The following is a 57,671-nucleotide window of genomic DNA, read 5'->3' as shown; positions in this document are numbered from 1 at the left end:
GTTGTATCTAAATTTATGTAACTAGAGTTACTAAAGAATGTTGCATTAGGTATTAGGCTAAGTAAATTATCTACTGTAGGGAATACATTTTTTAATGCCGCTAATTCGGCTAATGTTTCAAAAAAAATCTTTGGATTTGAAAGAGCTTTAATGAATTCTATGTGTAAACGCTCTTTAGTCAGAAAGCTAAGCTCATCAGTTTGTGAGAGCTTTTTTACAAGTTGTTTTGTCTCAGGAGCAATTGAAAAACCAAAAACAGAAAGCTGTGCTTTAAATCTAGCTAAGCGGATAACACGTAAAGGGTCTTCAATAAAAGCACATGAGGTGTGACGTAAGATTCGGTCTTTAATATCTTGTTTGCCATTAAAAGGGTCGATTATATTGTTATTTATATCTATAGCTATTGAATTGATAGTTAGGTCTCTACGCTTTAGATCATCTTCAAGGGTAATATCTTTTGAAAAGATAGTCTCAAAGCCATGATATCCTTTAGCCACTTTTCTCTCAGCTCTAGCAAGAGCATATTCCTCTTTTGTTTTAGGATCTAAAAAGACCGGAAATGAGGCATTGATCTTTATATATCCGGCAGCTAGCATCTGTTGTTCTGTTGCTCCAACAACTACCCAATCTTTGTCTTTATATTGTAGGCCTAATAGCTTATCTCTAACTGCACCACCTACTAGATATACTTTCATCATTTAAGCTGTTAAGTTTGCTTAGCTTTATATTAACAGAAAAACGTGTATAATAACTCGTTACTTAATGTTGTTATATAAGCAATTTTTTATAAATTATGGGAAATATGATTGATAAAATAGACCTTAAATCTGAAGGTCCGGGAAATCTTAGTGGCGAAATGTCAAATAAAGAGAAAGTAACAACTCTTTACAAGAGATTGTTAGGCCAAGTTAAACACCTTTGGCACTTTTTAGTTTTAGCTGCGATAGGGAGTATTTTTTTCTCAGCGGCTGATGCTTCGATGATATACCTTATAAATCCTATACTAAACTATGGTTTTGGTGCTGGTGGTGATGTTACTAAACAAAGCGCTAGCATTTTGATGTTAATGGGTGTTGGTATGGTCGGCCTGCTGACGCTACGTTCTGTAGGGTCCTTTTTATCAAGTTACTTTATAGGTTCTTTAGGTCAAAAAGTAGTATATAAATTCAGAAAAGATATTTACAAAAGATTTATGGATTTGCCAGCTACTTTTTTTGATAAACACTCTTCTGGACAAATTATTTCAAGACTTTTATATAACGTTGATCAGGTTACAGAAGCTACATCAACAGCTATTATTACAGTAGTTCAAGATGGTACTTTTGTAATAGGTCTTGTAATTGTGATGGTAGTTTCAAGTTGGCAGCTATCGTTGTTTCTTATTGTTGTGGGTCCGTTTTTAGGTATATTTATATCATTGATAAATAAAAAATTCAGATCTTTAAGTAGAAATACTCAGTCATCTATGGGTAATGTTACTCATACTGCAGAAGAAACTCTTAGAAACTATAAAGAAATAAGAATATTTGGAGCACAAGGTAAGCAGCAAAATAAATTTTTCAAAAACCTTGATTATACTTATTCTCAGCAAATAAGAACAATTGCTCTAGATTCTTTGACATCTCCTGTTATCCAAATTATAGCGTCACTTGTTTTAGCTCTCTCGCTATTTACAATTGCTATTTTTGGAACTAATGAGGGAGGTGGTTCTTCTTGGTTGACAGCTGGTTCATTTGCATCATTCTTTGCTGCAGCGGCAGCAATTTTAAAACCAATTAAGAACCTTACTAAAGTAAATGTAGTTATTCAAAAAGCTGTAGCAGCAACTGAAGATATTTTTTATATTCTTGATTATCCAGCTGAAGAAGAAACTGGTAAAAAAGAGCTTAAGAAAGTTTCTGGTGATGTAAGTATCAAAGATGTAAGTTTCGCATTTAGTACACTTAATGTTTTAAATGGTGTAAGTGTTGATATTAAAGCTGGTGAAACAGTTGCCTTTGTAGGTAAGTCAGGTAGTGGAAAAACTACACTTACAAGTATTATCTCAAGATTCTATACTCAGCATAAAGGGCAAATATCTATTGATGGTGTAGATACTCGTGAATTATCGCTTGAGAATTTAAGATCTCATTTATCGATGGTTTCTCAAAACGTTCATCTATTTGATGATACTGTGTATAACAATATTGCTTTTGGTTTATCCAGAGATGTTTCAGAAGAAGAAGTTGTCGATGTGCTTAAACGAGCAAATGCGTATGACTTTGTCCAAGACTTACCAGAAGGTATGCATACAAATATTGGTAATAATGGCTCTAAACTTTCTGGAGGCCAAAGACAAAGAATATCAATAGCAAGAGCTTTACTGAAAAATGCGCCAATATTAATATTTGATGAAGCAACTAGTGCATTAGATAATGAGTCAGAAAGAGTCGTTCAGCAAGCTCTTGAAAGTTTAACTAAATCATGTACAACTATAGTTATTGCTCATAGATTAAGCACTGTTGAAAGTGCTGATAAGATTGTTGTTATGGATGGTGGAAAAGTTGTTGAATGCGGTAAACATGAAGAACTCCTAGAGCAAGGAGGACTTTACACAAGACTATATCAGTCAGGGCTTGAGTAATTAAATGATAGATAAATTTTGGTATCAGAGAAATCCAAATTTATTAAGTTATGTTCTAAAGCCTATTTCTATTATTTTTTCTAGGGTTGCTACTAAGCGCAAACTTAAACAGCAACAGAGTCAATATAAATCAAAAATACCGGTTGTCGTTGTTGGTAATATATCTGTTGGTGGCACAGGCAAAACACCTGTAGTTAGAAAGTTAGCTCAAGAGTACTTATCAAAAGGTAAAAATCCTGCAATTATTAGTCGTGGTTATGGTGCAAAAGCAGAAAGCTATCCTTTTGAAGTCAATATAAACACTCCTGCTAGTCAGTGTGGTGATGAACCTGCAATGTTGTATGATGCTTTAAATGCACAAGTTCCAATAGTTATCTCACCACAAAGAGTAGACTCTGTAAAATATATCGAAGAAAAATATCCAAATACTGATGTTATAATCAGTGATGATGGCCTGCAACATTATAAGCTAGCAAGAGATAAGGAAATCGTTGTTGTCGATGCCAGTAGAATGTTTGGTAATCAGTTATGTATTCCTGCAGGACCTCTAAGAGAGCCTGTTGAAAGACTAAAGTCTGTAGATGAAGTTATTGTAATTGGCAACTGCTCTGAGAATGATAAGAACTATATACGAAATTATAACCAGAATATTACTTTTGCTAAGATTGTGGCTACTGAGTTTGTAAGCCTAATATCTAGTGAGAGAGTCTCTAAGGGTAAATTTTCAGATAAAAAAGTTACAGCTGTTGCAGGTATTGGTAATCCGGAGAAATTTTTTGAAACTCTAGTGCAAAATAATATTAAAATTGAAGATAAAAAAATATTCAAAGATCATCATAAATTTGTACAACAAGACTTTTCTAATATAAAAGATAATCAAGCAGTTATTATGACATATAAAGATGCCATTAAGTGTAAACCTTTTGCTAAAGATAATTGGTGGTATTTAGATATAGAATTACAATATAGTCTTTAAAAATTTTATTTTCTGTATTTGAGTAATGTAAAATCTTACCAAGTTGGTTTGTATTTATAATTATTTGAAAAACAAAAAAGTTACGATCAGTTATTGGCTGAAACAGTCTTTTAGTGAATTGTTTGTTAATTCTAAAAAAATATATTTTAAAGCTAAATAAACCTCATATATACAATTAATAAGCTCAATCAATTTGCTATACTTTGTTATATATATTACTATTTACACTGATGTAAATACTCTGATAAATTTCTATGCAAAAAATAGTTCTAGTAGACGGCTCATCTTATTTATTTAGAGCCTACCATGCGTTACCAAACCTTTCTAATAGTCAAGGAGAGCCGACAGGTGCTATTCTTGGAGTAATCAATATGCTCAAGAAACTACCTGATATATACAATACTAAATATGTTGCAGTAGTTTTTGATCCAAAAGGTAAAAATTTTCGTCATGAGATGTATCCTGAATATAAAGCTAATCGTAAAGCGATGGATGATGAGCTAAGGGTACAAATTCAACCTCTTCATGAAATTATCAAAAAAATGGGTTATCCGCTTATCATAAAAGATGGTGTTGAGGCGGATGATGTTATAGGGACTTTAGCTAAAGATCTGGAGTCACAAGGTTATGATGTAGTTATTTCTACCGGCGATAAGGATATGGCTCAGCTAGTTACTGAAAAAATTGTGCTATATGATTCGATGAAGAATGTAACTACAGATATCCCTGGAGTTTTAGATAAATACCAAATTCGACCTGATCAAATAATAGACTACTTAGCTCTTATGGGCGACTCTTCAGATAATATACCAGGAGTGCCTAAAGTAGGTCCTAAAACAGCGGTTAAGTGGTTACAAGAGTATGAGAATATTGATGGTGTTATAGAGAACGCTAATGAAATAAAAGGTAAGGTTGGGGAGAACTTACGTAATAATATTGAACTTTTAAAACTCTCTTATCAGTTAGCTACAATCAAATGTGATCTTGATCTTAGTTTGTCCATAGAAGATCTTAAATGTCAGCAGGCCGATGTAAAATATTTAGCAGAGGTTTTTGCTAAATATGAATTTAACTCGTTACTTAGAGGTTTAGATATCGACAACACAGGGTCTTCGAGAGAAGAACAAGTTGATAAATCTACTGAAGTAGAAATTGATTATAAAACAGTATTATCATTACAGGATTTTGATGATTTAATAGCAAATTTAAAAAATAGTGATATTTTCTCTTTTGATACTGAAACTGATTCTTTAAATACATATGAGGCTAATTTGGTTGGTTTATCTTTTTGTGTCAAAGAGGGTGTGGCTTATTATATCCCTGTGCAACATAGATACTTAGGTGTTCCCCAACAGCTTGAGCTTGATGTGGTATTAGAGAAGTTAAAACCAATATTTGCAGATACTAAAAAAGCTAAGGTTGCGCATAATTTTAAGTTTGATGAGAAAGTGCTATCAAAATATGAAATTGATATTAAAGGTCAAATCCACGATACTATGATCATGGCTTATGTACTAAAAAGTAGTGGTAAGCATGATATGGATAGTCTTTCTAAAGAGCATCTAGATATTTCACCAGTACCATATAGTGAGATAGCTGGTACAGGTAGAAAACAACAAACTTTAGATCAAATAGAAATTGAGAAGGTTGCAGAATACGCTGCTGAAGATGCAGATATTACTTTTAGACTTTTCAATCATTTTGATAGATTGCTTAAAAAAGAAAAAGTCCTTCATGGCCTATACTCAGAAGTTGAGATGCCTCTTACTCTAATTCTCAATAATATGGAAAAGATAGGTGTGAAGATTGATGCAGATAAGCTGATTGAGCAAAGTGCAAACCTTGAGAAAAGCATAGGTGAAATTCAAGAGCAGTGCTATAAGCTTGCTGGGCAAGAGTTTAATTTATCATCTCCTGTACAATTAAGAGAAATTCTTTTTGAAAAGATGGAGATTCCAGCTGTTAAAAAAACTGCCAAAGGACAAGCTTCAACATCTGAAGAAGTGCTAGTTCAACTAGCTGAGGAGTATGAGATAGCTGCATTAATTATGAAATACCGCCACTTATCAAAGCTAAAAAATACTTATACCGATAAGCTTCCTAAAATGTTAGATAGCAACTCAAGGGCTCATACTTCATATAATCAAACAGGAACTGTCACAGGAAGACTATCATCTTCAGATCCAAACTTACAAAATATACCAATCAAAAGCCCTGAGGGTCGTAAAATCAGACAAGCATTCATTGCTGAAGAAGGATGTTGTGTAGTTGCTGCAGATTATTCGCAGATTGAACTTAGAATCATGGCACATTTATCAAAAGATGAGAATCTTCTAAAAGCTTTTAACGAAGGGCTAGATATCCACAGTGCAACAGCTGCTGAGGTTTTGGGTATCCAGCTGGATGAAGTTTCAAGTGAGCAAAGAAGAAGGGCAAAAGCTATAAACTTTGGTCTTATCTATGGTATGAGTGCTTTTGGTTTAGCAAAACAGCTTGAAATACCTCGTGGTGAGGCACAAGAATATATCGATGTATATTTTAACCGTTATCCAAAAGTTAAAGAATATATGACTACAGCTAAAGAGTTCGCTAAAAAAAATGGCTATGTTGAAACAATACTAGGTCGAAGACTATACTTGCCTGAAATTAGTTCAAGAAATGTAATGCAAAGAAATGCTGCTGAAAGGGCTGCTATTAATGCGCCAATGCAAGGAACAGCCGCTGATATTATAAAAAAAGCAATGATAGAGGTTAACACTGTGATTTCACAGGAGTATAATAGCGAAGTTAAAATGGTAATGCAGGTTCATGATGAGCTGGTTTTTGAAGTTCAAAGAACTAAAGTTGAAGAAGCTTCTGCAAAAATAAAAGGTATAATGGAACAAGCTGTGAAGCTTAGTGTACCTTTAGAAGTCAATGTCGATACTGGTGATAACTGGGATCAGGCACATTAAATATATTAGGATTTATTATGCTATTAGTAATGGATGTAGGTAACTCTCATATACATATTGGAGTTTTTGAAGGTGAGAAAATAGTTAGTCAAATTAGATATGCTACATCATCAGTTGATTCAACTTCTGATCAGATGGGTGTTTTTTTAAAGCAAGCTCTAAGAGAAAATTCTGTAGATTTAAATAGAATTAGTGGTTGCGCAATATCATCTGTAGTGCCACACCTGAATTATTCATTAGGATCAGCTGTTATAAAATATTTTGATATAAAACCATTTTTTATTAGTATGGATAATACAGGACTTGATATGTCAGCAGTTGAGGCTCATCAAGTAGGAGCGGATCGAATTGCTAGTTGTATTGGAGCTTTAGCAGATCACCCAGATAGAGATTTACTAATAATTGACTTAGGGACAGCAACGACGTTTGATGTTGTTACCAAAAATAGAAAGTATCTAAGTGGCTCTATTATGCCAGGTGTTAAGCTTTCATTAAATGCTTTATGTCAAGGTGCATCGCAGTTGTCATCAGTGACTATTGTAAAGCCAGAAGTTGCTATAGGTTATGATACGAAAACTAATATTCGTTCAGGACTATATTATGGTCATTTAGGTGCGCTGAGAGAGCTTAAAAACAAAACTTTAGAAGAGTTAGATAGTGATAATGTGTATACTATAGCAACTGGTGGTTTCGCTAGTTTATTTAAAGATGAAGGAATATTTGATGAAGTATCTCCTGATTTAATTTTACGTGGAATAAGAATCGCGTTTTTAGAGAATAATTAAAATCAAAAAGGTTTTATAAATGTTAAAAAATAAAAAAGTAGTTGTTTTACTCTTTGATTCATTTGGTATCGGTGAAGCACCTGATGCTTTACAATTTGGTGATCAAGGTTCAGACACTTTAGGGCATATTGTTGAGTATTTTAGTAAAAATGGTATGAGTATTAAGTTACCAAATCTATCAAAAAGAGGGCTTAAAGCTGCAGCTGAGCATAATAGAAAGGCTCCACTAGCTCAAGATATTTCTGGGGCTGATGATAGTGTTATAAACTCGAAGTATGGTTATTGCGCTGAGATAAGTAGAGGCAAAGATACTCCTAGTGGGCACTGGGAGCTTGCTGGTGTACCAGTTATGTTTGATTGGTATTATTTTACAGCAAAAGAAGACCAAAGTTGTTTTGATCAAGAGTTCATAGATAAGTGGATAGAAAGAGCGGGACTTAAAGATGGCTTCATAGATGCAGGACATGCATCAGGAACAGAAGTTCTTAAAGAGCATGGCTGTGAAAGTTGTGTAACAAAGAAGCCTATAGTATATACATCAGCAGATAGTGTCTTTCAGGTAGCTGCTCATGAGGATTATTTTGGTTTAGATAAGTTACTAGAGATTTGTAAAGTTGCTCGAGAAGTTCTTGATGAAATGGGTATGAAAGTTGGTAGGGTTATTGCACGTCCATTTATTGGAGAATCTGCTGACGAGTATGTTCGTACAGGTAATCGTAAGGATTTCTCAATTTTACCTCCTGCACCAACTTTATTAGATAAACTAAAGCAAGCTGGTGGAAAGGTTGTTTCGATTGGGAAAATTGCTGATATTTATGCAAATCAAGGTATTAGTAAGCAGCTTAAAGCAACAGGTCTAGAAGAGCTTTTTGATAAAACAATATCTGAATATAAGTTAGCAAAAGGAAATACACTTATATTTACTAACTTTGTTGATTTAGACTCAAGTTATGGACATCGTAGAAACCCTAAGGGTTATGGTAAAGCCTTAGAATATTTAGATGGAAGAATTCCTGATCTAGATAAACTTTTAGATGATGATACTATTGTAGTATTAGCTGCAGATCATGGCTGTGATCCAACAGCTCCAGGCTCTGATCATACAAGAGAATGTGTGCCATTTTTACTTTGGGGCAAAAATATAGACTCTGAGTTCATTGGTCAAAGAGATACGTTTGCAGATATTGGCCAAAGTATTGCTGACTTTATGGGCATCGAGCCATTAAACTTTGGTAAATCAATTTTTGAGAAAACAGATGGTTAGTAAAGAAAAAATAGTATCACTTATGGATTTGACGCTATTAGGTGATAACGACACAGATAAAGATATCCTTAAGTTATGTTCTAAAGCTAGAAATTCTCTAGGAAGTGTTGCAGCTTTATGTGTATTCAAAGAATTTATTCCAATAGTTAAAAAAGAGTTAGGTGTAGATTTTAAAGTTGCTACTGTAGTTAATTTCCCTAAGGGTGATGCTAATCTAGAAGATGTTCTTAGTGAAACAAAACAAGCTTTAACACTAGGTGCAGATGAGATTGATTTAGTTATAGATTATAAAGAGTATATTAAAGATGGTGAATCTGAGAACTCAAGAAATATGGTTTCTCAGGTTAAAGAGCTATGTAATGATAAAACTCTTAAAGTAATAATAGAGTCTGGAGAGCTACAGTCTCTAGAACTGATTGAAAAAGTATCATCTGATGCTATAAAATCAGGGGCTGACTTTATAAAGACATCAACAGGGAAAACTAAAGTTGGAGCAACTCTTGAAGCTGCTGAGACTATGTTGAAAACTATTGAAAAGCTAAACAAAAAGGTTGGATTTAAGGCCTCTGGTGGGATAAGAGATTGCTCGCAAGCAGTTGCATATGTTGAATTAGCTGATAAGATACTCAGCAATAATTATGTAAATCCAAGAACTTTTAGATTTGGTGTAAGTGGTCTTTTAGACAACTTATTAAATAACTTAGGGCAAGAGAATAATGATTACTAAATTAATGTTTTTTATTTTAGGCGTGGCAACTGTTTTTATTTTATCTTTTTTGTGGAGTAGTGATAGAAAAAAGATACGTTATAACTATCTGGCAATAATATTAGTTGTACAAGTATTGTTAGCTTATTTCTTATTAAGATCCTCTATTGGTGAAGATATAGTTGGTGTTATCGTTAGCGGTTTTGATGTGTTGCTTAAGTGTGCTAATGATGGAACAAGATTTATTTTTGGTTCTCTTACTGGTATGGATGGCGGACATATATTTTTCTTCACTGTTGGTATGCCGATAGTTCTTATGTCTGCATTAATTGGTATTTTGCAGTACTTTAAAATATTACCTGTCATTATTAAGATAGTTGGTTTTATTTTGTCTAAAATTACGGGTATGGGGAAGTTAGAATCATTCAACGCGGTAAGTTCATTATCTGTTGGTCAATCAGAAAACTTTATTGCGTATAAAAAAATTATAGGACATTTACCATCAAATGTTTTATATACGATGGCAGCGACAGCTATGTCTACAGTATCTTTAGCTATCTCAGGTGCGTATATGCAAATGCTGAGTGTTAAAAATGGCTTTGATCCTAAGTTTGTGATAGTTGCTATGGTAATGAATATGTTTGGAACATTTTTTGTTCTTACGGTTATTAATCCATATGAGAAATCAGAAGATATTAGCTTTGATAACTTACATGATACATATGATGAAACACCTGAAAAGCAAAGCTTTTTTGAGATGTTAACAGAATATATATTAGACGGTTTCAAGGTTGCTGTAATTGTATGTGCAATGTTGATAGGTTTTATAGGTCTAATAAGTTTACTAAATACATTATTTATCTCTATCTTTGGTATATCTTTTACAGGGGTATTAGGTTATGTTTTTTATCCATTTGCATGGATTTTACATGTTCCTAATAATGAAATTCATTTAGCTGGCCAAATCATGGGGACTAAGATAGTTACGAATGAGTTTGCTGCAATAGACTTTATGGTTAAGCATGCTTCTGAATTAAGTTCACATGCAAAAGCTGTAATATCAGTTTTTCTTATCTCTTTTGCAAACTTTGCATCGATAGGTATTATTATTGGAGCTATCCAAGCTCTTAGCAAAGAGGCATCTGTTAAGGTTGCTAGATTTAGTTTAAAAATACTTTATGGCGCAACTTTAGTAAGTTTGTTATCTGCTGTTGTTGTTGGTTTGGTTGTCTAAAAAAGGTGTAAAAAGTGCAAAGTAAGTTTATTGTTATAGAGGGTCTTGATGGTGCTGGTAAAAGTACAGCTATTGACTTCATAAGAAAATATTTACAACAAAAGAACTTACCTGCTGTTTATACTCGAGAGCCTGGTGGGACAAAAATAGCTGAAGATATCAGGAATCTAGCTTTAAAAAATTATACAGATGAAATGGTACATTGTGATACTGAACTACTTTTAATGTATGCAAGTAGACTACAACATGTACATAGTCTAATAAAGCCATCTTTAAGCGATGGTTTGAATGTCGTTTCAGATAGATTTTATTGGTCAAGTATGGCTTATCAAGGTGGTGGTAGAGGCATTGATCTAAAAAAAGTCAGGGCCTTAAATGATAATTTTCTTAAGGATTGTGAGCCTGATCTAATTATATATCTTGATATTGATCCTATTATGGGGTTACAGCGTGCAAAAAAAGTAGGAGACCCTGATAGAATAGAGCAGGCTGGCCTTGAGTTTTTTAATAGAACGAGGGGTGTTTATAAAGAGCTTGTTAAGGCTTCAGATCAAGCAGTAGAAATTGATGCTTCTCAATCTATAGTAAGTATCGAGAAACAAATATATCAAATATTAGATAATCATTTTAGTTTTTAAAATGAAATATTTTTAGTAAACTTCTTTAATTAAATTATTATATCAAGTTATAAAAAGTAAGAATCATTATGAGTGAATATTTAAAGGAAATTGCAAAGCGTAGGACTTTTGCGATTATTTCGCATCCAGATGCTGGTAAAACAACTATTACAGAGAAAATGCTACTTTTTGGAAACGCTATTAAAACAGCAGGAACCGTAAAGGCAAAAAAAAGTGGTGTCCATGCAACATCAGATTGGATGGAAATGGAGAAACAAAGAGGTATCTCGATAACTACCTCCGTGATGCAGTTTCCATATAATGATCGAGTAGTTAACTTACTTGATACTCCAGGACATGAAGACTTTTCAGAAGATACGTATCGTACGCTTACAGCGGTTGACTCTGCATTGATGGTTGTTGATGCTGTTAAAGGTGTTGAGGATAGAACTATTAAATTAATGAATGTTTGTCGTCTTAGAGATACTCCTATTGTTACTTTTATGAATAAGTTTGATAGAGATACTCGTGATCCTCTAGAGCTTCTTGATGAAGTTGAAGACATTCTTAAAATTAAATGTGCTCCAATGAACTGGCCTATTGGTATGGGTAAATACTATAAAGGTGTTTATGATCTTTATAATGATGAGGTTACTTTATTTGAAACTGGCCATGGTCATGAGATTCATCCTTATAAAAAGATTAAAGGTTTAGAAAATGCCAAAGATGCGATAGGTCTAGATTTATATGATGATCTTGAAATGGAAATTGAACTTGTCAGAGGTGCAAGCCATGAATTTGATGAACAAGAATTTTTAGAGGGTAAGCTTACGCCTGTATACTTTGGTACAGCATTAAGTAACTTCGGTGTCAAAGAGATGATGGATGGTTTTACAAAATATGCCCCAGCACCGCAACATCGTGAAACTGATCAAAGAAATGTTCAAGCCGATGAGGAAAAACTAACAGGTTTTGTTTTTAAAATCCAAGCTAATATGGATGAAAAGCATAGAGATAGAATAGCATTCTTTAGAATTTGTTCTGGTAAGTATGAAAAGGGGATGAAAATTTTTCATGAAAGAACAGGGAAAATGATGCAGATATCAAAAGCTTTAACATTTATGGCTGGCGAAAGAGAACAGGTCGAAGAGGGCTATGCAGGAGATATTATTGGTTTACACAATCATGGTAGTATTCAGATAGGTGATAGTTTTACTCAAGGAGAGAAATTAAAGTTTAAAGGAATACCAAACTTTGCTCCTGAGATATTTAAAAGAGTTAAGCTAAATGACCCTCTAAAAATGAAAGCGCTACAAAAAGGTTTGGTACAGCTTTCTGAAGAGGGAGCTACACAAGTATTTAAACCTATTATATCTAATGATTTAGTTGTTGGGGCTGTAGGTGTTTTGCAATTTGATGTTGTTGCTCAACGCTTAGCAACTGAATATAATGTTAAGTGTTCTTATGAAGGTGTAAACGTTGCTTTAGCACGTTGGATCTTTTGTGATGATGACAAAAAGCTAAATGATTTTAAAAAGAAATATGAAGGAAACCTAGCATATGATGGTGCTGGGTATTTGACTTATCTTGCACCAACAGGTGTTAATTTGCAGTTAGCTCAAGATAAAAATCCAGATATTATCTTCAGTGCAACAAGAGAGCATTAAAATCATATGCTTTTTAAGTAGAAAAAATATGCTATAATTTTTAAGTCTTTGTATTATAAGTTATTAGGGTGCTAAATGTTTAAGAGTATCAATAAAATTCTTATTGCTGGAGTTGCTTTAGCAGCTATTCAATCAGCCTTCTCAATGGAAATATATACTGTTAAGCCAGGAGACTATTTATATAAAATAGCAAAAACTCATTCAGTAAAAGGGATAAGTAACTCTGAATTAACAGATGCTATAAAAGGTATAAATAAGTCAGAGATACCTGGTATCGTAGATAATCGTATAAAGATAGGTGATAAATTAGCTATTCCTACAACAAAGAGCGAAGTTGAAGATGGCTTAACTTTAGTTAGAAACCAGATGATTCAAGGGTCATATGGTCAGACAGATAATGATTCCACACCTAAGCCTGCTCCAAGTACTACAACTACAAGTAAGCTTGGTGATAAATCAATGGTTGCTTCAAAACAAGAATTAGCTTCATCTATGCCTAATACATCTGTACCAAATACTATTAGTCAGGATAAAATCCCTGTATTAGTTCCTGGCTCTGAGGATTCTGTGAATAATACGGATATACCTCAAACTTATAGTAGTAATTTAAATAGTGGTATAGATGCTAGTAGTATTAATGAAACAGCTTCTTCAGATAGTGTTGATAGTTCAGGAGGATCATTTTTATCTTCATTATTTAAACTTATAGTTTATATAGTTATTTTAGGTGTATTGTTCTTCATAGCTAAGAAGTACTGGGAAGGTAGAAGCTCTAAAAAAGAGTTGGAGCTAGAGATTCAAGGTAAGAGAAAGCGAGATCATCTAATGTCAAGAATCTCTCCAGTTGTATCTGATAATGATTTTTATAAATCTGAGAGCTCTCATCATCAACAAACTCCACAAGAGGAGTTTGACTTCTTTGCTAATGAGCAAGAAGCAAGCCAACAAGATACCTTAGATTTAGGTCAAGCAGAGACGACTCTTAATGATGAAATTAAAGATCTAAATGCAGATAATCTAGAGAACAGTTACCATAGTCAGAAAAATATTGCGATTAAGACTGATAAAGGTGTGGTATTTGAAACTTCTAGTGATGATGTGATTATCGGCAACGATGATAATGATGTAGAAGAGATTGATTCACAAGAGCAGGAAGAGCAAGAGTTACAATACATAGACGAGCTAATAGAGCAGTATTTGGAAAGTGAGAAATATCTTGAAGCAAGTATTACTATTCAAGATGCACTGGAAAAAAATCCAAATAATGTTGATTTACGCTATAAGCTTTTAGAAGTCTATGCTCAAGCTGGCGATGAAATTGCTTTTGAAGGAGAGGTTCATTTTATTAAATCTAAAAATATTGTGAGCATGTTTGATCCATTACATCAAAAAATAGCTAAACTTAGAGATAAATATTTCGAGTAATTCCAATTAATATACAATTTTTAGAGAATAAAAATGCTTTTTAGAAAAAAAAAGAACATTGAGAGCTCTGATGCTTCTCCTATCGAGTCAGATGATAATAAAAAAGGACTATTTTCAAGACTTCAGTCTGGACTTTCAAAAACCGCAAGTAAATTTGGTGGTGGTTTAAGTACCATATTAATGGGACAAAAAGTTGTAGATGAAGAGCTTCTTGAAGATATTGAAATGCAACTTTTAACTGCTGATGTTGGTGTTGAGGCAACCGATGAAATAGTTGAGCACTTGCGTGAAAAGGTTGCTAGGAATGAGTTACAAACAGCTGATAAGCTTAATGAGATAATTCAACAGAAGCTAACAGAAATAATTTTACCATGCCAGCAACCTCTAGAGATTGATTCAGATAAGACTCCTTATGTAATATTAGTCGTAGGTGTTAATGGGGTAGGTAAAACCACAACTATTGGAAAGCTTACTAAGAAGCTACAGTCTCAAGGTAAATCTGTTATGCTTGCTGCAGGAGATACCTTTAGAGCAGCCGCTGTTGAGCAACTTCGTGAGTGGGGTGATAGGAATAATACCCAAGTTATATATCAGCATGAAGGTGCAGATAGTGCTTCAGTTATATATGATGCAATTACTTCTGCTAAATCAAAAGAAATAGACGTTGTGATAGCTGATACTGCCGGTAGATTGCATAATAAAGATAATCTTATGCAAGAACTTAAAAAGGTTGTCAAAGTTATAAAGAAAGTTGATGGCTCTGCTCCTCATGAAGTTATGTTAGTTGTTGATGCAACTACAGGAGGTAATGCTCTTAGCCAAGCTGAAGCTTTCCATGAAATTGTTGATCTTACAGGTATAACAATAACAAAGCTTGATGGAACTGCTAAGGGTGGTATTATTTTTTCAATTGCTAGAAAGCTTGGATTACCGCTAAGATTTATAGGTGTTGGCGAGAAGATTGATGATCTTCAAGTTTTCAATGCAAAAGACTTTACAAGTGCTCTTTTTAATTCTAAGTAAATTAATAAAAAATCTCTTCGTTCATAATATTTTATTGCTTTAATCTATGAAATATTACAAACTTTGAATAATCTTAATTTATTTAATAGCTTCATATGAGAAGAGGAATAATTTTACTCTTTATCCAACTAATAGCCTCAATAGCTTTTTTTATTGCTACTGTAATTATAGCCAGATATCTTGGGCCAGAAGATTTTGGTGATTTCTCTGCTGCCTATAGTGTCGCATCAGTTGCGTATATGATAGCTCTCTTAGGAGCAGATGTTATAGCAACTAATGTAATAGCGGTATCTATTAAAGCTCAGAAAGAAGGACAAATAAAAGCTTTTGTCATATATGTATTTATTATAGTTGCTCTTTTGAGTATTTTTTACTATATAATGGCTGTTTGTACTTATTGGATCTCAAAAAATGTATTTCTATTGAAATATACTCATCCTGTTTTTATTGCTGTGATTTTTATTCCTGTTATGGCATTAACATTTTTTTTCTATCGAGTTTTAATTTCTTTTTCAAAACCTATACTAGCAAATGCTTTATTTAAGATACTTATAAACTTATCTATGCTTTTCCTAGCAAGTTTAATGTTTTTTGTTGAATCATTTAGAAGATCGCATATAGCAGTAGTATTATTTATGTTAGCTTGGATTGTTACATTTTCAGTGATGCTATTTATCTTAGCTAAAAGAATGAAAATATTTACCCCAGTTAGAGATAAGATTGAGTATAGAAGCTGGCTTAACTCTGGATTATCTGGGCTACCTTATACTTTGGCATTATTTACTTTGCCATATTTAGCTATTATAGGAGCAGAGGTTTTTTTAGCTAATGAAGATAGTGTGGGAATTTTTGCAACAGCAGCATCATTTTCGCAAGTTATTGCTAATAACTTTATTGCGTGTATACAGTCAGTGGCATTAGCCCCTATTGCAATAGCTATTTATAATAAGAAACTTTTAGATGTTAGAGTTATTCTAAATAAGCATTTTATTATTATAGGTGGTTTATGTATAACACTCGTAGTCATTATATTCTTCTTTGGCAAAGACTTATTGTTGATCTATGGTGAGAAATATACTTCTGGAAGTAATATTTTAACTATCTTTATAATAACACAAAGTATAATTTTGATCGGTTGTTTGGCAGCCCCAATACTTATTTATTTAAAGAAGAATATTATTGTTTTTTTAAGTTCAATTTTACTTATAGTTTTTCTAGTTGGATTTATTAGTGTATTAGGATACGTATTTCAAGAGCAAGGTCTTGCAATAGGAGTATTACTTGCGGTGCTTATAGTTTTTTTATTCCAAAATATCTATGCATATTCATTAACATCTAAAAATTAATTTAAATTTATATGATAATTTAATCTTGATTAAGTTTTATAATTTTTATGCTCAGACATATCTAAGTTTCTAGATTTATAAAATTCTCTGCTATATGATGAAAACTAGTGCTATTGACTCTTTTATCTAAGAGGACTTAGCTCGTATTGTCAATTTTAAGTATGAGGTAAACTTATGTCAGAAGTAAGTAAAGGGAGTGTTAGAGCTCCTTTTTGGGTTCTGTGGACTCTAGAATTGTGGGAGCGTTTTGGATATTATGGTCTACAAGCTATCTTAGCAATATATTTTGCTAAGCATCTTGGCTTTAGTGATGCTGATTCAATGCTAATTTTTGGATCATTTTCAGCATTTTTATATGGAGGCCCTTTGATAGGTGGATGGATAGGTGATAACTATCTAGGAGCAAAAAGAACAATTTTTATTGGAGCGGGTCTTTTAGCTATATCATATTTTTGTTTAAGTATATCCGCAAATTTATCAGAAGTCTTTGGCATTAGTGAGAAAGCAATGGTGATGTATGCCTTAGCAGGTGTTGCTATCGGTGGTGGTTTATTTAAAGCAAATCCAAGCTCTCTTATTTCAAAATTATATGATAAAGGTGATCCAGCATTAGATGGGGCAATGACCCTTTATTATATGGCTATTAATATAGGTTCTTTTATATCAATGCTATTGACTCCTATTGTTGCGGCGAAGTATGGTTATATGCATGCATTCTTTTGCTCAGCTTTTGGTATGCTTTTAGGTTTATTAAGCTATACTATTTTCTATCCTAAAATTAAGCATATCATGACTGAGGCTGGCTCAAGAAAAATGAGCTATTCAAAAATGGTAGTTGTAATTGTTGGAGCTTTTGTTGCAATACTGCTAGTTGGTAATATTCTTGAGAATACTAATTTATGTAGAATTATTGTTGCCGCAATTGCTATTGGTGCATTAATATACTTCTTCATGCAAATGTTCCAACAAGATAAACACGAGCAAAAAAGAATGATTGTAGCTTTGATACTTATTATCCAAGGAATAATTTTCTTTGTGTTATATCAGCAAATGCCGACATCACTAAACTTCTTTGCGGTAAATAATGTTAATACTCATTTTCTGGGGATGAATTTAGAGCCAGAGCAATGGCAGGTATTAAACCCTATAGTAATCGTTTTAATGTCGCCTATCTTGTCTGTTTTGTATAAGAAAGTACCAGGAACACATGTGACAAAATTTTGTTTTGGTATGACTCTTTGTGCCTTAGCATTTTTGGTTTTATATTTTCCTCAGTTTACAACATCTGATGGTATTGTATCTGGATGGTGGCTTGTGCTTAGCTATTGGCTTCAGTCTACTGGTGAGTTGTTAATCTCTGCTTTAGGGTTGTCTATGGTAGCTGAGTTATTCCCGAGAAAAATGGGTGGTTTTGCTCAAGGGATGTGGTTAATTACAACAATGATTGCAGGTCCTATAGGTGGGATAGTAGGTGCGTTAACAGCTCCTCCAGCAGGCCAACACTTCACTAAACTAGAAAGCATATCAGTTTATGGTCATGTATTTTTAGTAATAGGTCTATTTGTTGCAGTTGTAGCTATTATTATGTGGGTATCTCGAGGCTGGTTAAACAAAGTCATTGAGAGTACACGAGCTCATGTTAATGAAACTTTACATAATCCAAATGAAGATTTCTTTTTAGGGAAGAGTCACTAAAATTATATTTATTCCATGAAATTATTCTAAAACTAAATAAATACTCAATTACACATTTGAAAACTATGCTCAGACTTGTTATAGAATGTTTTTCTCGTATTATCTTTAGATTTGCATGCCTTCTTTTGCACTAGGGATAAACATCTTCTATAAAGAATTAAATAGGCTGATTAATTCAGAAATTATCTTTTATATCTGCTGTGACAACTTGTAGATTTATAAAAATTAGTTATATAAGATGAAGAAGAGCGTTATATGCCTACTTCCTTTTTTTTGAGGGAGAGGTTTAATTAAAATATTAATTTTAAATGTAAAGGAAATTAAAATATGTCGGAAACGAATAAGGGAAGTATGCGAGCTCCATTTTGGGTCTTGTGGACACTCGAGCTATGGGAGAGGTTTGGGTTTTATGGTTTACAAGCTATATTAGCTGTTTATTTTACAAAGCGTTTAGGCTTCAGTGAAGGAGATTCTATGCTGATCTTTGGCTCTTTCTCTGCACTTTTATATGGAGGGCCTTTGATAGGTGGTTGGATAGGTGATAACTACCTAGGCGCAAAAAGAACTGTTGCTGTAGGTGCGACAATTTTATTCTTATCATATCTATGTTTAAGTCTATCATCTGTTATAGGTGGTTGGATAGGTGTAAATGGTACATCTATAGTTCTTTACTCTTTAGCAGGTGTAGCTATTGGTGGAGGTTTATTTAAGCCAAATCCAACATCATTAATCTCAAAGCTTTTCAAAAAAGGTGATCCTGCTCAGGATGGAGCGATTACTCTTTATTATATGGCTATTAATATAGGTTCATTCTTTTCTATGTTGATGACTCCTATTATAGCTGTCAAATATGGTTATACACATGCATTTTTAGTTTCTGCCGTGGGTATGTTTTTGGGCTTATTATGTTATACAGTTTTCTATTCTAAGATGTCACATATCTCGAGTGAGGCAGGACTTAAAAAGTTTAGCTTTGCTAAGCTATTTGTGGTTTTAGTTGGTTGTATAATCGCTATTGCTATTGTTGGTAGTATCTTAGAGAAAACACAAGTTTGTAGAATAATAGTAACTATTATTGCAGTAATAGCTATTGTGTATTTCTTTGTAAAAATGGGACAACAAAACTCTCATGAAAGAAAGAGAATGATTGTGGCATTTATCTTAATTATACAAGGTGTAATATTCTTTGTGTTGTATCAACAAATGCCTACATCATTAAACTTCTTCGCTATTAATAACGTTGATAAGTCGTTCTTAGGTTTAACTATTCAACCAGAACAATGGCAGGTATTAAATCCTTTAGTTATTGTTATAATGTCACCGATTTTATCTGTTCTGTATAAAAAGGTTCCAGGAACTCATATCACTAAATTCTGTATTGGAATGACACTGTGTGCATTAGCATTCTTAGTATTATATCTTCCTCAGTTTACTACTTCTAATGGTATTGTATCTGGATGGTGGTTAGTATTAAGCTATTGGTTACAATCAACTGGCGAGCTATTAATATCTGCTCTTGGTTTATCAATGGTGGCAGAGCTTTTCCCTTCAAAAATGGGTGGTTTTGCTCAAGGGATGTGGTTGATTACTACAATGATTGCTGGACCTGTTGGTGGCTTTGTAGGTGCTCTAACAGCGCCTCCATCAGGACAACACTTTACTAAGCTACAAAGTATTGCAGTTTATGGACATGTGTTCTTAGTTATAGGTATTGTTGTAGTTGTGATTGCTATCATAATGTGGGCAATACGTGGTTGGTTAAACAAAGTTATCAATAGTACTTTAGACTATGTACAAACTTTACATAATCCAAATGAAGAGTCTGCAAATTTAATTAAATAATAAAAGTCTCAATTAATCTTCTAATTTTTTGTTAAAATACTTTCAGCTATTTTAAAAATATAATTTCTAATGTCTAATAAATTTTTATCAGGATTAAATCCTCAACAACAAAAAGCAACCTTGCTAGAAGACCGTAATTCTTTAATACTAGCAGGTGCTGGTAGTGGTAAAACAAAAGTTCTCACATCTCGAATAGCTTATCTTTGTCAAAATAAAAGTGTAGCTATAGATAATATCCTAGCTGTAACATTTACTAATAAGGCTGCTAGAGAGATACAGCAACGTGTTGAAAGTATGCTAGGTATATCGACATTTGGTATGTGGATAGGAACTTTTCATGGTATTGCACATAGACTATTACGTAAACATGCTCATGAGCTTGGACTAGATAAGAATTTTAGAATCTTAGATCAAGATGAACAAGCACAGCTTATAAAAAGAGTTATAAAAGATTTAGGCTTAGATGATAAGAAATATCCTCCTAAGCTATTACAGAATTTTATAAATAAGCAAAAAGATAAGGCTATACGTAGTAATAAACTTGCTAATCAATATGAAGTGAACTATAGCCATATCTATAAGGCTTATGAAGAACGTTTACTATTAGATAATGCTTTAGATTTTGCAGATCTTCTTTTGTATTTATACGAGCTTTTTTCATTAAATCAACAATTAAGAGAATATTACCAAAGTTTATTTAAATATATCCTTATTGATGAGTTTCAAGATACAAACCAAGTGCAATATATGTGGCTAAAACTTTTAGCTACAAATAGCAACTATACTATGGCTGTTGGTGATGATGACCAATCAATATACGGTTGGCGTGGAGCAGTTGTTGATAATATTCATAATTATGTCAAAGATATCAATAATGTTGAGGTTATAAAGCTCGAGCAAAATTATCGCTCAACCAAAAATATTCTAAAAGCAGCAAATTCTGTAATTAAGAATAATGATAACAGGATGTCAAAAGAGCTTTGGTCAGCAGCCGAAGAGGGTGAAAAGGTAGAGGTTTATTGCGCAGTAAATGAGCGTGATGAAGCTAAGTATATTATTGAGAAAGTTCGTAATCTACATTCGCAAGGTGTCGATTATAGTGATGTTGCAATACTCTATCGTTCTAACTATTTATCGCGTGTTTTAGAGGAGAGTTTTATATATGCAAGTATTCCTTATAGAATTTATGGTGGTTTCAAATTCTTTGATCGAGCTGAAATTAAAGATGCGTTGGCATACCTAAGATTAGCTGTAACAAATAGTGATAATTTAGCTTTTGAAAGGATTATTAATACTCCAACTAGAGGTATTGGTAATAAAACTCTAGAAACTATTAGAAATTTTTCTCAAATAAACTCAATTTCATATTGGCAGGCTACACTTGAGGTAATTCAAAGAGAGCTTGTGACTAAAAGAACAGCAGGACTATTATTTAAATTCATAGAATTGATTAATAAGATATCTAGTCAGATTAGTGAGCTAAGTTTGGATAAGTTACTTGAGTATGTGATTAATAAAAGTGGTTTATTAGCTTCTTATGAAGAGAAAAATACAGAAAAAGATCGTCAAAAAATAGATAACTTAAAAGAGCTTATAAGTGCAGCAAAAGACTTTGAACCTCAGATAGAACTACTTGATGATAATACAGATATTTTACAAGACTTCTTATCATTCGCTGTACTAGAAGCTGGAGATATGCAAGCTGATGAGACTGTAGATAGTGTTCAACTGATGACTATCCATGCTTCAAAAGGGTTAGAGTTTAAATATGTATTTATGGTAGCTGCTGAAGAGGGTGTTTTCCCTCCAAGCTCAATCATTAATGCAGAAGAAGCTTTTGATAGTACGCATTCTAAAAAAATGCGGGAGAAACTGGCAGAAGAAAGAAGATTGTTTTATGTAGCAATAACAAGAGCTATGAAAGCTTTGACTATTAGTTATGCTCAAGTACGTAACATATTTGGTCGTAGTAGTTTTCAGGTTAAATCTAGGTTTTTAACTGAGATAGATGACGAGCATCTAAGTGAAGGTAAGAGTCATAGTATAGATAAGCCAAAACCTAAGGTGCGACAAAAATCTAACTTTGGTGTCTCGGCGTTTGATTTTCTTAAGTCAAATAATTCTAAAGGAGATAGCTTTAATCCTGGTGATAGAGTTTATCATAAAGTTTTTGGTAAAGGTGTATTTGTTAAATCTCAAACTCAAGGTTCAAAAGAGTTTTTTACAGTTGATTTTGGCAGTGATGTTGGCCAAAAAATTCTTTTAGCAGATATTGCTAATCTAGTAAAAGTTTAGCTTATATAATATTTGAGTTTAAACATTATTCTATATAGGATATTTATCTTGCATTGTTATTATTTGCTTCTTATATATTGAACGATCGATCATGTTGTGATATCGTTTTTGATAAAGTGTTCAGTGATTTAGTTTTGAAATGATATTGTTATGAAGTATAAAAGACCTCTTATAAAAATTATATTTATTATTATAGGATTATTCGTCATCTTTGAGGTATATACCAGCTTTGATGAGATATTTGCTAGAGATGCTTATTTATATAGTAATATTTCAAGAGTTAATTCTAAGGTTAGTGGTCAAGTACTTAAGGTGGATGTCCATAACGGTCAAATTGTAAAGGCAGGAGAGGTTCTATTTGAATTAGATTGTAAGGATGAAAAACTAAAAAGAAATACAATTCAAGCAAATATCAACTTTCAACAAAATTATAAAAAAAGCTTATTTGTGGCTCTAAAGTTAGCTGAAGCGTCTTATAGAAATGCACAAGCGAATTTGAAAATATCAAAACAAGATATACTTAGATACAGGGACCTACATCAAGAAAAAGCTATTTCAGATATTGAATATGCCAAAAAACAACATGCTCTTATTAATCAGCAAACTGATTTGTTAAAATATAAGCAAGGAGTTGAAAATGTAACTTCTAACCTAATTAATACGAACGATCAAATTAAAATCTTACAAACTCAAGAAAAGCAAATAGAGAACAAGATTGATGAATGTAAGGTGAAAGCAAAAATTACGGGGAAAATAAGTAACTTTAGGTTAGCCAGAGGAGATTATGTAACAAAGGGGGAATCCCTATTTTCAGTTGTTGACAATAAGGACTGGGTGGTTATAGCGAACGTTAAAGAGTCTTATTTATCTTCAATTAGGGTTGGACAGAAAGTTAGAATAACAACAAGTGTGACAGGGTTACATTTCTTGACAGGTATTGTTATTCATAAAGATACTGCGGTAAGTAGGCCTGAGTATAGTCAAAACAGTGCTTTACCAAAAGTAAGCTTGTATGTTGATTGGGTTAGATTAGACCAGCGTTTTCCAGTTATGATAAAGATAGATAAAACGGACTTAAGTAGAGACTTCTCAGTAGGTGCAGATGCTCATGTTTGGTTTATTTAAAGAGTTATTTTATATTGAGTATTCTAATTTATATTTGAAAATAGCGGCTGTAGCAACATTAACGTGTATATTTAGTTTATTTATTTGTTTGTTCTTACATGTGAAGTATCCTTATTGGGGGGCGGTGACTGTCTTTGCTATACTTAGTCCAAATCTTAATATGATTTTATACAAGGCTCCAAGAAGGGTGTTGGGTACTATTATTGGCAGTGTAGTGGCTATTTTGATAGTATTAATCTTTTCAAGTTACCCTTTGCTAACTTTGATAGTATTAATATTATTGGGGGCAATAGGGTTTTATGTATCAAAAGTTATTGCAGAAAATTACTTTACACTATTTATTACAGTACATATATTGTTTATTGGTGTTGGCATTCTCTTTGATCCTAATATCGGCTTTAGTATTGCTGAATATCGACTTATCTCTAATTGCATTGCAATCGTTTGTACGTGTGTTGTTTTTTCTTTTGTATATAAGTTAGCAAGAGGTGCTGAATTTACTCCTACAAAGTCCTCTAAAGAAGATGCTTTTTTATATTCTGCGATTCTGACTGTATCAATTGTTATAGCTATTATAGTTTGGGAAACTCTAAAGATTCCTGGAGGATCTCTTAATATGGTTATTTGTTTAATAACTATAGCTGGTATTAATAATAGTGGTAGCTTGCTTAAAGGGAAACAAAGATTCTATGGTTGCATTTTAGGTGTTTGTTCAGGGGTTATTACTATTTTCTTATCATCAGTAAGTATTGTTATATTCTTTATTAGCTTTTTTTGTTTTGCTACCTTCTTTATTTATTATAGTTTAGCTCATAAAAGCTATCAATATACAGGACTACAAGCAGCAGTTGCTATATGTATAACATGTTTTCCTAACGATAGTATGCGGATGGTGATTGAAGATGGACTCTATAGGGCTTTAGGTATTATGCTTGGTGTGATTATAATAAATATAGTTTTTATGGTCTTTAGGTATGTCTTTAATAAGCCATAGTTCTATTTACTATGATCAATATTTCTAGCCATCATTTGTAACACCATAAAAGCAAAAAATAGGCAAACAATAAATATTGTAGTTATACTAATGTTTGCTTGGATATTCATTAAATTACCTACATCAATAGATGAGCCAACCACAAGCTGACCGATTTCAATAACTAAGGTTATGATCATGTTTGTTAGAGCTACGCCTATTGCTGCAAAGTTCTTTGGACATATTTTATTAAAATAGTACCAAACCAAAACTTGTGACGCAGAAAACATGCCAAATATAAATGTAATAAATATCGCTGAGTTCTTAAATATTCCTAGATTTATTAATATGCAAACTATACCAACTCCAAGTATTGAGATGTTGATTATATTTTTGCTATCAAATCTATTACAAAGTAGAGTTTTAATCGGAGAGAATATAATCCAACCTATAAATATCGATGTGATAAGTGTAGTTGAGAGTATATCACCAAAGCCATATGACTGTTTAAAGTATAAAATACCATATTGAGAAGTTAAAACAACAGTTGGTACATATAGTAGTCCTCCCCAAACAGCGTTCTGCCAAAGGCTTTTATTCTTTACAAGCTGTTTACTTACTTCAAATATTTGATCAAATTTAGGCATTAGAGATATTGAATATTTTTCTTTAGGTAGAGCGATAAAGAATAATAGCGCTAAAGGAAAGGCTATAAGCCCAGAGTAAATAAATATATTTATCCAAGAAGTGTCATAACTAGATAGTAGAACACTAATATTTTGAGAAAAAGCAGCTGCCAATGTGCCTAGAGAAATAACAACACTTGTAATTATAGAGAAGTATTTGGAATTTAGGTTTTCCAGAGTTAGTTTTAGAACTCCTATAAAAGCAAATGACGAGCCAATACCAACCAAAAGTCTACCAAATAATGCTAACTCATAACCACCTGATATAAATATTACATTCCCAATTCCGCAAGTGACTGTTGCAAATATGAGAATCTTTTTACTACCAAATCTATCGAGTAATATGCCAGCAGGTATCTGCATTAGAAGATAAGTAATATTGTAACTAGATACTAAAAATGAGAATCCAATATGTGTTGATATGTTAAAGTGTTGAACTATTTGTTCTTGGTAGACACCAGTTAATATTCTAAGAAAAAACTCATAACAGTAAAAACTTATACCAATAATTAGTATAAGTGATAATCGTAATTGTTGCATCGTGTTGTATGTGAATTGGTTTATTGAGATTAAATTTATACTTTTATATCTTATTTGTCTAATTAACTTTTGTTAATTCAAAGCTTGTTATCAACTAAATAAATTAATATAAACATAAAAATTGTAAATATATATTTAATTTAAAATCAGGTGAAAAAAAAGATTGATGATAAGTTATAAAATAAGTATTTAAATCGATGCTTATAACGATATTATCTTGTTTACATAACTATAGTTTTGACGCATAATTCCCTAATTAATCACTAATTTTTTTTCATATATGCAGAAGATAACTAGAGTTGGTTTTACTATATGGTTTATATGCGCATTTTTCTATGCTCTTGAGTTTATTGTCAGAGCTTCTGGGAACTCCTTATATAATAGTTTTATAATTGCTCCATATAGTCTTAGCCCAGAGCAAATTAGTGTCTTTAGTTCAGCATTCTACTGGGCATATGTAGCTTCTCAATTACCGGCAGGGATTTTAATTGATAAGTTTGGCATTAAGAAAATTATGCTAGTTAGTACTTTTCTTTTTTCTGTAGGAGTTTTTATTGCAACAAGATCAACATCTCAAGAGTATTTAATTTTATATAGAGTACTAGCTGGTGTTGGAGGAGGTTTTGCCTTTTTATGTTCATTAAAAGCAATAGCAATATGGCTACCAAAAAGAACATTCCCATTATTTACTGGAGCTACTCAAATGCTAATGTACGGCGCTGGTACTATTACTGGTTTACCATTAGTTATTTTAGCAAATCATTTTAGTATTCAGGTGATTATGTCGGCTATATTAGTAGTTTCATTGCTATTATTTTTAAGTGTAGTATTTTTTATATCATCAAATGAACCTCATAATCAAAAAGATACTGATGAGCTAGCAGATACGCATACAAAGATAGAAGATATCCCAATTGTTTTTAAAATTAAACAGATTTTACTTAATGGTTTTTTTTGTTTTACCATTTATGGTACTACAGCGCTATTTGCAGACTTGTGGAGTTATAGATTCTTAAGTTTAGATGGATATCCTAAAGAATACGCTGGATTAGCTTCATCTATGATATTTATCGGAATTGCTGTCTTTAGTCCATTGTGGGGTGTTATAGCAACTATCTTAAATAAACAAAAGATCTTACTAACTCTAGCTTCGGTGTTTGGGTTTTTTATAGTTATAGCGATTGTGTATTTGCATCTTAATCCAGTTGTTATGTGTATCTTATGTGTTTTATGGGGTGGAATGCAGGCTGTGCATGTATTGAACTTTACAATATTACGCGCACATATTAGTCCTCTATATATTGCAACAGGTCTTGCTATGGTAAACCTTTTTATTCCTTTAAGTGGTGCTGTGCTACAACCTTTTGTAGGATATACTGTGACGTTTTTAGATAAGGCAGGATTTGATCATTTGCAATCTTTTAAATATGCTTTACTAATTCTTCCTATACTAATGTTGTTATCAGTTGTATTGTCACTTTTTATTAAGGAGAAAAAAGCTTAAAATATATTTTAAATCTGTTTTAATTTTTTAAAAAAGGAACACTAGAATCATGTCAAAAGAGTTTATTTTAGCAGTAGATCAGGGAACAACTAGCTCACGTGCTATTATTTTCGATAAAAAAGGAAATATAAAAAAGATTGCACAAAAAGAGTTTACACAAATATATCCTAAAAGTGGCTGGGTAGAACATGATGCTATGGAAATCTGGGCGTCGCAAAGTAGTATTGTTAGAGAGGCACTTGAGTACGCTAGAGTTTCTCCTCGTGATATTGCGGCAATAGGTATTACTAATCAAAGGGAAACAACAGTTGTCTGGGATAAAAATACAGGTCAGCCAGTTTATAATGCTATAGTTTGGCAATGTCGTAGAACATCGCATATATGTGATGAAATTAATAAAGATGAAGAGCTTAAAAACTATATTCGTAAAAGCACTGGACTTATAGTCGATGCATATTTTTCAGCTACAAAAATCAAGTGGATATTAGATAATGTAGAAGGTGCTAGAGATAAGGCAGAGAAAGGTGATTTACTCTTTGGTACGATTGATACTTGGTTGATTTGGAATATGACAAAAGGTGCGGTTCACGCAACAGATTTTTCAAATGCTTCTAGAACAATGTTGTTTAATATTAATACATTAGAGTGGGATAAAAAAATCTTAGAATATTTAAATATTCCAGAGTCAATGTTGCCAGAGGTTAGATCATCAAGTGGTGATTTTGGTCACACGCATGAAAGTACTTTAGGTGGAGCTAGAATTCCAATAACTGGAGTTGCAGGCGATCAGCAATCAGCATTGTTTGGACATTGTTGTTTTGAAAAAGGTATGGCTAAAAATACTTATGGAACAGGTTGTTTTGCGCTAATGAATGTTGGCGATAAACCAGTATTTTCTGATGCAGGTCTTCTTACGACTATTGCATGGGCAGAAAATGGCAAACCAACTTATGCCCTAGAAGGTAGTGTATTTATTGCTGGTGCAGTTATTCAATGGATAAGAGATGGCTTAGGACTTGTACGTTCTGCTGAGGATAGTGAGTATTATGCAACAAAGATTGATTCAACAAATGGTGTATATCTAGTACCAGCCTTTGTTGGTCTTGGTACGCCATATTGGGATATGTATGCTCGTGGGACAATAGTAGGTATAACTAGAGATACAAGACGTGAGCATATTATTAGAGCAGCACTTGAAGCGATCGCGTATCAAGCAAAAGATGTTTTAGAGTGCATGAAAGAAGATACAGGTCTTGATCTTGCAGGTTTAAGAGTAGATGGTGGCGCTGTGCAGAACAATTTCTTAATGCAGTTCCAATCTGATATCTTACAATCTGAAATCTCAAAACCAAAGATTAATGAAATTACCGGTTTAGGTGCTGTTTTCTTAGCAGGTTTAGCTGTTGGTTTCTGGAAAGATAAAGAAGAGCTTAAAACTATTCTAACAACAGAGAAGACTTTTAAGCCACAGATAGGTCCTGAAACAGTAGCTCATGATTATAAAGGCTGGAAAAAAGCAGTTGAAAGAAGTAAAGCTTGGGTAGAATAATAAAATGCAAAATAATTACGATATTATAATAATAGGTGGTGGAGCAACGGGATTTGGTTGTGCTGTAGAGGCAGTTTCTAGAGGTTATAAAACGTTACTTTTAGAAGCTTACGATTTTGGGAAAGGTACTTCTTCGAAGTCCACGAAACTTATTCACGGCGGTTTAAGGTATCTAGAAAATTTTGATTTTGCTTTAGTTAAAGAAGGCTTAGAGGAGAGATTTTCATTCTTGCATAATGCGCCTCATTTAACACATAGACAATCTTATCTTATCCCAACACGCAGTTATTTTGAAACTATCAAATATACTATAGGTGTCAAGTTATATGAGTTTTTATCTGGAAAATATAAAATTGGTAAAAGCTATAACTTGAATAAAAAACAAACTCTAGCAGAGCTACCTAATATTGAAGACTCGAAGCTTAAGAAAAGCTTGGTGTATTATGATGGTCAGTTTGATGATACAAGACTTTTAGTTTCTTTAATGAGAACTTTTGAGGCAAAGGGAGGTGTAGCATTAAATTACCATAGAGTTGAAAAAGTATTTAGCTCAACAGATTCAAAACTAGACACTGTTAAAGTTACATATACTTTGAGTGGTGAGCAAAAAGAGTTTACAGCGAAGCATATAGTTAATGCTACAGGTACATTTACTGATAAAACAATAGATATTGCTAATCAACAGGATTCTCATAAGTATGTATCAGTGGCACAAGGAACACATATTGTTTTTGATAGAAACAAATTCCCAACTGAGCATGCAATACTGATTCCTGAGACGGAGGATGGTCGTGTATTGTTTATCTTACCTTGGCATAATCATCTTATAGTTGGTACAACTGATATTAAAAAAGAAGCTCCAAGTATTGAACCAAGGGCAGATAAGGCTGAAATTGATTTTATACTTGAGACATTTAACCAGTATGCTAAAGAAAAGGCTACTGTAGCTGATATCAAGTCAGTATATTGTGGTCAGCGGCCATTGGTTTCACCAAAGAGTGCTAAAAATACTGCAAAAATATCACGTAAGCACGAAGTCGTTGAGTCAAAAGATGGCTTGATTACAGTTGTTGGTGGGAAGTGGACTATCTTTAGAAGAATGGGACAAGATGTTATTGATTTTATTGAGTCTAAGAAGATTGCTCAGAAGATATCGAAAACTTCTGATGAATTGCTTGTAGATGCTATAGATTCTAAAGAAACTTATCCTCTGCGAGTCTATGGTAAAAATGCTAATAAGATTAAAGATATTCAAACTGAAATCGACAACTTTGAATTATTACATAAAGATCTTCCATACTATCAAGCTGAAGTTGTCTATCATGCTAGATATGAGAAAGCTAAAACTGTAGAAGATGTATTAGCTCGTCGTACTAGAGCAGCATTTTTAGATATTAAAGCTAGTATTGCTGCAGCTCCTGTAGTTGCAAAGTTAATGGCAAAAGAGCTTGGCAAAGATAGATCATGGCAAAATCAACAAGTAGAAGCATTTAAAGAGTTTGCTAAGAATTTTGATGTTAATGAATTGTATAGGTAGAAGTTAATATGTTAGAAGCATGTATCGCAGAATTTATAGGAACTATGCTACTTATCCTTTTAGGTAATGGTGTTGTAGCAGGTGTAGTTCTAAATAAAACAAAATCACATAATGGTGGCTGGGTTGTCATTACTTTTGCGTGGGGCTTGGCTGTATTTATAGGAGTACTAGTTGCAGGGCCTATTAGTGGAGCTCATTTAAACCCTGCTGTAACTATAGCTTTAGCTTTAGCTGGCAAGTTTTCATGGGCTTGGGTTGTTCCTTTTATTGTGTCACAAGTTCTTGGAGCAATGTTTGGGCAACTTTTAGTTTGGTCTATGTATTATCCGCATTACTCAGCAACAGATGATACTGACTTAAAACTAGCGACTTGTTGTACATCTCCAGCTATAAAAAGCATACCATCTAATTTAATGAGTGAAATCATCGGTACTTTTGTATTGATCTTTGCAATATTGACAATGCATGGAGTAGTAGTTCATTCTGGAAGCGCTAGCTTAACAACAGCATATCCAGTTGATATGGGAGCTCTTGGTGGAATTCCTGTAGCATTTGTTGTAATCGCTGTGGGTATGTCGTTAGGAGGTACTACTGGGTATGCAATAAATCCAGCTCGAGACTTTGGTCCTAGACTATTTCATGCTATTATGCCAATACAGGGTAAAGGCTCTTCGCAATGGAGTTATGCATGGATTCCAGTTGTTGGACCTGTAATTGGAAGTGTAATTGCGACAGCTTGTTATCTGATATTAAAAACAAAAGGAGTCTTCTAGGAGAGGTTTTAATATGTGTAGTCTTAGTTTTGTTTTAGTGCCTCTTGCAGACCCATTTAGGCTAACAGGACTACTTGTTTTATTCTTATGCTGGTATATTCTCCGTCAGATTGTTCTTAATAATAAAAGGTGGGATGGACTATTTTGGACATTCTTCTCCTTATTTCTACTTAGTTTAGCTACTTATGGCTATTTGATGAGCCATGTTTATGCTAAAAATACCTTCTCTTATAACGTTATCATATATTGTGCCGCGATTATTGTTATCTGTGGTTTACTTTTATCAAAAAATAGAACTTTGAAGTTTGAAAGCGACCTTGTAAGCAAACGAGCTATTTTTTTATTTATACCTTTTTTTGTATTTGGACTTTTATATCTCTTAACTTTGGATTTTGATTTTAATTGTAGTGCTACTCCGTATTGGGTGTTTATAATATTGCTACAGGTTGTCGTTTATCCGACACTTTTATTATTCGGTATATTAGCTTTTTTATGTCGTTTATCAGCTTGCTTTACAGCATTTATGGCAGCTATGGCACTATTTTTGGTTGAATGTGCTTTGTTCGTTATCGACGCTATAATTAATACAACTAGTTATGGTGAGTTGTTGATGAGGTTGTTTTTTTGTACGATCTATTTTGTCTATGCGGGGGTATCGATTTATATTTTAAATCAATGTAGGACTTTTGTAAGAAAAAGTTAGTTGTAGATAAGTGTTTTAGATTGTTTATAATAAATATATCTTATTATAAATAAATGTAGTAAAACTAAAGGAGTTTTCTAAGGTATGTGTAAGTTAGGTTTTGTTCCAATACTGATGGATGATCTTCTGAGACTACTTGTTTCGATCTTCTTATTTATTTGTTGTGTAATTATGGGATATATTTTTACTAAAAAGAAGTCTTGGGATATTCCTTTTTGGATATTCTTCGCACTATTTCTATTTAGTTTGGGTGGGTATGGTTATGTGGTCCATCATATTTATTTAGAAAATACTTTTTCATATGATGGCTTTATCTCTGGAGCAGCATTTATAACAGTTTGCGGCCTTTTATTCTCAAAGCATCGTTATGTTGATTTTAATAATAAACTTTTTAGTAAAAAAACACCTATATTATTTGCAACATTCTTTGTCTTTGCTTTTATCTATATTTTGACTATAAAATATGATCCAGACTGTAAGATTTTTCCTCACGAGATATTTATAACAATTTTGCAAATAGTGGTTTATCCTTTGCTATTATTATTTGGGATATCTGCATTTTTATATAGGTTCTCAATTTGTATATCTGTCTTTGCTATTAGTATGGCATTATTTTTAGTTGAGAATGTTTTGTTTATAACTCATGCGTTAGTTTCTAGGATAGAGCATGAGCAACTTTTAGAAGAAATTACTTGCGCAACCATATCTATTGTTTTAAGTATTGTAGCTATTTATATACTTGCTCATTCAAAAAAGGTTTATAAGGAGAGGTTAAATGCAAACAGTTAACACAGGAGGGTCTTTATTAATGAGTATTGTTGTTGCACTAATAATTTTAGTAGTGGGATTCTTTGCTTCAAAGTATATTAGATCATTTACATATGAGCTACTAAAAGAATATGATAAAACAGTCTCTCAATTTCTTGCGAATGTTATATATGCAATATTTCTGGTTTTAGTTGTTGTTATTGCTTTAGGGAAGCTTGGAGTACCAATATCTCCTATAACAGGAGTTTTAACAGGTATTGTATTTGGTATTTCAATGTCTTTAAAAACATCATATAGCATTGTTGCCTCTGGTATTATGCTTGCTTTTAGTAAGCCTTTTGAAGTAGGTGAAAAGGTTGATCTTGGTGGAGTGACTGGTACAGTTAAATCTATAGGTTTTTTGTATACTAAGCTTATAGATAAGGATGGTAATGAGATTGTTATGTCAAATAGTATGGTGATTTCTAAAGTTATTACAAGATTTGTTGAAACTGAAAAATAATGCAAAAAAACTTCTTCTCTACAGATAATAGCCTTTATCTATCAAATGGCGAGAAAATACTTCTTAATGATCAGCAGCTAGAAGCAGTCAATCAGATCAAAAAGTTTTTAAAAAGTAGTGATAATTTTTTTCTTCTTTCAGGGTTTGCAGGGACGGGTAAAACTACGGTTGTTAAAAAAATTCTTGATGAATATCCTAAAAAGGCTGTTGTTTCAGCGCCAACGCGTAAGGCTAATGCTGTTATATCTCAAGCTACAGTTTCCCATGGCTATACTATACATTCTCTTTTAGGGTTACAGCCTGATATTAATCTTGAGAATTTTAATCCTAACGATCCTGTATTTGGTCAAATCAAAAAAGCTACGATAGGGTATTACGATCTTATAGTTATTGATGAGGCAAGTATGATTAATAAAGATTTGCTTGACCTTATTACTACAGAATTACGTAATTCATCAAAGGTCTTGTTTTTGGGTGATGAAGCGCAAATTCCTCCTGTTGGAGATAAGTCTAGTCCTGTTTTTGATTTAGAAAATAGAGCTAATCTTACTATGCTAATGCGTCAATCTGAAGATAACCCTTTAGCAGAGCTTAGTCAAAAGCTAAGAGGTGCAGAGGAAAACCTTCCTGAGTTTTTAGTTGAGCGACAAACTCTATTAAATGATTTAGGAGATGGAATTGTATTTAAATCAACTAATGAAAGCTTTAGAGAAGAGCTAAAGCGTGTTTTTAGTTCAAGTTATGCAAAAACAGATCCAAATTATGCAAAGCTAATCGCTTGGCGTAACAAGACAGTGATGCAAGCTAATTTGATTATTCGAGAGCTAGTATTCGGCCAAAACGCAAAACAGCTTGAAAAAGGAGATGTTTTAACAGGGTATCGTGCTGTTAAAGCTAAACAAAGAGATGCTTTTCTGATTAATAATGGTGTTGACTATAAAGTAGTTAATGTCTCAGATAGATTAAAGAATGCTAATGGTATATATGGGTATGAGGTAACAGTATTAGAAAAATCGAGACTATTTCGAGGCTTTGATGAAAAAAGTATGTTCATCGTCGATGTTCAAGAGTCTGATAATCTACATGATTATGCTGAGATTCATGATGCTTTGTTGGCACAAGCAAGAGGCGACAGGAAATGGAGTATCTATAATAGTTTTCGTAGAGACAATGTTTTGATGAAAGATATAGAGTGTTACAGAGATGGAAGTTTGAGAGATAAAAACTGTTGGATTAGAAAAGACTTAGATTATGGATTTGCGATAACAGTACATAAGTCTCAAGGCTCCACATATAAAAAAGTTTTTGTCTTGTTAAAAGATATTGTATTGAATAAAAATATTGCTGAAAGAAACCAAATTTTATACGTGGCTATAACAAGGCCGCAAAAGTTGTGCGTAGTGCTATAAAAAAAATCGTTTATGCTTTACATTTATGTGTGCCCATAGTAAGATATGCTTAGTTTTTTGTAAAAATATTCTCTGCGAAAAACAAATATAGAATTAAGTAAGAAAATGCTTGATTTTTGCTCAAATAAACTTTATAGTTATCTAAAAGTTTTAGGGGAGGGATTCCCGAGCGGCCAAAGGGATCAGACTGTAAATCTGACGGCTCAGCCTTCGCAGGTTCGAATCCTGCTCCCTCCACCATGCGGGTGTAGTTCAATGGTAGAACTTCGGCCTTCCAAGCCGATAGCGTGGGTTCGATTCCCATCACCCGCTCCACCTAAATCTAATTTTTTTATAATGTGTGAATTTAAAAGCTCGCATGGCTCAGATGGTAGAGCACTCCCTTGGTAAGGGAGAGGTCACCAGTTCAAGTCTGGTTGTGAGCACCATATTTGTGGTTTTTGTTTTTTGTTGAAAAAATGGAGTTAAAAAATGGCTAAAGAAAAATTTGAACGTTCGAAGCCGCACGTAAACGTAGGTACTATTGGTCACGTTGACCACGGTAAAACTACTCTTACTGCTGCTATCACTAAAGTTATGGCTGAGAAAAACGGTTCTCAAGCAAGAAACTTTGATGAGATCGATAACGCACCTGAAGAAAAAGCACGTGGTATTACTATTAATACTTCACATGTAGAGTATGAGTCTCCAAACAGACACTATGCTCACGTTGACTGTCCAGGACACGCGGACTACGTTAAAAACATGATTACTGGTGCTGCTCAAATGGATGGTGCTATCTTAGTATGTTCTGCTGCTGATGGTCCTATGCCACAAACTCGTGAGCATATCCTACTTTCTCGTCAGGTTGGTGTACCATATATCGTTGTTTTCTTAAACAAGTGTGATATGGTTGATGACGAAGAGTTATTAGAGTTAGTTGAAATGGAAGTTCGTGAGCTTCTTGATCAATACGAGTTCCCTGGTGATGATACTCCAATCGTTATGGGTTCTGCTCTTAAAGCCTTAGAAGGTGAAGAGCAATATGTTGAGAAAATTGTTGAGTTAGTTCAAGCTATGGATGACTACATCCCAGCTCCTGAGCGTGACACTGACAAACCATTCATTCTTCCAATTGAAGATGTATTCTCAATCTCAGGTCGTGGTACTGTTGTAACTGGCCGTGTTGAGCGTGGTGTAATCAACGTAGGTGACGAAGTTGAAGTTGTTGGTATTCGTCCAACTCAAAAAACTACTGTAACTGGTGTTGAGATGTTCCGTAAGCTTCTTGATAGAGGGGAAGCTGGTGATAACGTTGGTATCCTAGTTCGTGGTCTTAAGAGAGATGATGTTGAGCGTGGTCAAGTATTATGTAAGCCAGGTTCAATTAAGCCGCATACTAAGTTTGAAGCTGAAGTATATGTTCTTTCAAAAGAAGAAGGTGGTAGACATACTCCATTCTTCAAAGGATATAGACCTCAATTCTACTTCCGTACTACAGATATTACTGGTGCTGTTGAGCTTCCAGAAGGTGTTGAGATGGTAATGCCAGGTGATAACGTTAAGATGACTATCACTCTAATCAACCCAATCGCTATGGATGAAGGTCTACGTTTCGCTATCCGTGAAGGTGGTAGAACTGTAGGTGCTGGTGTTGTTGCTAAAATTATCGAGTAATAGATAGTTTTAAATTTAGGTCAGTAGTTCAATTGGTAGAGCAGCGGTCTCCAAAACCGCAAGTTGGGGGTTCGAGTCCCTCCTGGCCTGCCACACATAATTAAGGCGGTGTTGTAATTTTGCAACATCGCCTTTTTTATTTCTTGATATTATATTCTCCGTGTGTTATTTTATAGCCTACGTTTATAAATTCCCTATGTTTAAATTACTCTTTTTAAAGGATTATTTTTGTGAAAAAGAATCAAAATTTTAATAATAATAAGGTTTGGGTTAGTGGGGCGACTAAAGCTACTGAAGTAGTAAAGATCTCTAAGTCTAAGAACATGCTTCTATGGGTTGTTGCTGCGGCAATAATAGTTTTAGGTGTTGTAGCTACTATGTACTCAGATGTATTGGGAACTACATATAGTACTTTTAATACGTCGCTAGTTGTTGTTGTGGTTTTGCTTGCTCTAGTGGTTGCAAGATTTACAAATCAAGGTCGTCGTTTTTGGGCTTTTTTCCAAGCTTCAAAGCTGGAATTAGCAAAGGTTGTTTGGCCAACTCGTAAAGAGACTATGACAATTACAGCTATGGTGATCGCTGTTGTTGTTATTTTTGCACTGATAATATCTTTGTTTGGTGTTATATTTGAAACTTTTATTCAATATTTTCTAGGTTAATAAATAAGGTATAAGTATGCTTTGGTATGTTGTGCAAGTGCACTCTGGTTATGAAAAAAGAGTGAAGACTCAGCTTGAAGAGAATATTGAGATAGCGGGTCTACAAAAAAGTTTTGGTAGGATTCTAGTTCCTACTGAAAATGTTGTTGAAATGAAAGGTGGTCAAAAACGCAAGAGTGAGAGAAAGTACTTTCCTGGATATGTTTTGATCGAAGCAAATTTAACTACTGAAGCTTGGGATGTTATTAAGGCAGTTCCTAGAGTATTAACGGTAGTTGGTTCAAGAGGTAAGCCGATTCCATTAAGTAAGCCTGAAGTTGAGAGGATTTTAGGGTTTATGGAAAGTGGTGAAGCTGCTGTTGAGCCTAGATTAAGAAAATCTTACCAAGTTGGTGAGGTTGTTAGGGTTCTTGAAGGACCGTTTAATGACTTTACTGGTGTGGTAGAAGAAGTTAACTATGAGAAATCAAGATTAAGAGTTGCAGTATCTATTTTTGGTAGATCTACGCCTGTTGAACTTGAGTTTTCACAAGTTGAAAAAGAATCTTAAGAATTATCTTGAGATAGTAGGGAGCTTATTTTAGATAAGTGTTATTAACCTAATTTGGAGAAAAAAATGGCTAAGAAGAAAATAGAAGCTATTATTAAGTTGCAAGTAGCAGCTGGAAAAGCAAACCCGAGTCCACCGATTGGTCCTGCACTAGGTCAGCACGGTGTTAACATTATGGGTTTCTGTAAAGAGTTTAATGCTAAGACACAAGGTATGGAACCAGGTATGCCAATTCCTGTTGAAATATCTGTATATAGTGATCGTAGCTTTACTTTTGAAATGAAAACGCCACCGGCTTCTTATTTAATTAAGAAAGCTGTCAACGTTAAATCAGGTTCATCAAACCCATCAAAAGATTTTGTTGGAACTATTACTCGTGAGCAATTAGAAGAAATCGCTAAAGTAAAAGATCCTGACTTAACAGCTGCTGATATGGATGCTGCTGTAAGAATTATCGCTGGTTCTGCTCGTAGTATGGGCGTAAAAGTAGAAGGGGTTGAGTAATGGCTAAAATTTCAAAAAGAATGAAAAATATTGCAACTAAAATAGATGCAGAAAAGAAATATCCTGTAACTGAAGCTTTCGAACTTCTAAAAGAAGTGTCTTCAGTTAAGTTTGTTGAATCAGTAGATGTTTCAGTTGCTCTTGGTGTGGATCCACGTAAATCTGACCAAGTTGTAAGAGGAGCTTCAGTTCTTCCTAATGGTACTGGTAAAACTGTAAGAGTTGCAGTTTTTGCTAAAGGTCCTGCTGCAGATGCTGCTAAAGAAGCAGGTGCTGATATCGTGGGTATGGAAGATCTAGCTGATGAAGTTAAAAAAGGTAATATGGATTTTGATGTTGTGATCGCATCTCCTGATTCTATGAGAGTTGTTGGTCAGTTAGGTCAGATCTTAGGTCCTAAAGGTCTTATGCCGAACCCTAAAGTTGGTACTGTAACTATGGACGTTGCTAAAGCTGTAGCTGATGCTAAAGCAGGTCAAGTTAGATATAGAGTTGATAAGGCTGGTATTATACATACTACTATTGGTAAGGTTAATTTTGATACAAATGCGTTAAAGCAAAACTTAGAGCAGTTATTAACTGATCTTAAAAAAGCTAAGCCTTCGGTATCAAAAGGTGTATATCTGAAAAAAGTTTCTGTATCTAGTACTATGGGTCCAGGAATTGGTGTTGACTTTTCAGATTTAAACATATAGAATAATACCTTGCAATTTCTTTGGGTTGTATGAAAGTACAACGATCAAAGACCGTAGGAGCTAGGCTCGCCTAGCTTAATAGTTATCCTACGCAGACGATGTTGACAACCTTTTTTGGTCTAAATATCGTGTTAATTAAATAAAGTGTAGACAATAAAATAAGGAGTCGATATGGCACTTAGAATAGAAGACAAAAAAGCAATTGTCGCTGAAGTTGCTGAAAATGTCTCTACAGCATTGTCTGCAGCAGTTGCAGATTACCGTGGTTTGACTGTTAATGAAATGACTTCATTAAGAAAGCAAGCGCGTGAGTCTGGAGTTTATTTAAGAGTTGTTCGTAACAACTTAGCACGTTTAGCAATTAAAGGAACTGATTTTGAGTGTCTTGGTGATGCTCTTAAAGGTCCTCTTGTTCTTGCTCTTTCTAAGGATGAGCCAGGTGCGGCAGCTAAGCTATTTAAAAACTTCCAAAAAGATCATAGTGTCTTTGAAGTTAAAAATTTAGCTATGTCTGGTGAACTGTTTGGTCCTGAAAAGTTAGATGACTTTGCTAAGCTTCCTAGTAGGGAAGAGGCACTTGCTACATTACTTAGTGTTATGCAAGCACCAGTTACTAAGTTTGTTCGTACTCTTAATGAGATTCCTTCTCAAGCTGTACGAGTATTTGCTGCTGTTGGAGATAGTAAATAATTGCACTGGCTTTTTAGAAAGCTGAAAAAAAGAATTAATTGTTAAATAAATAGGAGTTATAAAATGTCTATAACAAAAGAAGATATCCTAAATGCTGTTGCTGATATGAGCGTAATGGATGTATGTGATCTAGTTAAAATGATGGAAGAAAAATTTGGTGTTTCTGCTGCTGCTGCTGTTGCTGTTGCAGGTCCAGCTGTTGGTGGCGAAGCTGCTGCTGCTGAAGAGAAGACTGATTTTGACGTTGTTTTAGTTGATGCTGGTTCAAACAAAATCGCTGCTATTAAAGCGGTAAGAGCTGCTACTGGTCTAGGTCTTAAAGAAGCTAAAGCTGCTGTAGAAGGTACACCTTTCACAGTTAAAGAAGCTGCTGCTAAAGAAGAAGCTGAAGAGCTTAAAAAACAACTTGAAGAAGCTGGCGCTAAAGTTGAGCTTAAATAATAAAATTCTAAAAAATAATTTTTAGAAACTTAAGACTAGTGGTCAATTTTGGCCCCTAGTCTTTCTAGTATTGAAAGATACATAGATATTGGCGCAAATATACTCATATTTGCTTTTTATTTTGTGTAAACAAAATCTTAGGGATGTTTTTGATGTCTTACTCATACGCTGAGAAAAAAAGAATTCGTAAAGAGTTTGGGGTTCTTCCTCATATCTTAGATGTACCATATTTACTTTCGATTCAAACAGAGTCTTATAAAAAGTTCTTAAATGCTGATGAAGCTAAAGGTAGACTTCACTCTGGTCTTGAATTAGTGCTAAAGCAATCTTTTCCAGTAGAAAGTAAAAATGGTCAATATGAACTTCATTATGTTGATTACCAAATAGGTGAGCCTAGTTTCGATGAAACTGAGTGTCAAGTGCGTGGTGCAACTTACGATGCTCCGTTAAATGTTAAATTAAGGTTAGTTGTATATAATAAAGAAGCTCTTCCAAATGAAAAAATAGTAGAAGATATTAGAGAAGAGTATGTGTACATGGGTGACATTCCATTAATGACAACAAACGGTACATTTATTATCAATGGTACTGAAAGAGTTGTGGTGTCACAGTTACATAGATCACCTGGCGTCTTTTTTAGTAAAGATGATTCAGAAGAAGGTGCATTTTCAGCACGTATTATTCCGTATAGAGGATCTTGGCTTGACTTTGAGTTTGATGCAAAAGGCATCGTATGGGCTAGAATTGATAGAAAAAGAAAATTCTGTGCTACAGTAATTTTAAAAGCTCTTGGATATACTCAAGAAGAGATATTAGAAAATTTCTCAGATAGTAAAACTATTACTTTTGATAGTAAAGGTTTTGCCCTTAAGTTAGATGATTTACCTAGTATGAAAGGTGAACTACTTAAGTTTGACATTGTGGATGATCAAGGCAAAACAATAGTTAAGAAAAACAAGAAATTAACATCTAGAGATGTTAAGAAAATTAAAGATTCAGGCATCGACTCTGTTGCTATAGATTTTGACTTAGTAAGTACTCTTAGAGTAGCGAAAGATATCGTTAATGAGGCTACTGGTGAAGTTATAGCATATGCAAATGATGATGTTACAGAGAGCTTATTAGAAGCATGCGTTGGTGTGGGCATGCTTGAGCTAGAAGTTATCGATTTCATAACTACTGAAAAAGGTAGATATATTTCTGATACTCTAAAGTATGATCTAACAAAAAATACTGATGAAGCTTTAGTTGAAATTTATAAAGTACTAAGACCTGGTGATCCTCCAGCAGCTGCATCAGTTAAAGCATTATTTGAAGGCTTATTCTTTATCGAAAGCAGGTATAGCTTATCTGATATCGGTAGAATGAAGCTAAATGCTAGATTAGGTTCAGATAAAGTTTCTAAAGATATTTATACTCTAGAAAATAGTGATATCGTTGGCGTATTAGAAGAGCTAATTAATATTCGTGATGGTAAAGGCAAGGTTGATGATATCGATCACTTAGGTAATAGACGTGTGCGTTCTGTTGGTGAGATGGTTGAAAACCAATTTAGAATAGGTCTTTACCGTGTAGAAAAAGGTATCCGTGAAAGTATGTCTTTAGTACATAAAGATAAGCTTATGCCTAAAGATATCGTAAACTCTAAGCCGATTACAGCTGCGATTAAAGAGTTCTTTACATCTGGTGCGTTATCACAGTTTATGGATCAGGATAACCCATTATCAGAAGTTACGCACAAGCGTAGAATTTCTGCATTAGGTCCAGGTGGTTTATCACGTGATAGAGCTGGTTTTGAGGTTCGTGACGTTCACGCAACTCACTATGGTAGATTATGTCCAATTGAGACTCCAGAGGGTCCAAACATTGGTCTTATCAACTCATTAGCTAGTTACTCTAGAGTAAATGACTTTGGTTTCTTAGAAGCCCCATATAGAAAAGTTGTTGATGGTAGAGTTACTGATGAGATCGAATACTTATCAGCTATCGATGAAGATAACTATGTAATTGCACAAGCTTCTACAGAACTTGATAAAGATAATCACTTTGTTGAAGATCTTATTCAGTGTCGTTCAGGTGGTGAAGCAATATTTACAGAATCTAGCAGAGTTCAATATATGGATGTTTCTGCTAAACAGATGGTTTCAGCAGCAGCGGCACTAATACCTTTCCTAGAGCACGATGATGCTAACAGGGTATTGATGGGTGCGAACATGCAACGTCAAGCTGTACCAACTCTTAAAGCAGATAAGCCTTTAGTTGGTACTGGTATGGAGAAGATTGTTGCTAGAGATTCAGGTAACTGTATCATAGCTAGAAATGCTGGTGAAATTGCGGAAGTAGATTCAAATAGAATCGTAGTTAAGGTAGATACTGATAAGTCTAAAGACAATAAGCTAGTTGATATCTATAGCCTAACTAAATTCAAGCGTTCAAATAAAAATACTTGTATTAACCAACGTCCAATAGTTAACGTTGGTGATAAGGTTGAAGCTGGTGATATTTTAGCAGATGGTTTTGCTACTGATTTCGGTGAGCTATCTCTAGGTCATAACCTTATGGTTGCTTTCATGCCATGGAATGGTTATAACTTTGAGGATTCAATTTTACTATCTGAAAGAATAGTGAAAGATGATAAGTATACAAGTATACATATTGAAGAGTTTACTTGTGTAGCTCGTGATACTAAGCTTGGTCCTGAAGAGATAACTGCAGATATTCCTAACGTAAGTGAGTCAGGTTTAGCAAAACTTGATGAGTCAGGGATTGTACATATTGGTGCTAATGTTGAAGCTGGTGATATTCTTGTAGCTAAGATCACTCCTAAAGCTGAACAACAACTAACTCCAGAGGAAAGGTTACTAAGAGCAATCTTTAATGAAAAAGCTTCTAATGTTGCTGATAGTTCATTGAGAATGCCAAGTGGTACTTCTGGTACAGTTATCAATGTTCAAGTTTTTGAAAATGATAAAGGTGGTAAGAGCTTAAGAGCACTTCAGATTGAAAAAGAGCAAATAAACAAGGCTCGTAAAGACTTTGATGAAGAGTTTGCTGTAATTGAATCTGTAGTTAGATCTTCAGTAGAAAGTGATATTGTTGGTGCTAAAGTTCTAAAAGCAAAAGGTCTTAAGAAAGGTGCTGTTCTAACTAAGGAGTTTTTAGAGAAACTTCCGTTTGCTAAATGGTTAGAAATATCTTTTGAAGATGAGAAGCTTAATGATAGAGTAGAAAAAGCTAAAGAGTATTATGATGAAGCAAAAATAGCTATTGATGCTAAATTTGAGATTAAGAAAAAATCTATTACTCAAAGCAATGAACTATCTCCAGGTGTACTTCAAACAGTTAAAGTTTTTGTTGCTATCAAGAAACGTATTCAGCCAGGTGATAAAATGGCTGGTCGTCACGGTAACAAAGGTGTGGTATCACGTGTACTACCTGTTGAAGATATGCCGTATATGGAAGATGGGACTCCTGTAGATGTTTGTTTGAACCCTCTAGGTATTCCATCGCGTATGAATATCGGTCAGATTCTTGAGGCTCACTTAGGTTTGGCTTCATATGGTCTTGGTAAGAGAGTAGAGAAAACATTAGAGCAAACTAGAAAAGCAGCTGAGTTAAGAAAAACCCTTGAAGAGGTTTATAATAGCGTTGGTAATAAAAAAGTTGACCTAGAATCTTTAAGTGATGAAGAAGTTTTAACTCTTTGTGAAAACTTAAAAGATGGTGTACCAATTGCAACTCCTGTATTTGATGGTGCAAGAGAAGAAGATATTAAATCTCTATTAAAAATAGGTGGTTTTGCAAGTAATGGTCAGATGAAACTTTTTGATGGCCGTACAGGTCAAGCATTTGATAGAAATGTAACAGTTGGTTATATGTATATGTTGAAGCTTGATCACTTAGTAGATGATAAGATGCATGCTAGATCGACTGGATCGTATAGTTTAGTTACACAACAGCCTCTAGGTGGTAAAGCACAGTTTGGTGGCCAAAGATTCGGTGAGATGGAGGTTTGGGCATTACAAGCATATGGTGCTGCTTATACGCTAAGAGAGATGTTAACAGTTAAATCAGATGATATAGCTGGTAGATCTAAAATGTATAAGAATATAGTTGATGGTAAGTTGACTATGAGTGTTGATGTTCCAGAATCATTCAATGTTCTAAGAAATGAAGTTAGAGCACTGGGTATAGATATGGATTTTGACCATTCATCTGAGGAAGAATAAGCTATCTTTAAAAGCTACTTATTTTTTGTTATTAAAATAAAAGTATAGGAGAGTTACCTGTGAATAACGGTATCCTACATCAAAATTACAATAGTAAAAAGTTTGATATTATTAAAATATCTTTAGCATCTCCAGAGGTTGTTCGTTCATGGTCTCATGGTGAAGTTAAAAAGCCAGAAACTATTAACTATAGAACATTTAAGCCAGAAAGAGATGGTTTATTTTGTGCTAAGATTTTTGGTCCTGTGAAAGACTACGAATGTTTATGTGGTAAATATAAGCGTCTAAAACATCGTGGTGTAGTTTGTGAGCGTTGCGGCGTTGAAGTTGAGCAAACTAAAGTAAGAAGAGAAAGAATGGGACATATTGATCTAGTTTGTCCTGTTGTACATATTTGGTACTTAAAGTCTCTTCCTTCAAGAATTGGTCTTTTCTTGGATATGCCTCTTAAGAATGTAGAGAAAGTTCTATATTTTGAGTCGTATATTGTTACTGATCCAGGAATGACACCTTTAGAGAAAAAGCAACTTCTTACAGATGAAGAGTATGCTGAAGCTCTAGAGAACTATGGTTATGAGTTTGAAGCATCTATGGGTGCTGAAGCTATTAGAGATCTATTATCAGATACAGATATTGAATCTGAAATAGAAATTTTACAAGAAGAATATGCACAAAGTAAATCTACAGCTAAGAAAGAAAAAGCTATCAAGAGATTAAGACTTCTTGAAACTTTCCAGGCATCAGGTAATAAGCCTGAGTGGATGGTAATGACAGTATTACCAGTTCTTCCACCAGATTTAAGACCTCTTGTACCTATCGAAGGTGGTAGGTTTGCAACTTCTGATTTAAACGATTTATATCGTAGAGTAATTAATAGAAACAATAGACTTAAAAAGCTATTAGATCTTAATGCTCCAGATATCATTGTTAGAAATGAAAAGAGAATGCTTCAAGAATCAGTTGATGCGTTATTAGATAATGGTAGACGTGGTAGAGCTGTAACTGGCTCTAACAAGCGTCCACTTAAATCATTAGCTGATATGATTAAAGGTAAGCAAGGTCGTTTCCGTCAAAACCTACTCGGTAAGCGTGTGGACTATTCTGGACGTTCAGTAATTACTGTAGGTCCATCTTTAAGATTACACGAGTGTGGTCTTCCTAAGAAAATGGCTCTAGAGTTATTTAAACCATTTGTATACTCTAAGCTAAGACTAGGTGGTCATGCTACTACTATTAAACAAGCTAAGAGAATGGTTGAGCTTGAAGAAGCGGCAGTATGGGATATTCTAGAGATCGTTATTAATGAGCATCCAGTTCTTCTAAACCGTGCTCCTACACTACATAGGTTAGGTATCCAAGCTTTTGAACCTAAGCTAATTGAAGGTAAAGCAATACAGCTACATCCTCTAGTGTGCGCGGCATTTAATGCTGACTTTGATGGTGACCAAATGGCTGTTCACGTACCTTTAACTGTTGAATCACAGTTAGAGTCGCGTGTGTTAATGATGTCTACAAACAACATCTTATCACCTGCATCTGGACAACCAATTATTACTCCTACTCAGGATATCGTGTTAGGTTTATACTATATCACTAGAGAAAAAGAGGGTGCTAGAGGTGAAGGTAAATTATTTGCTAGTTATGAAGATGTAAGCAGAGCTTATAGTTCAGGAACTATTGATATACACGCTAAAATTAAACTAAGAGTAGATAGACAAGTTTTTGATACTAAGGGTAATACTTATAATGAGAAAGGAGTTGTAAATACTACAGTTGGTAGAGCACTTCTTCTTAATATACTACCTGAAGGTTTATCTTTCTCTTTATTAAATAAAGTTTTAGTGAAGAAAGAAATTTCTAAAATTATCAACCAAGCATTCAGAGTGCTAGGTGGTAAAGCTACTGTAGTTTTAGCTGATAAATTAATGTATGCAGGTTTTAAATACTCAACTCTATCAGGTATCTCTGTAGGTGTTGATGATATGACTATTCCTGATGATAAAGAAGCTAAAGTAGAAGAAGCTGAACAAGAAATTAAGCATATTACAGAACAGTATCAATCTTCATTAATTACAGAAAATGAAAGATATAACAACATCATCAATATTTGGGGTAAAACTTCTGATGAGGTTGGAGCTTCGATGATGGATGCTATATCTAAAGATACAATCACTGTAAATGGTGAAACAAAAGAGACAGAATCATTTAACTCAGTTTATATGATGGCTAAATCTGGTGCTAGGGGTTCTTATAACCAGATGAGACAGCTTGCTGGTATGCGTGGTCTAATGGCAAAACCAGATGGTACGATGATAGAAACTGCAATTACAGCAAACTTTAGAGAAGGTCTATCAGTATTACAGTACTTTACATCTACTCACGGTGCTCGTAAGGGTCTTGCAGATACAGCTCTTAAAACAGCTAACGCAGGTTACCTGACACGTAGATTAGTTGATGTTGCTCAAGACTTAGTTGTTATTGAAGAAGATTGTGGTACTGATGATGGTTTAATGTTCTCAGCTATCGTTGAAGATGGTGAAGTTAAGGTTCCACTAGTAGAGAGAGCCTTAGGTAGAACATTAGCTGCTGATGTTGTAACTGAAAAAGGTATTGTACTATTAGAAGAAGGTACTTTATTGGATGAGAATCTAGTTGAGCTACTTGATGATAATGGTATTGATATGATCAAAGTTAGATCACCAATCACATGTAAAACACGTAGAGGTTTATGTGCTAAGTGTTATGGTAGAGATCTAGCGCGTGAAAGACAGGTTAACGTTGGTGAGTCTGTTGGTGTAATCGCTGCTCAATCAATTGGTGAGCCAGGTACGCAGTTGACAATGAGAACGTTCCATACAGGTGGTGCGGCATCTCTAGGTGTTACAGTTTCTGATATCAAAGTTAAAACAGCTGGTAAGATCAAGTTTAAGAACATTAGAACAGTAACTAACAAAGAAGGCCAAGAGATTGTAATCTCGCGTGCTGGTGAAATTATTGTTTCTGATACTATGGGTCGTGTAAGGGAGCAACATAAAATCCCTATGGGTGCAAATGTTCCTTTAGCTAGCGGTAAAACTGTAGAGATCGGTGATATAATTGCTACTTGGGATCCTCATGCTCAGCCATTAATTACAGATGTTGCTGGTAAGGTAGTTCTTGAAGATGTAATAGATGGTATAACATCTAAGCATACTTATGATGATCTAACTGGCCAACAAACTATTGAGATCACTTCTATATCTCAAAGAACAACATCTAAGAACTTAAAACCAGTTGTTAAGATTGTTGATGAAAAAGGTAATGAACTTAAGTCAATATCTTTAGCAGTAGGTGCTGTACTAAGTGTTTCTGATGATACTCAGTTAGAAATTGGTGATGTTGTTGCTAAGATTCCTCTAGAAGGGTCTAAGAACAAGGATATTACAGGTGGTCTTCCGCGTGTTGCTGAATTATTTGAGGCTAGACGCCCTAAAGAGGCTGCTATACTTTCTCCATGTGATGGTATGGTAAGACTTGGTAACAGAGACACTAAAGAAAAACAAAGAATTGAGATTTTAGATAAGAGTGGTCATATTATTGAAGAAATTTTATTACCTAAATCTCGTCACTTGGTTGTTTTTGATGGTGAAAATGTTGTTAAAGGTGATGTCTTAGCAGATGGACCTACAGATCCACATGATCTACTTCAGTATAAAGGATTAGAAGCTTTTGCTGACTATATATTGATTGAGGCTCAGTCTGTATATCGTATGCAAGGTGTTGTAATTAACGATAAGCATATTGAAACGATCGTAAGACAAATGCTAAGAAAAGCTGTTGTAATTGATGAGGGTGATAGTAAGTTTGTTAAAAATGAAAATATCGAACTTGTTAGAATCTTAGAAGAAAATGACAGATTACGTGAGCAAGGTAAGAAAGAAGTAGAGTTTGAACTTGTACTTATGGGTATTACAAGATCTTCTTTATCTACGGAGTCATTCTTATCAGCTGCGTCGTTCCAAGAGACAACAAGAGTACTTACTGAAGCATCGATACATTCTCAAGTGGATCAATTAAGAGGTCTTAAAGAGAACGTTCTTATTGGTAGACTAATACCAACAGGTACTGGTTTGGCTGTAAGAAAAGAATCTAAGAAGATTGAGAAAATAAGAGAAGAACTAGGTGTTGAAGATGGTATAGCATTTACTGATGCTGCAGCAGCTTTCAATATTGAAGAAACTTCTGTTGAAAATATCAAGCCTCAAGAAACTGAGAAAGACATCAATGAAGATATTGAAGAGTCATTAAGAAATGCTCTTGAATCATTAGATTTCTAAATTTGTTCTATATTATTTCTATCCTAAAATAAAATTTTATTATTCAAACATTTTAAATTATAATATAAGTCATATTGTACTTATTAATACTTATGGTAAATGTTTGGTATGTTAGCAAAACTCTTCTGGCAGATATTTTTTGGAATAGTTATAATTCTTATAGTAGTGCTATCTATATTGAATACTGATAGAGTAAGTTTTGATTATATTTTTGGTACTACAACACTGCCACTTATTGTTCTAATGTCTATTGCATTTGTTCTTGGGCTTATATTAGGCTCATTTATAACAAAGTTTATTCAAATAACTAAGACAAGTGGTGGCGCTAAGAAATAATGTTTGTTTTAGGTATAGAAAGCTCATGTGATGAAACTGGGCTTGCTATTTATGATTCTTGTTCTAAAAAAATAGTTGCGGATGCTTTATATAGTCAAATAGATCTACATAAAGAATATGGTGGAGTTGTCCCAGAGTTAGCATCTCGTGAGCATATTGCAAAGTTGAATGTTCTTGCTAAGCAATTGTTTCGAGAATCAGGACTTAGTTTTGATGATATAGACTGTATAGCTTATACTGCTACGCCAGGATTAGTAGGTGCGCTTATGGTTGGTGCAACATTTGCTAAGACGTTAGGCTTTATTCATAATATTGATACTATAGCTATCCATCACTTGGAAGGGCATTTATTGTCGCCTCTTTTAGATACTGATAGTGATATTGAGTATCCTTTCGTTGCGTTGCTAGTCTCAGGAGGTCACACTCAATTATTTGAAGTTAGAGGTTTTGGTCAATATAGTTTACTTGGTGAGTCTATAGATGATGCTGCAGGTGAAGCATTTGATAAGACAGCAAAACTTTTAGGGATGGCTTATCCAGGTGGAGTTGAAGTTGCTAATTTAGCAGATAAAGCGACAGATAAGAAAAAATATCTGCTGCCAAGACCTATGAAAAATAAGCCAAATCTTGATTTTAGTTTTAGTGGCTTAAAGACAGCAGTTCTAAATACCTGGTATTCAGAAGAAGATAAATCTCAAGAAAATAAGGCAAATCTTTGTTATGCTTTTCAAGATGCAGCTATAGATGTTTTAGTGTCAAAATGCAATAAAGCTTTAAAACAAACAAAAAATAAAAGATTAGTTATATCTGGTGGTGTAAGTGCAAATAAATTATTACGTCAAAGATTAGAAAAATTATCAAAAAATAATAGTTATCAAGTATTTTTCCCACCTATGAAATACTGTACTGATAATGGTGCTATGATAGCTCTTGCGGGTGCTTATAGGTATGATAATGGTTTTAAGGATTCCAGTTTAGAAATTGATGTTAAAGCTAGATCAGCAATTTAGACATCTACAAAGCACTATCAAAAAATTACAAAATATGGTACTATTATGTTGCAATTAAGAAAGTTTTCAACATCCACATAAAGTGGATTCAATTCAAAAAGGGATAAAAAGGTTCTAAATGAATAATAAAAATAAGGTCTACAAAATAGACCAAACAATAGAAAAAGAAGGTAGTATAGTCTGGAAAAGTGTTTTTGGATTATTAGTAATACCTCTATTTGCGGTAATAGTAATACCATGGTATGGTATGACATACGGCTTTGTAGCTTCAGACTATGTTTGTTTAGCTATATTTTATGCTTTAACGGGTATTAGTATTACAATGGGGTATCACAGACTTTGGTCGCATAAAACATATAAGGCGAATAAGTTTGTTAGTTATTTCCTTTTAGTTTTCGGAACTGCAGCATTACAAAACAGTGTAATACAGTGGTCTTCAGACCATAGGAAGCATCATAAAGATGTAGATGATCCTATCAAAGACCCGTATGCAGCTACAAGAGGATTTTGGTTCTCGCATTTTGGATGGTTGCTTAGACACAGTAGTCCTGATGTACAAGAAATTCGTGGTGTAAATGATCTTTTGAAGGATCGAGCACTAGTATTTCAACATAAACATTATACTATTCTAGCAATATTAGCATGTTTTGGTTTACCTGCATTAGCTGGACTTATATTTGGATTCTTGAGTGGACATACTTTCACAGCTGCTTGGCATAGTGCTGTAAGCTTCCTACTTTTAGGCGGATTCTTAAGAGTGATACTTGTGCACCATGCGACTTTCTGTATCAACTCATTGGCTCATACTATTGGTAAGAGACCTTACTCTAGAAAAAATACTGCTAGAGATAGTTGGATTACTGCGATTGTAACAGGCGGTGAAGGGTATCATAACTATCATCATGCTTTTGCAGGTGACTATAGAAATGGTATTAGATGGTTTGATTTAGACCCTTCTAAATGGCTTATAGCGGGTCTTGCTAAGATGGGTTGGTGTTATGATCTAAAAACAACGCCTAAGCACTTGATAGAAATTGCAAAAGCTAAAGTTAAATTAGATGAAGCTCTAACTAAAAAGAATAAAACTTTCCATCTTGGTATAGAAGAAAAATATACTAAGCTAGTTGCTAACGTTAAAAACATGTATAACGCTAAGCAAGAGTATCTTAAAGCTAAGAAAGAGAATGTTTTATCTAAAGCTGATATTAAAGCTATTAAATCAAAATATAAAGATTTAAAAATCGAGTTTGTTGAAGCTAAGAAAAATTATAAAGCAAGCACTCTAGCTTAATTAATCAAAAATTTAATTCGTCTTTCTTTCTACTTATTATTTTTAAGCTTATTTAAGCTGTCTATGTCGAAATGATTTTAAATAACATCCAGATTAACAATATATGTAATTTTTCTTATTAAGGCCAGCTTCTATAATAAAACCATATAAAAAGTACTGTTGCTCCATCAAGCTTAACCATGAGGCCTAGTAAATAGCTATTTGATCAGTACTACTTTTTTAAATATAGACTATAACTCTGTTTATCTAGGATAGTTTAAAAAGGTTATTATACTTTCAATTGAAAATATAGTTCTAAAGTTCACTATTGAATATATTTTATAATAAGTTTTATTAGTGAAAAAATGAGAATTTTAAAAGAGTTATAATGAGTTCGATACTTTTTAAAAAAAATATAAAGATTAAATATTAGCTAAAGATTTAAGAGTATCTGCTTTATCAATTTTTTCCCAACTAAACTCAGGAAGTTCGCGTCCAAAGTGACCATAGTTTGAAGTTTTTCTGTATATTGGGTTTAGTAAATCTAGGTTTTCAATAATCTTACCAACTCTAAGATCAAAAACTTCATTAACAAGTTTTTCAATAGTATTATCTTCAACTTTACCAGTACCAAAAGTATTTACCATTAGAGATACAGGTTTTGCAACACCAATAGCGTATGCAACTTGAACTTCACATTTATCTGCTAGACCAGCAGCAACTATATTTTTAGCTATATATCTACCCATATATGCACCAGAGCGATCTACTTTAGATGGATCTTTACCTGAGAATGCACCACCTCCATGATGAGCTGCACCACCATAAGTGTCAACAATAATCTTTCTACCAGTTAGACCACAATCACCTTGAGGACCACCAATTAGGAATACACCCGTTGGATTTATGTGGTATTTAGTATTTTTTGTGATTAGATTAGCAGGAATAACTTCTTTGACAATCTCTTCGATTACAGCATCATGTAATTCTTTTTGAGAAATTGACTCATCATGCTGAGTTGATAAAACAATTGTATCAATAAATTTAGGTTTATTATTTTCATAAGCAAGAGTTACTTGAGCTTTTGCATCTGGTCTTAACCATGCTAATTTGCCTGATTTTCTAAGTTCTGCTTGTTTTCTCATTAATAAGTGAGAATAGTAGATAGCTGAAGGCATAAGAGTTGGTGTTTCATTTGTTGCAAAACCAAACATTAACCCTTGATCACCAGCTCCAAGGTCTTCTAAAGATCCGCGATCTACACCTTGAGCGATATCGCCAGATTGTTTACCAATAGCATTAATGACAGAACATGTTCTACCATCGATTCCTTTATTAGCATTATCATAACCTGTTTCTGTAATAACATTTCTAACTAGTTCTTCGATATCTACCCATGCAGAAGTAGATATCTCACCAGCAACTAGTGCCATCCCTGTTTTTACTAAGGTTTCACATGCTACGCGCGCATTTTTATCTTGTTTTAGTATTTCATCTAATATTGCGTCTGAAATTTGGTCAGCAAGCTTGTCAGGATGTCCTTCTGATACCGACTCAGAAGTGAATAAATAGTTCTTTGACATTTTTTAATATTTCCCTTTTAGTTTGTTTAGTCAAAAGGTTTCTAGGAAATTTTTAAGAAAATTAATAGAAACGCTTTAGCTTATTATTTAGTGTCGCAAGCAAGTTGTTTGTTAAATACAGCGACTTCGGGTATTATATATTTATGTTTATATTAAGTCAACTATTGACTTTTTAGTCGAGAGACTTTAAAGTATTGCTATTAAATTTTTGCATAAATTTTTGCTAAGTTTATGGCTGCTAGACTTGGTTGTTAAATTTAAATATTTAAAAAAGATTAAAAATATAAAACCGGAGAACAATAAATGGTAGTAATTCGTATGGCTCGTGGTGGAGCTAAAAAGCGTCCTTTCTATAGAATCGTAGTTGCTGATAAAAGAAGCCCAAGAGATGGTAGATTTATCGAAAGATTAGGTTTCTTTAACCCATTAGCTAAAGGTGGCGAAGAGAGATTAAAGCTTGATGTTGCTAAAGCAGAAGCTTGGCTTGCTAAAGGTGCTCAACCTTCAGACAGAGTGGCTAGCTTAATCAAAGAAGCTAAAAAAGCTGCTTAATAAAATTTCATAATAAAAATAATTATCTTTTATGTCACAGGGTTTTGTAGAAATAGCTAAAATAGGTTCTACCTATAAGCTTGATGGTGAGCTTAATTTGTATCCTTTGGCAAATTCAATTGAAACTCTTTTAAGTTATGGTGATTGGTATATCCAATTGCCTGCTAATAATGTTTGGCAACCACTTAAAGGTGAAAGTGTCTTAAGACGAGCTGATAAGCTTTATATCAAACTAGCTAATATTGATGATGCTGAAATAGCAAAAAAATATGTAAATGCTTTGATTGGTGTTCCTAAAGAGGCTCTACCTAAGTTAGGTAATGGAGAAGCGTACTTTAAGGATCTTATCGGTTGTAGCGTTGTAAATACTAATAATGATTCTTTTGGTGAGATTGTAGATCTTATAGAGACTGGTGCTAATGAAGTGTTAGTTTGTAAAAAAGAATCTTCCGAGTATCTAATTCCTTATGTTAAGCAGTATATTATTAGTGAAGATCTTGATTCAAAGAAAATAGTTGTTGATTGGGAATACGATTATTAAATCTAATTTTAATAATTTTAATGTAGTGATAGCACATTGTGCAGTCAGTTATTATGACAGATCAATGATCTGTCGCTACAGAATATACTCCTTTAAATAGTTCAAATATTTGTGTTTATTAGTTCTAGGGACTAAAATTAGAGCTGATTTAGTTAGAGATTTATAAAAATGAAATTTGGCATAATATCAATATTCCCAGAAATGTTTAAAGCAATAAATGATTTTGGGATTACAGCTAGAGCAGTTAATGATGCAAAGGTATCTATAGATTGTTTTAATCCTCGTGACTATACGACAGACAAGCATGCTACTGTAGATGATACTAGTTTTGGTGGTGGAGCTGGTATGGTTATGAAATATGAACCTTTATCAAAAGCTATTAAAGATGCAAAAAGTACTTTAGGTTGTAATACAAAAGTAGTATACTTGTCACCTCAAGGTGGTGTATTTAATCATAAGAGGGCTTTAGAGCTTTTAGAAAATGATTCACTGATACTGCTTTGTGGTAGATATGAAGGGGTTGATGAGCGCCTGATACAGGATTATGTTGATGAGGAAATCTCAGTAGGTGATTTTGTTTTAAGTGGTGGTGAGCTCCCTGCTATGCTTGTTATGGATAGTCTAATTAGGCTATTGCCAGAAGTGTTGGGTAATAAAGATTCTGCTATTGAAGATTCTTTTTATGATGGTCTGCTAGACTACCCACATTATACAAAGCCAGCTGTTTTACCTGATGGTAATGCAGTGCCGAGTGTTTTGTTGTCTGGTAATCATAAAGAAATAGCAAAATGGAGGCGTAAACAGAAGTTAATAAGAACTTATGAGCGTCGTAAAGATTTAATAGAGTGCCTATGCCTATCTGAAGAAGATAAGCAAATTATAAATGATTATAAAATAGATAAGGTAAGCACAAAAGGAGAATAATAATGAAAAATAAATTTGTTGAACTAGTAGAAAAGTCACAAATCAGAACAGATCTTCCAGAGTTTAATCCTGGTGATTCAATCACAGTTAATCTATGGATTAGAGAAGGTGATAAGCAAAGAATCCAGGCTTTCAAAGGTTTCGTTCTTAGAAAAAGAAACAGAGGTCTTCACTCTGCTTTTACAGTAAGAAAAATGTCTTCAGGTATGGGTGTTGAAAGAACTTTCCAAACTCATTCTCCATTGATCGATAGTATCACTGTAGAGAAGAGAGCAGATGTACGTAGAGCTAAGCTATACTACATGAGAGGTCTTACTGGTAAAGCTGCTAGAATTAAAGAAAAAGTATAATTTTAGGAAAGTCAAAAAGTGTCTACAATCGTTGATACTTTTCTTGATAACCTTTGGCTTGAGTACGGTTTAAGCCAAAATACTATTTCATCTTATCGTACAGATCTTAAATTTCTTCAAAATTATTTCTCAAAAGCTGACTTAATTAGTTTAGACTTTGAGCAACTATATGCTTTTATCTCATATCGTTCTAAAAATGGCTATAGTAGCCGTTCTAATGCAAGAATGATATCTACTTTGCGTAAATTTTATGCTTGGCTAGTCAGGACAGGTCAAACCGAAAATAATCCTACTGCTAAGTTAACTATGCCAAAGTTAGCTAAGAGCCTGCCTAAGGATATGACAGAATCAGATGTTGAAGCATTACTACAAGCTCCTGATTTAACTTTAGATATTGGAATTAGAGATAGGGCGATGCTTGAGTTAATGTATGCAACAGGGTTACGCGTTAGTGAACTTGTTGGGCTAGATGTTGAAAATGTTGATATTAATATCGGAGTGATTCAAGTATTAGGTAAAGGTTCTAAAGAGAGAATTGTTCCAATGGGAGAATATGCTTTAGAGTTTTTACAGAAATATTTTACAGAGTCTCGTCTTAATTTGGCTAAAAATTTTAAAGAGAAAGCTATCTTTATTAGTCAGCATTCTAAAAGAATGACACGCCAATCATTTTGGCATCGCATAAAAAACTACTCTCTTACTGCAGGTATAAGCACTCAAATATCGCCGCATACATTACGACATGCTTTTGCGACTCATTTACTTAACCATGGTGCTGATTTGAGGTCTGTACAATTACTTCTTGGTCATAGTAGTGTTTCTACAACCACGATATATACACATATATCACAAAATCGTTTACAAGAGATATATCAAAAGCACCATCCTCGAGGCTAAATAATTATTGCTATTAAAAAGATCTTTTGTAATGATACAAATGTAATGAATCTATTATGAAAGCGTAGTATGTCTTATTTATAATAACTTATGCATCATATGGTTTTAGGGATATTGCAATAGTTTTATTCTAGGTTAACTGATAAGGTGATATATTGAAGTTTAGAAAATTTTTCACAGTAAATAGGGGTAAACGCTTTTATCTACTGCATAGATATACTCGAAAAAAATTATCTAATCCATTTATTCTAATATTACTGTTATTTATATCATTTTTAGTGTTTATTCCAGGTATAATTATGTTATTTACTCCTGGGCCAGGATTATTATTCATAATGATAGCCTTATTGCCATTTATTGCAATTAGTAGAAGATTTGCTCAACTATTAGATAGGGTTGAAGTTTCTTTTTGGACAAAGTTAAAAAAGCTTAAAGATAAGTTCTTGAAAACAAAATAAAACAGTCTTTCTAAAATAGCTATTAGAGGTAATCTAAAAGATGCAACAGCAGGTGATTGTTGTTATAATACGTACTGAAATTTGAGTGTTTTCTCTTAAAATAAATGGAGTAGTAATGAATATTCGTAGTGTTGACTATTATGCAGATAATGCAGCTGAGGAATTTACAAAATCTTTGAAGGAAACTGGTTTTGCAGTTCTTAAAACCCACCCGATTGATTGGAATCTTATCCAAACAGTTTATCAAGAATGGCAAGAGTTTTTAAAATCAGGTAATGCTGATAAATATATGTTTGATGTTGAGAAGCAAGATGGTTATTTTCCTAAGGATGTTTCTGAAGTTGCAAAAGGTGAAACTGTAAAAGATATTAAGCATTTTTATCACTTATATTTTCCTAATGGTAGATATCCTACAGAAGTTAGTAATGCTGCTCGTGAGATGTTTGAAAAAATGATGAAGTTAGGTGAAACACTTTTACAGTGGATAGATGATCATATGGATCCATCTGTTGCAAATAAGCTTCCTCAAAGATTAAGAGATACTGTTTCTTATGAGAATACACTACTTAGAATCTTACACTATCCTGCTATGCAAGGAGATGAAGAGCCTGGAGCTGTTAGAGCTGCAGCGCATGAAGATATTAATCTAATTACTTTACTGCCAATAGCCTCATCACCAGGACTACAAGTTTTATCACCTGTAAGTAATAAATGGTTTGATGTGCCATGTGATAGTGAATCACTAGTTATAAATATTGGTGATATGCTACAAGAAATGACACATGGTGAATATATTGCAACTAAACATAGAGTTGTCAAGCCAGAAGGTGAAGTTGAAAATTTAGATAGAATTTCAACACCATGCTTTATTCATCCAAAATCTGAAGTCTATTTATCTGATAAATACCCTCAAGCTGGAATGTTTTTAGACGAGAGATTAAAAGAATTAGGCCTAAAGTAAATCTCAAAAATGACAAAGCAAAATGTTATTTCTTTCTATGAGAGTGATGCTCATAGCAATCAAGTCAGAGAAATCCTTGAACAAGCAAAAAAAGTAATCGATTCACAAGTATCTTTACAAGACTGTGCTGTAGTTCTAGACATTGATGAGACATCTCTAAATCATTATAAATCGCTTAAGGATGTTGGCTTTCCTCAAGAGGAAAATCATAACATCTGGAATGAGCTAATTGCTAAGACAGATGCTGAACCAATAAAGCCAACTTTGGATTTTTATCAATACTGTATTAATAAAGGGATTAAAGTATTTTTTATTAGTGCTAGGTTTGCAACTTATTTAAATGCAACAAAGCAAGCATTACAAAATGCAGGATATGTTGATTTTGAGGATGTATTTGTCTTTCCAAGAGATATCTCAATATATTCTTCTAAAGATTTTAAAAATTTTAAGGCTGAAAGAAGAGCATATATAGAGTCTTTAGGCTATAAGGTGCTTATTTCAATAGGAGACCAATCTTCTGATTTG

Annotated in this window: 48 protein-coding genes and 4 tRNA genes (2 of these 52 only partly in view); 49 read left to right on the top strand and 3 right to left on the bottom strand. The window is 33.7% G+C overall.

All coding sequences use genetic code 11. From position 1 onward, the window contains the following. A protein-coding gene (locus FIP56_RS09190) for a CCA tRNA nucleotidyltransferase (protein WP_192578883.1) crosses the window boundary here: on the bottom strand, window positions 1-695 show its 5' portion. 406 nt of this gene lie to the left of the window's left edge; 695 of the gene's 1,101 nt are visible here — the first part of the coding sequence; it begins with the start codon at window positions 693-695; the stop codon falls past the left edge of the window. 98 nt (window positions 696-793) lie between these two features. Here FIP56_RS09190 and msbA point away from each other — a divergent pair, with 98 nt between their 5' ends. The 17 genes from msbA to FIP56_RS09105 all read left to right on the top strand — a co-directional run bounded on the left by msbA (window position 794) and on the right by FIP56_RS09105 (window position 24,571). Next, window positions 794-2,623, top strand: coding sequence for a lipid A export permease/ATP-binding protein MsbA (gene msbA / locus FIP56_RS09185; protein ID WP_192578608.1), 1,830 nt, complete (start codon window positions 794-796; stop codon window positions 2,621-2,623). A gap of 4 nt (window positions 2,624-2,627) precedes the next feature. Further along, entirely contained in the window at window positions 2,628-3,599 is a 972-nt protein-coding gene (gene lpxK, locus FIP56_RS09180; protein WP_192578607.1) for a tetraacyldisaccharide 4'-kinase, read from the top strand. A 254-nt stretch (window positions 3,600-3,853) separates the two neighbouring features. After that, the gene (polA, locus tag FIP56_RS09175; RefSeq protein WP_192578606.1) at window positions 3,854-6,553 is read left to right on the top strand and encodes a DNA polymerase I; all 2,700 of its coding nucleotides are present in this window, start codon (window positions 3,854-3,856) and stop codon (window positions 6,551-6,553) included. Between the two features lie 17 nt (window positions 6,554-6,570). Beyond that, window positions 6,571-7,338 carry a type III pantothenate kinase gene (locus FIP56_RS09170; protein ID WP_192578605.1) on the top strand — a complete coding sequence of 256 codons (768 nt, stop codon included), beginning with the start codon at window positions 6,571-6,573 and terminating at the stop codon, window positions 7,336-7,338. 19 nt (window positions 7,339-7,357) lie between these two features. Further along, the gene (locus FIP56_RS09165) at window positions 7,358-8,602 is read left to right on the top strand and encodes a phosphopentomutase (protein ID WP_192578604.1); all 1,245 of its coding nucleotides are present in this window, start codon (window positions 7,358-7,360) and stop codon (window positions 8,600-8,602) included. Continuing rightward, entirely contained in the window at window positions 8,568-9,329 is a 762-nt protein-coding gene (gene deoC / locus FIP56_RS09160) for a deoxyribose-phosphate aldolase (protein WP_209451839.1), read from the top strand. Before FIP56_RS09165 ends, deoC begins: the two co-directional genes overlap by 35 nt. Beyond that, window positions 9,319-10,542 (top strand): nucleoside transporter C-terminal domain-containing protein, encoded by a 1,224-nt coding sequence (locus FIP56_RS09155; protein ID WP_192578602.1) that lies wholly within the window; start codon window positions 9,319-9,321, stop codon window positions 10,540-10,542. The genes deoC and FIP56_RS09155 overlap by 11 nt, the downstream gene beginning before the upstream one ends. 14 nt (window positions 10,543-10,556) lie before the next feature. Beyond that, a complete protein-coding gene (tmk, locus tag FIP56_RS09150) occupies window positions 10,557-11,180 on the top strand; it encodes a dTMP kinase (protein ID WP_192578601.1) in 624 nt (207 codons plus the stop codon). A gap of 68 nt (window positions 11,181-11,248) precedes the next feature. Further along, window positions 11,249-12,826 (top strand): peptide chain release factor 3, encoded by a 1,578-nt coding sequence (locus FIP56_RS09145; protein ID WP_192578600.1) that lies wholly within the window; start codon window positions 11,249-11,251, stop codon window positions 12,824-12,826. A 75-nt stretch (window positions 12,827-12,901) separates the two neighbouring features. Continuing rightward, window positions 12,902-14,251: a LysM domain-containing protein gene (locus FIP56_RS09140; RefSeq protein WP_192578599.1), complete on the top strand. Its 1,350-nt coding sequence runs from the start codon at window positions 12,902-12,904 to the stop codon at window positions 14,249-14,251. Window positions 14,252-14,284: 33 nt separating this feature from the next. Beyond that, complete coding sequence (gene ftsY / locus FIP56_RS09135) at window positions 14,285-15,274, top strand: signal recognition particle-docking protein FtsY (RefSeq protein ID WP_192578598.1); 990 nt, start codon at window positions 14,285-14,287, stop codon at window positions 15,272-15,274. 95 nt (window positions 15,275-15,369) lie between these two features. Further along, window positions 15,370-16,620 (top strand): oligosaccharide flippase family protein, encoded by a 1,251-nt coding sequence (locus FIP56_RS09130; RefSeq protein WP_192578597.1) that lies wholly within the window; start codon window positions 15,370-15,372, stop codon window positions 16,618-16,620. A 174-nt stretch (window positions 16,621-16,794) separates the two neighbouring features. Continuing rightward, entirely contained in the window at window positions 16,795-18,315 is a 1,521-nt protein-coding gene (locus FIP56_RS09125) for an oligopeptide:H+ symporter (protein WP_192578596.1), read from the top strand. Between the two features lie 327 nt (window positions 18,316-18,642). Beyond that, window positions 18,643-20,157 (top strand): oligopeptide:H+ symporter, encoded by a 1,515-nt coding sequence (locus tag FIP56_RS09120; RefSeq protein ID WP_192578595.1) that lies wholly within the window; start codon window positions 18,643-18,645, stop codon window positions 20,155-20,157. Window positions 20,158-20,226: 69 nt separating this feature from the next. Continuing rightward, the gene (locus FIP56_RS09115; protein ID WP_192578594.1) at window positions 20,227-22,452 is read left to right on the top strand and encodes a UvrD-helicase domain-containing protein; all 2,226 of its coding nucleotides are present in this window, start codon (window positions 20,227-20,229) and stop codon (window positions 22,450-22,452) included. Window positions 22,453-22,602: 150 nt separating this feature from the next. Further along, the gene (locus FIP56_RS09110; RefSeq protein WP_192578593.1) at window positions 22,603-23,577 is read left to right on the top strand and encodes a biotin/lipoyl-binding protein; all 975 of its coding nucleotides are present in this window, start codon (window positions 22,603-22,605) and stop codon (window positions 23,575-23,577) included. Beyond that, a complete protein-coding gene (locus tag FIP56_RS09105; protein WP_192578592.1) occupies window positions 23,561-24,571 on the top strand; it encodes an FUSC family protein in 1,011 nt (336 codons plus the stop codon). Before FIP56_RS09110 ends, FIP56_RS09105 begins: the two co-directional genes overlap by 17 nt. Before the next feature lie 2 nt (window positions 24,572-24,573). On the opposite strand, the gene FIP56_RS09100 is transcribed toward FIP56_RS09105, so the two are convergent. Then, complete coding sequence (locus FIP56_RS09100; protein WP_192578591.1) at window positions 24,574-25,776, bottom strand: MFS transporter; 1,203 nt, start codon at window positions 25,774-25,776, stop codon at window positions 24,574-24,576. 280 nt (window positions 25,777-26,056) lie between these two features. Between FIP56_RS09100 and FIP56_RS09095 the strand changes: the two genes are divergently transcribed. The 24 genes from FIP56_RS09095 (at window position 26,057) to FIP56_RS08980 (ending at window position 50,901) form a co-directional block, all read left to right on the top strand. Next, window positions 26,057-27,280: an MFS transporter gene (locus FIP56_RS09095; protein ID WP_192578590.1), complete on the top strand. Its 1,224-nt coding sequence runs from the start codon at window positions 26,057-26,059 to the stop codon at window positions 27,278-27,280. A 49-nt stretch (window positions 27,281-27,329) separates the two neighbouring features. Beyond that, on the top strand, window positions 27,330-28,829 hold the full coding sequence (glpK, locus tag FIP56_RS09090) for a glycerol kinase GlpK (protein WP_192578589.1): 1,500 nt from the start codon (window positions 27,330-27,332) through the stop codon (window positions 28,827-28,829). Between the two features lie 4 nt (window positions 28,830-28,833). Beyond that, window positions 28,834-30,366 carry a glycerol-3-phosphate dehydrogenase/oxidase gene (locus FIP56_RS09085; RefSeq protein WP_192578588.1) on the top strand — a complete coding sequence of 511 codons (1,533 nt, stop codon included), beginning with the start codon at window positions 28,834-28,836 and terminating at the stop codon, window positions 30,364-30,366. Between the two features lie 8 nt (window positions 30,367-30,374). Beyond that, window positions 30,375-31,139 carry an MIP/aquaporin family protein gene (locus FIP56_RS09080; RefSeq protein ID WP_192578587.1) on the top strand — a complete coding sequence of 255 codons (765 nt, stop codon included), beginning with the start codon at window positions 30,375-30,377 and terminating at the stop codon, window positions 31,137-31,139. Window positions 31,140-31,152: 13 nt separating this feature from the next. Further along, a complete protein-coding gene (locus FIP56_RS09075) occupies window positions 31,153-31,842 on the top strand; it encodes a hypothetical protein (RefSeq protein ID WP_192578586.1) in 690 nt (229 codons plus the stop codon). An 84-nt stretch (window positions 31,843-31,926) separates the two neighbouring features. Beyond that, on the top strand, window positions 31,927-32,631 hold the full coding sequence (locus FIP56_RS09070) for a hypothetical protein (protein WP_192578585.1): 705 nt from the start codon (window positions 31,927-31,929) through the stop codon (window positions 32,629-32,631). Beyond that, the gene (locus FIP56_RS09065; protein ID WP_192578584.1) at window positions 32,618-33,112 is read left to right on the top strand and encodes a mechanosensitive ion channel domain-containing protein; all 495 of its coding nucleotides are present in this window, start codon (window positions 32,618-32,620) and stop codon (window positions 33,110-33,112) included. Before FIP56_RS09070 ends, FIP56_RS09065 begins: the two co-directional genes overlap by 14 nt. Further along, window positions 33,112-34,521 carry an AAA family ATPase gene (locus tag FIP56_RS09060; protein WP_192578583.1) on the top strand — a complete coding sequence of 470 codons (1,410 nt, stop codon included), beginning with the start codon at window positions 33,112-33,114 and terminating at the stop codon, window positions 34,519-34,521. Before FIP56_RS09065 ends, FIP56_RS09060 begins: the two co-directional genes overlap by 1 nt. A gap of 155 nt (window positions 34,522-34,676) precedes the next feature. Beyond that, window positions 34,677-34,761 (top strand) — tRNA-Tyr (locus FIP56_RS09055). Window position 34,762: 1 nt separating this feature from the next. Further along, window positions 34,763-34,836: transfer RNA gene (locus FIP56_RS09050), tRNA-Gly, on the top strand. A gap of 37 nt (window positions 34,837-34,873) precedes the next feature. After that, window positions 34,874-34,949, top strand: a tRNA-Thr gene (locus tag FIP56_RS09045). A gap of 43 nt (window positions 34,950-34,992) precedes the next feature. Further along, window positions 34,993-36,177, top strand: coding sequence for an elongation factor Tu (gene tuf / locus FIP56_RS09040; protein ID WP_192578582.1), 1,185 nt, complete (start codon window positions 34,993-34,995; stop codon window positions 36,175-36,177). A 17-nt stretch (window positions 36,178-36,194) separates the two neighbouring features. After that, a tRNA-Trp gene (locus tag FIP56_RS09035) sits at window positions 36,195-36,270 on the top strand. A 137-nt stretch (window positions 36,271-36,407) separates the two neighbouring features. Then, window positions 36,408-36,839, top strand: coding sequence for a preprotein translocase subunit SecE (gene secE, locus FIP56_RS09030; RefSeq protein WP_192578581.1), 432 nt, complete (start codon window positions 36,408-36,410; stop codon window positions 36,837-36,839). 16 nt (window positions 36,840-36,855) lie between these two features. Continuing rightward, window positions 36,856-37,389, top strand: a complete 534-nt coding sequence (nusG, locus tag FIP56_RS09025) for a transcription termination/antitermination protein NusG (RefSeq protein ID WP_192578580.1) — start codon at window positions 36,856-36,858, stop codon at window positions 37,387-37,389. A 66-nt stretch (window positions 37,390-37,455) separates the two neighbouring features. Next, window positions 37,456-37,893 (top strand): 50S ribosomal protein L11, encoded by a 438-nt coding sequence (gene rplK / locus FIP56_RS09020; protein ID WP_192578579.1) that lies wholly within the window; start codon window positions 37,456-37,458, stop codon window positions 37,891-37,893. Next, window positions 37,893-38,588 (top strand): 50S ribosomal protein L1, encoded by a 696-nt coding sequence (gene rplA, locus FIP56_RS09015; protein ID WP_192578578.1) that lies wholly within the window; start codon window positions 37,893-37,895, stop codon window positions 38,586-38,588. Before rplK ends, rplA begins: the two co-directional genes overlap by 1 nt. 171 nt (window positions 38,589-38,759) lie before the next feature. Continuing rightward, complete coding sequence (rplJ, locus tag FIP56_RS09010; protein ID WP_192578577.1) at window positions 38,760-39,278, top strand: 50S ribosomal protein L10; 519 nt, start codon at window positions 38,760-38,762, stop codon at window positions 39,276-39,278. Window positions 39,279-39,341: 63 nt separating this feature from the next. Next, the gene (rplL, locus tag FIP56_RS09005; RefSeq protein WP_192578576.1) at window positions 39,342-39,719 is read left to right on the top strand and encodes a 50S ribosomal protein L7/L12; all 378 of its coding nucleotides are present in this window, start codon (window positions 39,342-39,344) and stop codon (window positions 39,717-39,719) included. A gap of 152 nt (window positions 39,720-39,871) precedes the next feature. Further along, a complete protein-coding gene (gene rpoB / locus FIP56_RS09000) occupies window positions 39,872-43,948 on the top strand; it encodes a DNA-directed RNA polymerase subunit beta (protein WP_192578575.1) in 4,077 nt (1,358 codons plus the stop codon). A 59-nt stretch (window positions 43,949-44,007) separates the two neighbouring features. Further along, window positions 44,008-48,264, top strand: coding sequence for a DNA-directed RNA polymerase subunit beta' (gene rpoC / locus FIP56_RS08995; protein ID WP_192578574.1), 4,257 nt, complete (start codon window positions 44,008-44,010; stop codon window positions 48,262-48,264). A gap of 99 nt (window positions 48,265-48,363) precedes the next feature. Then, on the top strand, window positions 48,364-48,600 hold the full coding sequence (locus FIP56_RS08990; RefSeq protein ID WP_192578573.1) for a LapA family protein: 237 nt from the start codon (window positions 48,364-48,366) through the stop codon (window positions 48,598-48,600). After that, entirely contained in the window at window positions 48,600-49,610 is a 1,011-nt protein-coding gene (gene tsaD, locus FIP56_RS08985; protein ID WP_192578572.1) for a tRNA (adenosine(37)-N6)-threonylcarbamoyltransferase complex transferase subunit TsaD, read from the top strand. Before FIP56_RS08990 ends, tsaD begins: the two co-directional genes overlap by 1 nt. 118 nt (window positions 49,611-49,728) lie before the next feature. Continuing rightward, window positions 49,729-50,901 (top strand): fatty acid desaturase, encoded by a 1,173-nt coding sequence (locus FIP56_RS08980; protein ID WP_192578571.1) that lies wholly within the window; start codon window positions 49,729-49,731, stop codon window positions 50,899-50,901. Window positions 50,902-51,302: 401 nt separating this feature from the next. Here the strand turns inward: FIP56_RS08980 and metK are convergent, their stop codons facing one another. Next, window positions 51,303-52,463: a methionine adenosyltransferase gene (metK, locus tag FIP56_RS08975; protein ID WP_192578570.1), complete on the bottom strand. Its 1,161-nt coding sequence runs from the start codon at window positions 52,461-52,463 to the stop codon at window positions 51,303-51,305. Between the two features lie 303 nt (window positions 52,464-52,766). On the opposite strand from metK, the gene rpsP reads away from it, so the two are divergent. The 8 genes from rpsP to FIP56_RS08935 form a co-directional block, all read left to right on the top strand. Next, the gene (gene rpsP / locus FIP56_RS08970) at window positions 52,767-53,015 is read left to right on the top strand and encodes a 30S ribosomal protein S16 (RefSeq protein ID WP_040009129.1); all 249 of its coding nucleotides are present in this window, start codon (window positions 52,767-52,769) and stop codon (window positions 53,013-53,015) included. Window positions 53,016-53,046: 31 nt separating this feature from the next. Then, window positions 53,047-53,556 (top strand): ribosome maturation factor RimM, encoded by a 510-nt coding sequence (gene rimM, locus FIP56_RS08965; RefSeq protein ID WP_192578569.1) that lies wholly within the window; start codon window positions 53,047-53,049, stop codon window positions 53,554-53,556. 168 nt (window positions 53,557-53,724) lie between these two features. After that, entirely contained in the window at window positions 53,725-54,480 is a 756-nt protein-coding gene (gene trmD / locus FIP56_RS08960; RefSeq protein WP_192578568.1) for a tRNA (guanosine(37)-N1)-methyltransferase TrmD, read from the top strand. A gap of 2 nt (window positions 54,481-54,482) precedes the next feature. After that, a complete protein-coding gene (rplS, locus tag FIP56_RS08955) occupies window positions 54,483-54,830 on the top strand; it encodes a 50S ribosomal protein L19 (protein WP_013922421.1) in 348 nt (115 codons plus the stop codon). Between the two features lie 18 nt (window positions 54,831-54,848). Next, window positions 54,849-55,727, top strand: a complete 879-nt coding sequence (xerD, locus tag FIP56_RS08950) for a site-specific tyrosine recombinase XerD (RefSeq protein ID WP_192578567.1) — start codon at window positions 54,849-54,851, stop codon at window positions 55,725-55,727. Between the two features lie 278 nt (window positions 55,728-56,005). Further along, window positions 56,006-56,185, top strand: a complete 180-nt coding sequence (locus tag FIP56_RS10365; RefSeq protein ID WP_348633320.1) for a PGPGW domain-containing protein — start codon at window positions 56,006-56,008, stop codon at window positions 56,183-56,185. A gap of 115 nt (window positions 56,186-56,300) precedes the next feature. Further along, on the top strand, window positions 56,301-57,146 hold the full coding sequence (locus FIP56_RS08940) for an isopenicillin N synthase family oxygenase (RefSeq protein ID WP_192578566.1): 846 nt from the start codon (window positions 56,301-56,303) through the stop codon (window positions 57,144-57,146). Between the two features lie 9 nt (window positions 57,147-57,155). Next, window positions 57,156-57,671: the 5' portion of an HAD family acid phosphatase gene (locus tag FIP56_RS08935; protein WP_192578565.1), read on the top strand. 69 nt of this gene lie beyond the right edge of the window; the window shows 516 of its 585 coding nt (coding positions 1-516); the start codon lies at window positions 57,156-57,158; its stop codon lies off the right edge, out of view.

It is taken from the genome of Francisella sp. LA112445, assembly GCF_012224145.1.
In the GTDB taxonomy this organism is placed as follows: domain Bacteria; phylum Pseudomonadota; class Gammaproteobacteria; order Francisellales; family Francisellaceae; genus Francisella.
This window is presented reverse-complemented; position numbering and strand designations above follow the sequence as displayed.

Coding starts and splice junctions, on each gene's coding strand:
- FIP56_RS08940 (WP_192578566.1), top strand. CDS start 56,301: ATGAATATTCGTAGTGTTGACTATTATGCAGATAATGCAGCTGAGGAA.
- FIP56_RS09140 (WP_192578599.1), top strand. CDS start 12,902: ATGTTTAAGAGTATCAATAAAATTCTTATTGCTGGAGTTGCTTTAGCA.
- FIP56_RS09075 (WP_192578586.1), top strand. CDS start 31,153: ATGTGTAGTCTTAGTTTTGTTTTAGTGCCTCTTGCAGACCCATTTAGG.
- FIP56_RS09080 (WP_192578587.1), top strand. CDS start 30,375: ATGTTAGAAGCATGTATCGCAGAATTTATAGGAACTATGCTACTTATC.
- FIP56_RS09105 (WP_192578592.1), top strand. CDS start 23,561: ATGTTTGGTTTATTTAAAGAGTTATTTTATATTGAGTATTCTAATTTA.
- FIP56_RS09085 (WP_192578588.1), top strand. CDS start 28,834: ATGCAAAATAATTACGATATTATAATAATAGGTGGTGGAGCAACGGGA.
- rpoB (WP_192578575.1), top strand. CDS start 39,872: ATGTCTTACTCATACGCTGAGAAAAAAAGAATTCGTAAAGAGTTTGGG.
- FIP56_RS09170 (WP_192578605.1), top strand. CDS start 6,571: ATGCTATTAGTAATGGATGTAGGTAACTCTCATATACATATTGGAGTT.
- tsaD (WP_192578572.1), top strand. CDS start 48,600: ATGTTTGTTTTAGGTATAGAAAGCTCATGTGATGAAACTGGGCTTGCT.
- FIP56_RS09100 (WP_192578591.1), bottom strand. CDS start 25,776: ATGCAACAATTACGATTATCACTTATACTAATTATTGGTATAAGTTTT.
- trmD (WP_192578568.1), top strand. CDS start 53,725: ATGAAATTTGGCATAATATCAATATTCCCAGAAATGTTTAAAGCAATA.
- FIP56_RS09145 (WP_192578600.1), top strand. CDS start 11,249: ATGAGTGAATATTTAAAGGAAATTGCAAAGCGTAGGACTTTTGCGATT.
- FIP56_RS09155 (WP_192578602.1), top strand. CDS start 9,319: ATGATTACTAAATTAATGTTTTTTATTTTAGGCGTGGCAACTGTTTTT.
- lpxK (WP_192578607.1), top strand. CDS start 2,628: ATGATAGATAAATTTTGGTATCAGAGAAATCCAAATTTATTAAGTTAT.
- FIP56_RS09115 (WP_192578594.1), top strand. CDS start 20,227: ATGTCTAATAAATTTTTATCAGGATTAAATCCTCAACAACAAAAAGCA.
- tuf (WP_192578582.1), top strand. CDS start 34,993: ATGGCTAAAGAAAAATTTGAACGTTCGAAGCCGCACGTAAACGTAGGT.
- FIP56_RS08990 (WP_192578573.1), top strand. CDS start 48,364: ATGTTTGGTATGTTAGCAAAACTCTTCTGGCAGATATTTTTTGGAATA.
- FIP56_RS09165 (WP_192578604.1), top strand. CDS start 7,358: ATGTTAAAAAATAAAAAAGTAGTTGTTTTACTCTTTGATTCATTTGGT.
- FIP56_RS08980 (WP_192578571.1), top strand. CDS start 49,729: ATGAATAATAAAAATAAGGTCTACAAAATAGACCAAACAATAGAAAAA.
- FIP56_RS09120 (WP_192578595.1), top strand. CDS start 18,643: ATGTCGGAAACGAATAAGGGAAGTATGCGAGCTCCATTTTGGGTCTTG.
- FIP56_RS09125 (WP_192578596.1), top strand. CDS start 16,795: ATGTCAGAAGTAAGTAAAGGGAGTGTTAGAGCTCCTTTTTGGGTTCTG.
- metK (WP_192578570.1), bottom strand. CDS start 52,463: ATGTCAAAGAACTATTTATTCACTTCTGAGTCGGTATCAGAAGGACAT.
- rplS (WP_013922421.1), top strand. CDS start 54,483: ATGAAAAATAAATTTGTTGAACTAGTAGAAAAGTCACAAATCAGAACA.
- rplL (WP_192578576.1), top strand. CDS start 39,342: ATGTCTATAACAAAAGAAGATATCCTAAATGCTGTTGCTGATATGAGC.
- rplA (WP_192578578.1), top strand. CDS start 37,893: ATGGCTAAAATTTCAAAAAGAATGAAAAATATTGCAACTAAAATAGAT.
- FIP56_RS09110 (WP_192578593.1), top strand. CDS start 22,603: ATGAAGTATAAAAGACCTCTTATAAAAATTATATTTATTATTATAGGA.
- rimM (WP_192578569.1), top strand. CDS start 53,047: ATGTCACAGGGTTTTGTAGAAATAGCTAAAATAGGTTCTACCTATAAG.
- rplJ (WP_192578577.1), top strand. CDS start 38,760: ATGGCACTTAGAATAGAAGACAAAAAAGCAATTGTCGCTGAAGTTGCT.
- FIP56_RS09060 (WP_192578583.1), top strand. CDS start 33,112: ATGCAAAAAAACTTCTTCTCTACAGATAATAGCCTTTATCTATCAAAT.
- msbA (WP_192578608.1), top strand. CDS start 794: ATGGGAAATATGATTGATAAAATAGACCTTAAATCTGAAGGTCCGGGA.
- FIP56_RS09095 (WP_192578590.1), top strand. CDS start 26,057: ATGCAGAAGATAACTAGAGTTGGTTTTACTATATGGTTTATATGCGCA.
- rpsP (WP_040009129.1), top strand. CDS start 52,767: ATGGTAGTAATTCGTATGGCTCGTGGTGGAGCTAAAAAGCGTCCTTTC.
- FIP56_RS09130 (WP_192578597.1), top strand. CDS start 15,370: ATGAGAAGAGGAATAATTTTACTCTTTATCCAACTAATAGCCTCAATA.
- glpK (WP_192578589.1), top strand. CDS start 27,330: ATGTCAAAAGAGTTTATTTTAGCAGTAGATCAGGGAACAACTAGCTCA.
- polA (WP_192578606.1), top strand. CDS start 3,854: ATGCAAAAAATAGTTCTAGTAGACGGCTCATCTTATTTATTTAGAGCC.
- FIP56_RS09065 (WP_192578584.1), top strand. CDS start 32,618: ATGCAAACAGTTAACACAGGAGGGTCTTTATTAATGAGTATTGTTGTT.
- FIP56_RS09070 (WP_192578585.1), top strand. CDS start 31,927: ATGTGTAAGTTAGGTTTTGTTCCAATACTGATGGATGATCTTCTGAGA.
- ftsY (WP_192578598.1), top strand. CDS start 14,285: ATGCTTTTTAGAAAAAAAAAGAACATTGAGAGCTCTGATGCTTCTCCT.
- nusG (WP_192578580.1), top strand. CDS start 36,856: ATGCTTTGGTATGTTGTGCAAGTGCACTCTGGTTATGAAAAAAGAGTG.
- rplK (WP_192578579.1), top strand. CDS start 37,456: ATGGCTAAGAAGAAAATAGAAGCTATTATTAAGTTGCAAGTAGCAGCT.